Origin of the sequence: Methylobacterium sp. NEAU K (genome assembly GCF_030700285.1) — a bacterium.
Taxonomy (GTDB): domain Bacteria; phylum Pseudomonadota; class Alphaproteobacteria; order Rhizobiales; family Beijerinckiaceae; genus Methylobacterium.
The window spans coordinates 1-57,366 of the sequence record NZ_JAUYZJ010000005.1; the positions used below are offsets into that span (position 1 = coordinate 1).

Here is a 57,366-nt window from a genome sequence, read left to right on the forward strand (position 1 = left end):
CGCAGGCCGTCTTCGAGGCCGATCTCCGGCCGCCACCCCATGGCGGTGAGGCGCGACACGTCCATCAGCTTGCGCGGTGTCCCGTCCGGCTTCGTCGCGTCGAACTCCAGGCGGCCCGCGTAGCCGATCACACGTGCCAGCGCCTCAGCCAGTTCGCGGATGGTGCAATCCGCGCCGGTGCCGACGTTGATATGCGACAGGTCCGGCCGGGTGTTGGCCGCGTAGACCGCGTCGTCCATCCCCATCACGAACACGCTGGCCCGGGCCATGTCGTCAACGTGCAGGAACTCGCGCATCGCACGGCCTGTGCCCCAGACCGTGACGCTCGGTCGGCCCTCGTCCTTCGCCTCGTGCAGGCGGCGCATCAGAGCCGGCAGGACGTGGGCGTTCTCGGGATGGAAGTTGTCGTTCGGCCCGTACAGGTTGGTCGGCATGACGCTGCGGTAGCGTCGCCCGTATTGCCGGTTGTAGCTCTCGCACATCTTGATCCCGGCGATCTTGGCGATGGCGTAGGGCTCGTTGGTCGGCTCCAGAAGCCCGGTCAGCAGCGCGTCCTCGCGCATCGGCTGCGCCGCAAGCTTCGGGTAGATGCACGACGACCCCAGGAACAGCAGCCGGTCGACATCGGCCACGTGCGCGGCGTGAATGAGGTTCGCCTGGATCAGCAGGTTCTCGTGGATGAACTCCGCCGGGTAGGTGTTGTTGGCGTGGATGCCGCCGACCTTGGCAGCAGCAAGGTAGACCTGGTCGATGCGCTGGTCGGCGAAGAACCGGCGGACCGCGGCCTGATCGAGCAGGTCGAGCGCCTGCCGGTCCGCCGTGAGGATCCGCTCATGGCCGAGCGCGCGCAAGCGACGCACGATCGCTGAGCCGACCATTCCGCGGTGGCCCGCCACGAAGATGGTCCTGTCCCGACCGCCCATCACACGCCCATTCCCTGCGGCAAGCTCGCTCGCCCGGTTCCTATATCCCTGTTCCGAGCGATATCGCCGCCGAAACACGCGTTTTCTGAGGCGAATTGCGCCGCTGCAACGGAGCGGGCGAAGCTGCGTGGTTGCGCGCGGTTCGACGGTACCACGTGGCCCGGAATCCCCGGCACCGGCATCAGCAACGGGAGTCTCTGCGGCATCGTCGCGCCCCTCCTTTGGTCGAGGATCCCGCGCCTCGGCAGCCGCCTCGATTCGGTGTAGCCGCGGTCCGGCGGGTAAGACGGATGTCAGGTGCAGAGTCCCGCCGCGGTGACGCGCAGGAACGCGCGCCGGCAGGGCGGTATCGCGGTCGCCGCGGCATGTGGCATCCGCGTCTCTGCGTGTCGCGCCGGCACGTTCTGCGGCGCATTGCACCGGCGATGCGCGGCTGTCGTTTCGGCCTTGCGCTACGGGGAAACCTAGCCATAGTGTCAAGTAATGCTGACACTCGCGGTTGATCATTTGGAGAGGCAAGGGGCTGACCGGCGACCACATGCCGTGGTTGTGGGCTCGGGCTTCGGCGGCCTCGCTGCCGCGGTCCGGCTCGGGGCGCGGGGTTACCGTGTCACCGTGCTGGAGCGTCTGGAGCAGCCGGGCGGCCGAGCGCGGGTCCACCGGCAGGACGGTTTCACCTTCGATGCCGGGCCGACCATCGTCACCGCCCCGCACCTGTTCGAGGAGTTGTGGCAGATCGCGGGCCGCCGGCTCTCCGATGACGTGGATCTGGTGCCGATCGATCCGTTCTACCGGATCCGCTTCGCCGATGGCGCGACCTTCGAGTACAGCGGCGATCCGGACCGGATGCGCGCCGAAGTGGCGCGCTTCGCCCCCGAGGACGTCGCGGGCTACGAACGCTTCATGGATCACAGCCGCGCGGTCTGCCGCATCGGCTTCGAGCAACTCGGGCATGTGCCTTTCGGCAGCATCGGATCGATGCTGAAGATCGCCCCGGATCTGCTGCGCCTGTCCGGGCACCGGTCGGTCCACGACGTGGTCGCCCGCTTCGTCCGCGACGAGCGCCTGCGCACCGTCTTCAGCTTCCACCCGCTGCTGATCGGCGGCAACCCGTTCCGGGCGAGCGCGATCTACTGCCTGATCGCCGATCTGGAGCGGCGCTGGGGCGTCCACTTCGCGATGGGCGGGACCGGCCGGCTGGTGGACGGGCTGGTGCGGCTGATCCGGGGCCAGGGCGGTCGAGTCCGCCTCGGCGTCGAGGTCGACCGCATCCGTGTCGAGGGTGGGGCGGCGACCGGCGTCGAACTCGTGGGCGGCGAGACGATCGCGGCCGACCTGGTGGTCTCCAACGCCGATTCGGCGGTCACGCATGCGCAACTCCTGCCGAAGCCGCGGCGCTGGAGCCCCGGGCGGCTCCGGCGCGCGCGGTCCTCGATGGGGCTGTTCGTCTGGTATTTCGGCACGAAGCGGCGCTATCCGGATGTCGCCCACCACACGATCCTGCTCGGGCCGCGCTACCGGGAGCTGCTCGCCGACATCTTCGATCGAAAGATGCTGGCAGAGGATGCGAGCCTCTATCTACATCGGCCCACCGCCACGGACTTGAGTCTCGCGCCGCCCGGATGCGACGCCTTCTACGTGCTGGCGCCGGTTCCGAATCTGGCGGGCGGCCAGGACTGGGGCACGCTCGCCGAGCCCTACCGGCGTCGGATCGCCCGGATGCTTGAGACGAGCGTCCTGCCCGGGCTGTCCGACGCCATCGTCACGTCCAAGGTGACGACCCCGCAGGAATTCCAGGACGATTTCCTGAGCTACCGCGGCTCCGGCTTCGGCCTGGAGCCGGTGCTGACGCAGTCCGCGTGGTTCCGGCCGCACAACCGGTCGAGAGACGTGCGCAACCTCTACTTGGTCGGCGCCGGCACGCATCCCGGGGCGGGTCTGCCCGGCGTGCTCTCCTCCGCCCGAATCCTCGATCTCGTGGTTCCGGATGCCCGTGTTCCCGCCTGAATTCGCCGCCGCGGCCGACCGAACTGCCTGCCGGGCCGCGATCCGCGCCGGCTCGAAGAGCTTCTTCGCGGCCGGTCGACTCCTGCCCGGGGAGGTGCGCGAGGCGGCCTACGGTCTCTACGCCTTCTGCCGCCTCTCGGACGACTTGGTCGACGAGGCCGCAAGTCCCTCCGACCGGCGGGACGCGGTCGTGCGGCTCGGCGCCCGGGTCGCGCTGGCCTATGCGGGCCGCCCTGCCGACGCGCCGGCGGACCGGGCCTTCGCGGAGATCGTCGGCGCCTACGCGATCCCGGAGGCCCTGCCGCGGGCGCTGATCGAGGGCTTCGCCTGGGACGCTGAGGGCCGGCGCTACGCCGACATCGCCGCCCTCCACGCCTATGCGGCCCGGGTGGCGGGCTCGGTCGGGGCGATGATGGCGCTGATCATGGGCGCGCGCGGCCCCGACGCACTCGCCCGCGCCTGCGACCTCGGGGCCGCGATGCAGCTCACCAACATCGCCCGCGACGTGGGCGAGGATGCCCGGATGGGCCGGCTCTACCTGCCGCTCGCTTGGATGAGACAGGTCGGGCTCGACCCGGACGCGTTCCTGGCTGACCCGCGGCCCAGCCCGGCGCTCGCCGAAGTCGTCGCCCGCCTGCTCGCGGAGGCCGACAGGCTGTATGCGCGCGCCGAGAACGGCATCGCGGCGCTGCCGCCCCGCTGCCGCCCGGCGATTCGCGCCGCAGCCCTGATCTATGGAGAGATTGGGCGCGTCGTCGCGGCGCACGGGCACGATTCGGTCAGTTGCCGCGCCCGAGTCGGGACCGCCCGAAAGCTGGCGCTTATCGGCCGCGCGGCACGGCCGTTGGCATCGGAGTCCATCCGCTCCGCGCCCGCGCTGCCACAGGTCGCGTTCCTGATCGAGGCCGTCCTGGGCCATCCGCCCGTCCCGGCGCACCGGCAATCCGCCTTGCGGCCCTGGTGGGACGTGGGTGGCCGGGTCGTGCACGTGCTCGACCTGATCGAGCGGCTGCGCGAGCGCGAGACGTTCGGCCGTTCCGCGCCGTCGTGACAGCAACGGGATGAGCGATCGCCTGTTTGCGGCCTTCGATATCGGCCTCGCCTTCGCCCTGGCGCTGGGGCTCGGCCTCTGGCAGCTCGTAGCGGTCCGCCGCAGCATTCGCCGCGATCGGACCCGCAAAGACGGGTCCGAGTGAGAGCCCGCAGCGGCGATCGTCCCGTCTATTGCAGATGCCGCGCGTAGGTTTCGCCGGCCGCATCCTTCAGCACGGCGCCGGCCTCCCGGCCGATCCGCTCCGCCTCCGAGGCCGGTCCCTGGCGGGAGACCGCCCAGTGGCGGCTGCCGTCCGGCAGGAACAGGAGCCCGTCGAGCGTGAGGACCTCGTCCTCGATCCGCGCCAGGGCCGCGATCGGCGTCCGGCAGGAGCCGTCGAGTTCGGCGAGCAGCGCCCGCTCGGCGGCGATCGCCGTGGTGGTGCGGGTGCAGGCGATGGGCGCCAGCAGGTCGCGGATCGCGGTGTCGTCCGACCGGCACTCGATGCCGAGCGCGCCCTGCGCCACCGCCGGCAGCATTTCCTCGACGGAGAGGATGCTGCGCGCCATGCCTTCCAGGCCGAGGCGCTGCAACCCGGCCAGCGCCAGCAGGGTCGCGTCGCACTCGCCGGCCTCCAGCTTGCGCATCCGCGTATTGGCATTGCCGCGCAGCGGCACGACCTTCAGGTCAGGCCGGTGCATCAGCACCTGAGCGCCCCGCCGAAGCGACGAGGTGCCGACCCGCGCTCCCTCGGGCAGCCCGGCGAGCCCGTCCGCGTGCGGCGACAGGAACGCGTCGCGCGGGTCGTCGCGCTCCAGGATGCAGGCGATGGCCAGGCCGTCCGGGAGCCAGGTCTCCACGTCCTTCATGGAGTGCACCGCGACGTCGACCTCGCCGGCGAACAGGGCCTGCTCGAGTTCCTTGGTGAACAGCCCTTTGCCGCCGATCTCGGAGAGCGGCCGGTCGAGGATCTTGTCGGCTACCGTGGTGACGACCACCAGCTCGGCCTCCAGACCCGGATTGGCCGCCACGATCCGGTCGCGCACCATCCCGGTCTGGGCGAGCGCCATCGGACTGCCGCGGGTTCCGATGCGCAGGGGACGATTCAGCATCTGTTTCCGGATATCTTCTACTGCGTTGTCCAGATCTTATAGCCTTCCCGCCGTCGCAGGCCATCGTCCGACGCGGGATTCAGGCTTTACGAACCGGACTCGTGTCAGGCTGACGCAGGATTCGGCACCGCCCCGGTTTCGCCGGACTGCGACCCTAGCGGCTTCCCGACCTGATACCGCAATCTACGGACCCATCGCGATGCTGATTCTGCCGAGCCGCCGGCAGTTCCTGACCGGCCTCGGCGCCGGCGCGGGCTTGGCGGCCGCCACGGGCGCCTACGCCTTCGACGTCGAGCCGATGCACCGGCTCGTGGTGACGTCCTACACGCCGAACTTGCCGCGCTGGGACCCGGCCCTGCGCCTGCGCGTGGCGGTGCTGGCGGATTTTCACATCTGCGAGCCGTTCATGCCGTTCGACCGGGTGGCGGAGATCGTCGACGCGACCAACGCGCAGAAGCCCGACCTCGTGCTGCTGCTCGGTGATTATCCGGCGGGCAGGATCGCATGGCGCAAGCTGCCGCTCGGCCAGTTCGCCCGTATGGTGGAGGAACTGAAGGCGCCCCTGGGCATCCACGCGATCCTGGGCAACCACGATTGGTGGGAGGACCACGCCGTGCAGGCCTCCCGCAGCGGGCCGCCCGAGGTCAAGCGCCTGCTGGAGGCGCGCGGAATCCCGGTCATGGAAAACCAGAGCCTGCGGCTGGTGAAGGACGGTAGGCCGTTCTGGCTCGCGGGGCTGGCCGACCAGCAGCCGTTCTTGGACGCCTGGGCGGATTACAGCCTCGCCGACCTTCCGGCCACGCTGGGCACGATCACCGATGATGCGCCGGTGATCCTGATGGCGCACGAGCCCGACATCTTCGTCGACGTGCCCGAGCGGGTCTCGCTCACGCTCGCTGGCCATACCCATGGCGGCCAGGTCCGGCTGTTCGGGCGCGCGCCCGCGATCCGGAAGGTTCGCGGCCACGATTATTCCTATGGGCATATCGTCCAGGACGGCCGCCACATGATCGTGTCCGGGGGCTTCGGCATGAGTCGGATCCCGGTCCGATTCGGAGTCCCGCCCGAGATCGTGATGCTGGACCTGGGTGGGACGGGACCGGCCGGCGTCTCAGCCTGATCCGTCGGTGCCGCGCCCGGCGATCGTACATCCTGTACGGCATCGCTCGCGGCGAAGGTCACCGCCGTATAGCAGCTCCCGTCGCTTCGAGCGCCGTCCCTTGAGGCGAACCCTCGAGGCGACAGCCTGGGGGGCGATGGTCTGAACGCCGGCAGCTAGGAACGGGTGCGTATCCCCTGCTGCGACCATCATGTCTCGTGATCCGCCCTTCGCGGCGACATACCCGACCGCCCGGCCCGGCGCCGTGGCCATGACCATCAGGCCGGCATATCCGGATGGTCGCGCCCGAACGCCGCGCCCCTCGTGGCGGACGTCGCGTGCGCTATGTCTCCGTCATGCGCGCGCTTCGACCCCTCCTCGTCTTCGCGGCCCTCGCGGCCAGCCCCGGAATCGCCCAGGCTCAATCCTGCGACATGCTCGTCGACAAGGTCACGGCCGAGACCGCGGCCAAGCCCGCCGAGCGCCGCAGCGATTATGCGAGCTTCACCGCCGGGCCGGACACCACTCTCACGCTCGCCTGCGGCGCACCCGCCTTGTCCTCGGTCGGCGCACAATTCCACGGCGCGTCGCCGCCGGAGGCCTATTACGACCTGTTCGGCCATGCCGGACACGCCGTCACAGGCATCGATGCTGCCACCATCTCGGAGGCCGCACACCGCGCCCAGGCCGCCGCCGTGCGGCTGCGACACAGCAATGTCGATCTGGGCGGTGCCCGGGTCACCTGCTCGGCGATGGTCTCGCCCGACAAGGGGCCGCTGACGCTGTGTGCGGTGATCGAGCACAGCGACCGAAGCTGAGGCTTGGCCCCGGTCCCGAGGGCGGGGTCGGGTTCCGCGTCCGTGTGAAGCCCGGAGACCCGTCTCAGAGCGGGATGTTATCGTGCTTCTTCCAGGGCTGCTCCATCTCCTTGGTCCGGAGCATCCCGAGCGCCCGCGCGATCCGGCGCCGGGTCGAATGCGGCATGATCACCTCGTCGATGTAGCCGCGCTCGGCCGCCACGAATGGCGAGAGGAAGCGGTCCTCGTACTCGCCGGTGCGGGCCGCGATCTTTTCGGGATCGCCGATCTCGCCGCGGAAGATGATCTCCACCGCGCCCTTGGCGCCCATCACGGCGATCTGGGCGGTCGGCCAGGCGTAGTTGATATCGGCACCCACATGCTTCGACGCCATCACGTCGTAGGCGCCGCCGAAGGCCTTGCGGGTGATGATCGTCACCAGGGGCACGGTCGCCTGCGAATAGGCGAACAGCAGCTTGGCGCCGTGCTTGATCAGGCCGCCGTATTCCTGCGCCGTGCCCGGCAGGAAGCCCGGCACGTCCACGAAGGTGACGATCGGGATCCCGAAGGCGTCGCAGAAGCGCACGAACCGCGCGGCCTTGCGGGACGCGTCGGAATCCAGGACGCCCGCGAGCACGAGCGGCTGGTTGGCCACGAACCCGACCGTACGGCCCTCGATCCGGCCGAAACCCGTGATGATATTCCGGGCATAGGCCGCCTGGATCTCGAAGAAATCGCCCTCGTCGACGACCCGGCGGATCAGCTCGCCCATGTCGTAGGGCTTGTTCGGGTTGTCCGGGATCAGCGTGTCGAGCGACATGTCGAGGCGCTCGACGGCGTCGAAGCTCTCGATCTCCGGCACGCCCTCGATGTTGTTGGCGGGCAGAAAGTCGAGGAGCCGGCGGATCTGGAGGATCGCCTCCACGTCGTTCTCGAACGAGCCGTCGGCGATGGAGGACTTGCTGGTGTGCACCTTGGCGCCGCCGAGTTCCTCGGCGGTCACCACCTCGTTGGTCACGGTCTTCACCACGTCCGGGCCGGTGACGAACATGTAGCTCGTGTCGCGGACCATGAAGATGAAGTCGGTCATGGCCGGCGAGTACACGTCGCCGCCCGCGCAGGGACCCATGATCACCGAGATCTGCGGGATCACACCGGATGCCATGACGTTGCGGCGGAACACCTCGCCGTAGCCACCGAGCGCGGCGACGCCCTCCTGGATGCGCGCGCCGCCGGCATCGAAGATGCCGATGATCGGCGCGCGCATCTTCAGCGCCATGTCCTGAACCTTCACAATCTTCTGGGCGTGCGCCTCCGACAGGGAGCCGCCGAAGACCGTGAAGTCCTTGGAGAACAGGAAGACGGTCCGGCCATTGATCGTGCCCCAGCCGGTGACCACGCCGTCGCCGGGGATCTTCTGCTTCTCCATGCCGAAGTCGGTGGAGCGATGCTGCACGAACATGTCGAATTCCTCGAACGACCCATGGTCGAGGAGGAGTTCGATGCGCTCGCGGGCCGTGAGCTTGCCGCGCTTGTGCTGCGCCTCGACGCGCTTCTCACCGCCGCCGAGGCGGGCCTGCGCCCGCCGCTCCGCGAGCTTGTCGAGGATGTCCTTCATGTCCGTTTCCGCCCTTACCCTGCCCGTGCCGCGCGGCCCGGATCATGCCGGGTCCAAGCTTGTGCGTTCACCGATCGAGCGCCCTTAGCACGCGCCTCACGGGTGGCAAACCGACGCGCGGATCGAACCTTAGGGGGGAGGAGAATGGTGGACGGTGCAGGGATCGAACCTGCGACCTTTCCCGTGTGAAGGGAACGCACTACCGCTGTGCTAACCGTCCATACCGGCCTTCCGCTCGTGAGCGGACCGACCGCGATCGCCCAACTAGCGTCGGCGGCGATCGGATGCCGGGCCTTCTAGGGCGGGCCGGGCCGCAACGTCAAGCACCGAGCGCGCGGTTCCCGGCGCGCGCCCCGAGGTTGACAAGGACGGTCCCGCGGTGCGCTGTGCGGGGATGCACGAGAGGCCCGCGGGTGACCGGCCCGACAGTGACGTGACGGGGGAGAGCGCAATGCGTGCGGAACGGCCGCGCGTCGCGATCACGTATTGTACCCAGTGCAACTGGCTGCTGCGCTCCGCCTGGATGGCACAGGAACTGCTCTCGACCTTTCGCGACGACCTCGGCGAAGTGGCCCTCGTTCCCGCCACCGGAGGCACGTTCCGCATCGAGATGACGGGGGTGTTGCTCTGGGAGCGGGTTCGCGACGGCGGCTTCCCCGACGTCAAGGCCCTCAAGCAGCGGGTGCGCGACCGCCTCGACCCGGAGCGCGATCTCGGTCATATCGACCGGTGATGAAGCGAGGGAACGGCGAGGAGCCCGTGGGGCACCGCGTGCCGGGGACGGGCGCCGCTTGAGCCCGGAGCACGAGGCCGAGGGCGCGAGCCTCCCGGCGGTGATCCCCGTGCGCCGATCGTGGCTGTCGCGGCGGCTCCATCGCTTCGGAAGCAACGGCTTCTCGACGCAGGTCTATCTGGTCGCGCTGGTGATCGCGCTGATCGGGCCGGGACTGCTGTTCACCAGCATCCTGCTGATGCGCTACGCCTCGGCGGAACGCGCCCGATTCGAGCAGGACGCGCGCGAGAACGTGCGCGGGATCGGCCTGTCGCTCGATCGCGATACCGCCGGCCTTGTCTCGGTCCTGCAGACCCTGGCGACGTCGCCGCGGATCCGGCAGGGCGATTTCGAGGCGTTCGACGCTCAGGCGCGCCTCGTGCGCGAATCGATCGACCTCGACGTGCTGCTCCGGCGCCCGAACGGGCAGGAGGTGGTCAATACCGGCGCGCCGCGCGGTGCGCCGATGCCGGTCATGCCGCTGCCGTTCGACCCCGACTTGGCCAAGGGTACACAGCGCGCAATGGTCAGTGGCTACATCCCGGGTCCGACCCCAAGCGAGGCGACCTACTCGGTCGGCGTGCCGGTGATGGTCGACGGCGAGGTCGGCTACATCCTCAGCTTCACTGTGCCGCTGTCCCGACTCCAGGGCATCCTGTCCCGCGAGGTCGTCCCCGGCTGGACGACCGGCATCTCCGACCGGTCGGGCATCGTCCTCGCTCGCCTGCCGGACCCGGACGCGGTGGTCGGCCGGCCCCGACTCGCGAGCCTGCGGCAGGTCCAGTCGGCGACGCCGGGCGTCTGGGAGGGCCAGGACCGGCAGCACAAGCCGGTCGCGGTCATTGAGGCCCGGTCCCGGCTCACCGGCTGGATGGTCGCCACCAGCATCCCGCAGGCGATCGTCGACGCGCGTGTGCGCCGCTGGATCTGGGCTTTCGCGGGATTCGGCCTCCTGGTCCTCGCCACGTCGTCGGTGCTGGCGGTCAACCTGTGGTCGCGGGTTTCGCGGCCCCTACGCCTGCTCGCGGCCTCCGGACCGGCGCTCTCCCGGGGTGAGGCGATCCCGCGGGTGCCCTCGCCGGTGCACGAGATCCAGCGGCTCGGGGCGGTGCTGTCGGACGCGTCGCTGCGGCTGCGCACCCGCGAGGCGGAACGCGACCGGGCGCTGGCCGACACGCGGCGCGGGCTGACGGCGCTGAGCGAAAGCGAGGCGCGGTTCCGTCACATGGCCGATTCGGCGCCCGCACTGATCTGGATGACGGACGAGACCGGCGCGGTCAGTTTTGCGAACCTGCATTTCGAGCACCTGTTCGGGATGCCCGCGGCGGAACTGACCAACGAGGGTTGGCACCGGATCGTCCATCCGGAGGATCTTGAGGACTTTCGCGCGACGTTCACCGAGGCCTTCGAGGCGCGCGGGCAATTCCGCACGGAAGTGCGCGTGCTCGACAAGACCGGGGCCGTGCGCTGGCTCCGGTGCGAGGGCGTGCCGCGCCTCGACGATGATCACAACTTCCTCGGCTATACCGGCTGCAACATCGACATCACCGACGCGAAGTTCGCCGAGGAGCATCTGCTGCTCCTGATCCACGAGCTCAACCACCGCGTGAAGAACACCCTGGCGACGGTCCAGTCGATCGCCGGCCAGTCCCTGCGCGGGCTGGAGGGGGCCGAGGCCGATGCCGCCCGGGCCGCGTTCGAGGCGCGGCTCCTGGCGCTTGCCCGCGTCCACGATGTGCTCACCCGGGAGAGCTGGGAGGGCGCGGAGCTGTCGGCCGTGGTGGCGGACGCGATCCGTCCGCTGGAATCGGGCGACGGTCGGGCCTCGCGCTTCCGGGTCGTGGGGCCAGCCCTGCGCCTGCCGCCGCGCCTCGCCCTCTCGATCGCCATGGCGCTGCACGAACTAGGCACCAACGCGGTGAAGTACGGGGCGCTCTCGATCGAGGGCGGCTGCGTCGAGATTTCCTGGACGGTGCGGCGCGAGAGCGAGACCCGCCTGTGCCTTTGCTGGGTCGAGCGGGGCGGCCCGCCGGTAAAGAAGCCGACGCGAACCGGCTTCGGCTCGCGGCTGATCGAGCGCAGCCTCGCCCGTGAACTCGCCGGCGAGGTCGCCTTGACCTACGAGCCGACCGGGGTGATCTGCACGATCGATGCGCCCGTGCCGCCGCCCGGATTGCTGGAACGCAAGAGCGCCGTGGCGCCTGCGCGGATCGCGCCGCTCCCGCTTGCCGGTTAGGCGCCGCCGCTCAGTGGTACGGGTCGGCCGCGTCGCGCAGCCCGTCGCCCATGAAGTTGAAGGCCAGCACCGTCACAAGCAGAGGCAGCACCGGGAGGAGCAACCAGGGGTAGAGCTGGACCGCGGCCAGATTCTGCGCCTCGTTGAGGAGAACGCCCCAGCTCGTCACCGGCGGCCGCAAGCCGAGGCCGAGGAAGGAGAGGGCGGTCTCGCCCAGGATCATCGTGGGGATCGACAGCGTCGCCGAGGCGATCAGGTGGCTCATGAAGTTGGGGATGAGGTGGCGGCCGATCACCCGCGCCGGCGACGCGCCCATCAGCTCGGCGGCCTGGACGAAATCCTCTTCCCGCAGGGCCAGCAGCTTGCCGCGCACGGCGCGCGCCAGGCCGGGCCAGTCCAGCAGGCCGAGGATCACCGTGATGCCCAGGAACACCAGCAGCGGGCTCCAGTTCGGCGGCAAGGCCGCCGACAGGGCAAGCCAGAGGGGCAGCTCGGGCAGGGAGCGCACGATCTCGATGAGCCGCTGCACGCCAGCATCTACGACGCCACCGAAATAGCCAGCGATGCCGCCGAACAGCATGCCGAGGCTGAACGAGATCGCCACACCCACGAGGCCGATGGTGAGCGAAATCCGCGCCCCGTAGACCATGCGGGAGAACAGGTCGCGTCCGAGCCGGTCGGTGCCGAGCAGGAACAGGGTGCCGCCCTCCGGCGGGCAGACGAGGTGCAGGTCGGTGTGGATCAGCCCGAGCCAGTCGTAGCCGTCGCCGCGACAGAGGAATCGCAGGGGCTGCGGGTGGCCCGCGTCGACGATGTACTCGCGGCGGAAGGTGTCGAGGTCGAGATGCGCCCGGTAGGGATAGACGAACGGTCCGATCAGGCGTCCGTCGTGGAACAGATGCACGCCCTGCGGCGGCGCGTAGAGGAAATCGCCGTTGCGACGGGCCTGTCCGTAGGGCGCCAGGATCTCCACGAACGGTACCGTGGCGTAGAGCGCCAGCAGAATCAGCGCCGAGGCGACGGCGAGTCGGTGGCGCAGGAACTTGCGCAGGATCAGCCGCCACGCGGAGGCGCTGCCGATGGGGCTCTCGCCCAGCGCCTGCGGCTCGAACGGCGCGGGATCGACGAAGTGATCGGGAGGCGTCTCGCTCATCGCAGACCCGTTCATCGCAGACCCATGCGGATGCGCGGATCGAGCCAGACCAGAACCAGATCCGAGATCAGCATGCCGACCAAGGTCAGGGCGGCGACGAACATCAGGATGAACCCGGCCATGAACTGGTCCTGGCTCCGCAGAGCGTCGAGCAGCAGCGGACCCACGGTGGGCAGGCTGAGGACCAGCGAGACGAGCACGGATCCCGAGACGAGATGCGGCAGCAGATTGCCGATATCGGCCACGAACGGGTTGAGCGACATCCGGAACGGATACTTGAGCAGTGCCCGAAGGGGCGGCAGGCCCTTGGCGCGAGCGGTGACCGTGTAGGGCTTCGCCAACTCGTCGAGCAGGTTCGCGCGCATGCGCCGAATCATCGCCGCGGTGCCGCCGAGCCCGATCACCAGGGTCGGCACCACGAGGTGCGCCAGCAACGAGCGGATCTTGATCCAGTCCCAGGGTTGGTTCGTGAGCGCGGAATCGTAGAGGCCGCCGATCGACAGCTCGAACCAGCGATTGGCATAGAACAGCAGGATCAGCGCCAGGAGGAATCCGGGGATCGCAAGCCCGACATAGCCGAGGAGCGTCACGACCGCGTCGCCGATCGTGTGCCGGTGGGTCGCCGAGTAGATCGCGGCCGGAATCGCCACCAGGTGGACGAAGACCACCGCCGTCAGGTTGATCAGCAGTGTCAACCACAGGGCGTCGCCGACGACGTCCGCCACCGGCTTGTCGTACTCGAACGACCAGCCCCAGTCGCCCTGCAGCAGGCCGGAGAAGCCTGCCGGGCCCGGCATCGCACCGATCCACATCAGGTATTGCTGCCAGACCGGCCGGTCGAGGCCGTATTGCCGGATGAGCAATTGAGCCTTCGCCACGGAGCCCGCCTCGCCGGTGGCGCGCAGCTCCATGATCCGGTTGGTGAGATAGTCGCCCGGCGGCAGTTTGATGACGAAGAACACGAGCGCCGAGATCACCAGGAGCGTCAGCGCCATGGTCACGACGCGCCGGAGGATCTGGACGATCACCGGACCTCCGCGCGCTTGTCGGCGGCGTTGTCCCAGAACACCTCGTCGAGGCGCTGCACGCCGATCATCGCGGTGGGATCCCAGGCGTAGAGGGCGCGCTTTGGCAGGTTGACGAGGCGGTCGGCGGCGACCACCGGCTGGAGCGCCCCCGCCACCGTCCCGATCACCCAGGTGTTGCGCGCGTGGTTCATCAGCATCTCACGCCAGATCGCCGCCTGCTTCTGGGCATCGTCGGTTTCGCGCCACTGGCGGTCGAGCTCGATCAGGCGCTGAACCTCCGGCACGTCGCAGGGCTGGCCGGACTTGCCGCGGCTCTCGACATTCGCGCTCCAGAGCGGCCAGGAATAGTGCTCCGGCTGGGCCGGGCTCAGCTCCGTCGGCGGCATGATGGCGGTGGGGACCGCGAGGTCGAGCCCCTGGGCGGCGACCATGACGGTCAGGCCTCCCACAGACCGGCGGTGCAGGTTCGTCCGCTCCTGCGGCTTGGTCACCAGGCGGATTCCGACCTCGCGCCAGAACTCGGTGATGAGCAGGAGGGCGTCCAGCACGTTCTCCGCCTCGCCGTCGCTATCGACCACGATCTCCAGCGCGCGCCCATCGGGCATCATGCGGATGCCGGAGCCGTCGCGGCCGGTGAGGCCCACCGCGTCGAGAAGGCTCGAGGCCCGCGCCGGATCGTAGCTGGCGTTGAGAGTGCGCAGCTCCGGCGAGAACAGCGCACTCTCGGACAGGATGGTGTCGTTCCCTTCCGTGCCGAGGCCGAACAGCAGCGTGTTGTTCAGCGTTCGGCGATCGATGGCGAGCGACAGCGCCTGGCGATAGCGCACGTCACGGTTCAGGGCCCTCCAGCCCGGGTCGACGGTGGTGAGGTTCGGGTAGAGGGCGATCTCTGAGCCGCGGGCCACCGGCCACAGGTTGGTGCGGTAATGATGCGCCTTCTCGCCTTCCTTCAGGCTCGGGATGTCAGGCATCGAAAGACCGCGGAACATCAGGTCGGCCTCGCCCGCGTTGGTCTTGGCGACCAGCAGGCCCTGGGAGGCCACGTCCATCACGATGGCGTCGATGTAGGGAAGCTGCGTCCCGGCGGTGTCGACCCGGTGGTAGCTGCGGTTGCGCTCGAACCGGAATCGGGTGGCCGGCGCGCGGGTGCGTGGCACCCAGCCCTGGAGTGTCGGACAATCCGGGTTGCTCAACTCGTAAGTGTCGTCGAGACGAGAGTGCAACGCCGCCCAGCCGCGCAGCTTCTGCGCCTTGGCCTTCGCGTCGGCCGCCTCCTTGCCGACATAGCGGGCATGGAACGACCTGAGGTAATGGGACGGGCGGTAGATCAGCGGGTCGCGCGGGGCGGCCAGGGACGGCAGGAACATCGGGTTCGGCCGATCCCAGCTGTATCGGATCGTGAGCGGATCCGGGTACTCGACGCGCGGCGGCTTGCCGTCCACCAGGAAGAAGCCCGGCGGCCCGTCCGGGGTGAGCGCCTTCTCGTTGGCGACGTCCTCCCAGTAATAGCGAAAATCCTCCGCCGTGAAGGGATGGCCGTCCGACCAGCGGTGTCCCTCGCGCAGCGTGAACGTGAAGCGGCCGCCCTCGACATCGACCCGCGCCAGCAGGTCCGGCCGCAGGTTCAGGTCGGCGTCGTAGCCGATCAGGCGAGTGTAGCCGTAGACCGAGAGGTAGCGCACGTCCCGCGCCTTCGCGATCAGCGTGCGGATCGTACCGCCGGTGGCGCCGGTCCGGCGCCCGCGGGCGGCGAGGTCGACGATGAGGGGCGCGGCCGGGGGGGCGGGGACGTCGCCCTCTGCCCACGATGCGCGTGACCCAAGGAGACTTGAGGCGCCGAAGCCCGCGATCAGGGCGCGCCGGGAGAAACCGCCGTCTTTCCCCGCTCTGCGGGGGAGGGTGGCGGCAAGCTTGTCATGCCTGCTCACGACCCGCCTCGCGACTCTGCGGAATGCAGCGCGACAGAGGTCAGCCGCGCCGGCGAATACCCGGTCGCCCGATGCAGATCGTCGAAGGCGTGAGCGCGTACGATCAGGCCGGCCGCCTGCCGCACCAGGGCATCGTCGGCCGGCTGCTCGAACTGGCGGCCGTTCCGGGTCCAGCGGATCGGTTCCGGGCCGTGCGCGGGGCCGGTGATCATCGCGATGGTGGGATGCGCGGGGCCGCCATGGGCGTGGATCCGGTGGCCCGCCGCGTCGTCGTCGAACAGCAGCCGGGTCAGGCCGCGCGCATGCGCCTCCACGACCCGGCGACCCTGAGCCACGTGATCGTCGAAGAACGCCACCGTGGCGGCCGGATCGATGCCGGACCAGTCTGCGGTAGACCAGTCTGCGGTGCTGTAACGCGCCTCCGGGTCGCGGTACTGCAGACCCGACAAGTCCGGATCATGACAGAAGATCTTCGCGTGCGGGCAGGCTTGGCGGATCACCCACGTGGTCAGCCCGCGGAACACCCCGGACTCGATCACGAAGTCCGGTTTCAGCGCCCGCATCGCCACGTAGAGCTGGAGCGCGCCATTGAAGCCGCTGCCGCCCCGGCGCTGCCGCACCGGGGCAGAGGGGATCAGCGCCCAGAATTGCCGCACCCGGTCGAGGAGGTCACCGTCGGGTGCGATCCCGGCAGCCGCGAGATCCCGCTCCAGGATCGCCGCCGCCGATTCCAGAAGGATCGTCACCTCGCGGGGCGAGGTCGGGCGGTGGGTCCAGTCGGGCGCGGCCGGGACGAGATCGTAGCCGAGGCGGTCGAACAGCGGCGACAGCACCTTGCGGCGCAGCCGCTCCAGCATCACGGGCGGGCGCGGCTGCATCAGGCGGCCTCCGCTTCCCGGGTCGCTCCGAAGCGAACCCGGTGGCCGGCCTCGATCGCGCGCATCTGGCCGGCTTCGTCCGGCGCCAGCCGGTAGGGCGTCTCCCAGCGCGCCGGATCGTTCTGGTCGCCCGTGATGGCTGCGAAGTCGAGCGGATGGTCGAGGCTCGGGTCCGGCACGGCGGCCAGCAGCGCCCGCGTGTATGGATGAACTGGCCGGCGGAACAGCGCGGCGCGGGGAGCCTCCTCGACGACCCGGCCCCGGCACATCACGCTGATCGTATCCGCCATATAATCAATCACCGCGAGATTGTGTGAGACGATAAGGTAGGACAACCCGAGCGCGGCTTGGAGGTCCTTCAGCAGGTTGAGGATCTGCGCCTGCACCGAAACGTCGAGGGCCGAGACGGGCTCGTCGAGCACCAGGAGGCGCGGATTCGGCGCCAGCGCCCTGGCGATGCCGATACGCTGGCGCTGGCCGCCCGAGAAGGCGTGCGGGTAGCGCCCGAGTCCGCTCGCATCCAGCCCGACCATCGCCATTAGGGTACGGCAGCGCTCCCGCCGCTCTGCGGCCGGGACACCGTGGATCTCCATGGGCTCTGACAGGATCTGCCGCACGGTCATGCGCGGGTCGAGGGACGCGTAGGGGTCCTGGAACACGAACTGGACCGTGCGCCGGTAGGCGAACAGGGCGTCCCCGGTGAGGCCGTGGACATCCCGGGGGCCGGTGCCGTCATCGAACAGGATCCGGCCGGTACCGGGCTCGAGGGCCCGCATGATCATCTTCGCCACGGTGGTCTTGCCGGAGCCGGACTCGCCGACGAGGCCGAGGGTCTCGCCCGCCGCGAGGCTCAACGAGACGTCGGAGACCGCGTGCACGATCCTGGGCTTCTGCCAGAGCCGGCCGGCCCGCAGGGTGAAGCTCTTGCTCACGCCTTCGACCTGGAGCAGCGGCCCGGCGAGCGTCGTACGCGCCTGCGCCGGCGGGATTTCGGCGCGGGCGGGGCGGATCGGGGTCAGGCGCTCGCCGGGCGCCATGTCGAACCGGGGCACGGCGTGGAGGAGGGCGCGCAGGTAGGGGTGGCCGGGGGTGCGCATCACCGTCTCGCAGGGGCCGGCCTCCACGAGGCGGCCGCGGTAGAGTACGGCGACGTCGTGGGCGATGTTGGCGACCACACCGAGATCGTGGGTGATCAGCAGGATCGCCATCCCGGTCTCGTCCTGGAGCTTGGCCAGCAGGGCGAGAATCTGGGCCTGGGTTGTGACGTCGAGCGCCGTGGTTGGCTCGTCGGCGACCAGGAGGGCGGGTTCCAGGATCAGTGCCATCGCCATCATCGCGCGCTGGCGCAGGCCCCCGGACAGCTCGAACGGGTAGGTTCGCAGGGCGCGCCGCGGGTCCGGGAAGCCGACCCGGGCGAGGGCCTCCTGCGTGCGGGCGTCGGCCTCCCGGCGGTCTGCGCCCGTATGGATGCGCAGGGCCTCGCCGATCTGATCGCCGATCGTGTGAAGCGGCGACAGGCAGGTCATCGGCTCCTGGAAGATCATCGCGATCCGCTGCCCGCGGATCGCCTGCATCGCCGCGCCTTCCGCCGGCAGCTGGGCGATGTCGGTCTCCGCGGACCCGTCGCGGAACAGGATCTGCCCCCGCGTGATCGCGGCCGAGGCCGGTAGGATGCGCAGGATCGCCTGCGCGGTGACGGACTTGCCCGAACCGGATTCGCCGACGAGGGCCAGGGTGCGCCCGCGCATCACGTCGAGGGACAGGCCGTGCAGCGCTTCGAACGGTCCGGTCTCCGTGCGGAACGCGACGGCGAGGTCGCGGATGGACAGCAGCGGGCTCAACCGGTCCTCACGATATCGGTCATTGGAAAACTAGACTTCGCCGCGCCGGAGTCCATCGCAGCCTCGGCGAATAGGGCGCGCGGATCGAGCGGATGCGCGGCCGGATGCGTGAGGAGGACCGACAGCAGCTCCTCGACGAACGCCCAGATCGCCGCGTCGTGGACGCGGTGGTGCGTCAGCAGGCCCACAGGCCGCGCAGGTCTGCGCGCGATGCCCGCCGCGAGATCGCGCATGATCGCGTCCGGGTCGCGCAGCGAGCGGGTCCCACGCCAGTCAATCGGATCGAGGGTCGCGTCGACGCGGACGAGCCCGCCGACCTCCGGTCCAGGAACCGCCGAAAGCCCGCGATAGCCGAGTCCCGGTAGGGCTTCCGCCAGGGCGGGGTCGAGGCGGTTCCAGGGCGGCACGAACACCGGCAGCAGCGCCGCATCCGGCAGGCGCTCGCGGGCGATCCGCAGGCCGGCGGCGGCGTCCGAGGCCAGGGCGTCGAGCGGGCGGTGCGCCCCGAACTCTGCGGCCTTCTCGCCGGGCGGAGCGTGGTTGTGATGGGCCAGCCCGTGGACCGCGACACTCAGACCAGGGGCCGAGGCGAGGCGCCCCCCGAGAGACGGCTCGATCCGGGCCGGGATCGCCGCGAGGAGGATCGGGGCGGCGTGGGGCTCGGCGAGGCTGATCAGCCGGTCGAGGGCCGGGGTCGCCGCGACGGCGTCATCGTCGCGCCACCACATCGGCACGCGCAGACCCCGCCCGGCGGCATCGTCCAGGGCCGCACGCAGGGCGACGGATCCCGGGCGTTCCCGCGCGATGGCACGGCGAGCCGCCAAGCCGTCCGTCCGGAGGCCCTCGACGATCGCGACCGAACGAGCGGCCCCGCCGAGGTCGATCCCGTGGGGCGCGGGCGATGGCGCGCCGAGCTGGGTATTCACGGCGCAAAGGAGCGACTCGACCGTCAGCGCCGCCTCCGGCAGCACCCGCGCGAGTCCGCGCGCGGCGAAGCATTCCGCGCGCAGCCGCTGCTCGGTCTCGCTGCCAGCCTCGAAGGGCACGAGCACGGACGGGGTCCCGGTGGCGAGGAGGTCGGTGGCGGTGTTGTAACCGCATTGGCTGATCGACAGGGCCGCACCGGCCAGCAAGTCCCGATAATCGGGCCGGGCACGGGTGAGGATGCCGGGCGGCAGGCCGCGGCCGATCTCGGTAAAGGCCGCCTCCGGCACGCCGTGCCCGGCCAGGATCCGCCAGCCCAGCGCAGGTTGCAGCCGGGCGGCCCCCGCGGCGGCGAGGAGAAGGCCCAGTCCGGCTGGACCTGAGCCCGCCGCGACGAGCACGCCCCGGCGTTCGGCAGCCGGGGAGATCCTGGTGCCCTCGTCGACGTAGCCGGTATAGCGGATCTTCTGGGCGCTCCCGGCATCGAGCGGCCACGAGGCGTCGAGAGGGACCAGGGCCGGATCGCCGTGCACCAGCACGGCGTCGTACAGCTTCGCCACCCGGGCCTGCGCCTCTGCGATCCGCTCCGGCTTCGCGGAGGCGACCAGGATGTCACGCACCGAGGCGAGCACCAGCGGGCGCGGCCGGCGGGCGCGGGCCGCCTCCACCAGCGCCAGGAACTCGGCAGCCAGCATCCGCCGGCCGAACGGGAACAACTCGGTAAGGACTGCGTCGGGCGCGAAATCCGCGAGCGTCTCGACCAGCAAGGCGCGCCGGCTCTCGAACAGCAGCGCGTCCGCCGGGAGGCCGTCAGCCCCGAGCGGCCTGGAGAAATCCGTGCCGACGGCCCGCAACGGCGGCAGCTGCACGACGCGCAGGCCGTCCTGGCGGACCATCGGGGCCGGCATGCCCCCCGTGATCAGCAGGGCCTCGTGGCCGGACACCGCGAAAGCGCGCGCCAGGGCGGCGGCGCGGGTGAGATGCCCGGCCCCGAGGAGATGCGTGACGGCGATCAGGACGCGCATGCGGACAGCTCCCGTCGCGCCCTGGTCGCCGGTGCTGCGAGCCCCGCGGAGGCGCTGAGCCGGGCCCCGATCAGGTCGACGGCCGCCTCCTCCGAGAAGTCGCGCTCGAGGCGCGATCGGGCCGCCTCGCCGAGGCTTCGGCGCAGGGCCGGGTCCGCCGCGAGGCGCGCGAGGGCTCGTGCGAGGGCGGTGGGATCACGGGGCGGGACCAGGATGCCGTGCGCGCCGTCGGTGATGAATTCCGGCGTGCCGGCGAAGGCGGTCGCCAGGATCGGCAAGGCTTGGCTCGCGGCCTCCATCAGCACGTTCGGCAGTCCGTCCCGGTCGCCCCCCGGCGCAGGCTTCGTCGGCAATATGAACAGGTCGGCCGCGCGCATCGCCGCGACCACCTCGGGCTGCGCCAGCGCCCCCCGGAAGGTGACGCGCTGCGCCAGTCCACGCTCGCCGACCCGGGCCTCCAGGGCCCGGCGCAGCTCGCCGCCGCCGATCAGGTCGAGGCGCCAGTGCAGGTCCGGGGTCAGCGACGCCAGGGCGTCGATCAGGTCGTCGTGGCCCTTCTTGGCGACCAGCCGGCCGACGCAGAGGAGGCGCAGCGGCGCCGCCGGGTCGCTCCCGTCGCGGGGATCGCGCGGCGGGGGGGGGGCCGGGAAGCGAACGAGGTCCAGACCGTGATAGGCGAGCCCCGTGCGGCCGGGCGCCAGGGAATCGAGGCGCGCGAGTCCGTCGCGGGTGCAGGTCACCCCCCAGGCAGCGTCGCGCAGCTTCTCGGTCAGCTCCCAGGCCGGGGTCGTCCAGATGTCCTTGGCATGGGCGGAGAAGCTCCAGCCGCGCCCGGTCAGCATCGCCGCATAGCGGGCGACGCTCGCCGGGGTGTGCAGGAAATGCACGTGGATATGAGTGACCTCGGCGGGCAACTCGCGGGCGAGCACCAGCGCCTGCCCGAGGCGACGCAGGCGCGAGGGGGTCGGGTCGCGCCGGAGATCCCGGGCGAACTGCGCGAGGAGCGTGGCGAAGCGGGGACGCAAAGTCGCCGCAGCGAGTCCGCGCAGCACGCGCAGCGGCGCCTCGTGGAGGTATTCCGGCAGGTAGGCGACCGGCGCGCGGATCGCCGCGTGCATGGGGTGGCGGGCACGGTCGGTCGGGCGGCGCAGAGACCAGATCTCCAGCGGCAGCCCGCGCCGCTCCAGGGCCAGCAACTCCTGTGCGATGAAGGTTTCCGAGAGGCGGGGATAGCCCTTCAGCACCACCGCGATCCGCTTGTCGCTCAAGAGAAGGCCCGCACGCATGGCCGTTCCGCACCCGGCGAGGCCAGCGCCCGCACCCGGCGCGCCACGGCGTCGAGCCCGTCGAGCAGGCCCGGGACCAGCACCCGCGACGGCTCGGTCTGGTCGGGCAGGGCGCGGAGCGCCGCGGCCATGCGCTCCGGCGCCCGTCCCTCGGATTCCAGGAGGACGCGCGCGAGGCCGAGCTGCTCGGCGGCGAGCGCCCGGATCGCCTGCTCCCGGCGCGGCTCGGTCCGGGGGACCAGGATCGCCCGCAGGTCGAAAGACAGAATCTCGCAGAAGGTGTTGTAGCCGCCCATCGCCACGACTCCGGCCGCCTTGCGCATCAGGAACTCGATCTGGCTGTCGAAGGTGATCGCCGCGATCCTGCCCATGAGCCCGCCGATCCGCGCGGTGAAGCCGTCGCGCGTGGCCCCGTCGAGGAACGGGCCGAAGGCGATCAGGCAGGGCAGGGGAATGCCGGGATCCGCCTCGTAGGCTGCGATGACCCAGTCGATCAGCGCGGCGCCGTCGCCGCCACCGCCCGGGGTGACGAGCACGAACGGGCCGCTGGCGATCGCGGGTTCCTCGCGGCCGGCGCGCATCTCCGGCACCGCCCGGCGCAGATAGCCGGTATAGATCAGCCGCCCGGCGATCCGTGCCGCCATCTCTGGGTCCATTGGCAGGGCCGCCAGGGGCTCGTGGATGCGGCTGAGGCCGTAGACCCAGATCTCGTCGTAGAAGCGCGCCATCGTCTCGGCAGCGCCCTTCCGCTCCCATTCGGGGACGAGGCGGTCGGCGTCGTCGAGCACGTCGCGCAGCCCGAGCACCAGCCGCGTCCCGCTGGCGGCGGCGCGCTCGAGCACCGGCAACAGCTCGCCGTGGAAGCCCGACGGTTCCTTGTCGACGATGATCAGGTCGGGCTCGAACGCGGCGAAGGTCCGGACGATGAGTGCGGAGCGCTGCTCGACGGTGCGGGCGAGCGGCGTGGACCCGTCGAGGCTGGCATAGCCCCCGTCCGGGAACTTTGTCACCGGCGGCAGCCGAACCGTGTGGACCCCGGGCGCGAAGGCATAACGGTCGATCACCGGGGAGCCGGAGACGATCATCGCCCGCGCCCCGCGGTTGCACGACACGATCGCGTTGGCGATCGCCCGCGAACGGCGGAGATGGCCGAGCCCGAAAGTGTCGTGGCTGTAGATCAGGACGCGCGGGGCGGGGGATGCCTCGTCCGCTCGCATCGAAATCACCGCCCCAGTTGACGGCGCGAATGTCGCAGCCGTCGCCCTCTCGCACAAGCCGGGCCGTTCGGCAAACCACGCCGTTAACGGCGCTAAAACCGGGCTCGCCTAGGTTCGAGCCGGAAGCGTCTCGCCGAAAGCCCACATGGCCGCCCAATTACAGACCGAAGCGTCGGGCCGGCCGGGATCGCGAGCAGCGCAGCTCCGGGCCGCGCTCTGGGTCGACTTGGCGGACCTCGCCGGCAGCGATGCCCGGCTGTTCGCCTTCGCCAAGCGGGCCGCCTGGATACTGGTCCCGCTCACCCTGGCGATCGTCGTCGTCGTGTTCGGCACCGGACCGGAGCCGCGCCGGAACTGGTACGGCGACATGCTGGGCAACGACTTCAGCCAGATCTGGGTGGCAGGCCGGGCCGCGCTGGAGGGACGGGGCGGCGAGCCCTACGACCTGACCGTCCATCTCGAGAACCTGAAAGCCGCCTTCGGGCCGGACTGCCGCTTCGCGTGGCATTACCCACCGGTGTTCCTGCTGGCCGCTGCCGCCTTCGCGATGCTGGAGCCGCAGCCGGCCTTCCTGATCTGGACGGCGTTCTCGCTCGGCGTGTTCGCGCTGGCGATGACCGTCGCTGCCGGCCGGCGGGACGCGGCCTGCGTCGCGCTCGCCCATCCGCTGGTATTCTGCAACCTCTCGTACGGGCAGAACGGTCTCTTCACGGCTGCGCTGATGACCCTCGGGGCGATGCTGGTAGACCGGCGCCCCTGGCTCGCCGGCCTGTGCTTCGGCCTGCTGGCCTACAAGCCGCACTTCGCCGCGCTGGCGCCGCTGCTCCTGCTGGTCACCGGCCGTCGGGCCTGTCTGGTGGCCTGCATCGGCACCGTGCTCGCCCTCTGCCTCGCCTCGCTGGCGCTGTTCGGCACCGCGCCCTGGATCGGGTTCTTCGGGACGCTCGGCGAGACGAACCGGATCATCCTGCAGAAAGCGGCGGCCGGCCTCGACCTCAATGCCAGCGCCTTCGGCGCCGTCCGCCTTCTGGGAGGCCCGATCTCGGCCGCCTGGGCATTGCAGGCCGTGGTGGCGACCGTTGCCCTCGGGCTGGCGTGGCGCGCCTGGACGATGCCGGCGCCCCTGGAGCTGCGCGCGGCGGCCCTGCTCGCCGCGGCGCCGCTGCTGTCGCCCTACGTCCCGGTCTACGACCTCGCTCCGCTGGTCCCGGCGACGCTCTTGCTGGTGCTCGTCGCCCACCGGGCCGGCGGCCTGCGCCCCCACGAGCGCATGCTCCTGATCGCGTCGCCGCTGTTCGCGCTCCTGCGCGAGGGGGCGGGTCTCACGGGTTTCCCGCTTGGTCTCGTCCTCAGCCTGGCGACTCTGGGCTGCATCGCCCATCGAACCCGCCCGTGGGGCCTGGCGGCCGGGCGAGGGCCGGCGGTCGTCTCAGGTGCGATCAGGACCCGCTGACGCTCACGGAGAGCCGGAACAGCACCCGTCCGTCGCCCTCGGTGACGCTCATCTCCCAGGACTGCCCGAGCGCGATCGTCGACGCTTCCTCCTTCAGAAGCGTGCCGGCGAGACGCACGGCTTCCTCCCGGGCAAGCGCAGCGTCGGGCAAATCGATCCCGGTTGTATCGATGACGGTGCGGCCGCTGAAGACGTGAAAATAGAAGCGCGCCATATCTGGTCCGCCCGCACCCGCATCGAACCTCGATAGGCACCCGAATGCCCGGCTTTTGCAACCGGTGATTGAAGGATGGCGCGTTAGTTGGACGGATTCTCTTGCAAGGCGATGCAAAAGATCCTCAGGGTCGTCGCCTGTGTACTTTCGCGGCCCGGCCGCTAGCCGGCGAACGGGCGCGGCATGCGGAACGGCAGCATCAGCCGCACGAGGGGATTGCGGAAGCGATCGAGGGACAGGCTCTCGTGCACCGCCCGCACCGGCTCACCGGTCAAGGTCGAGGCCAGCAGGGAGCGGGAATAGAACGGCGTGTCCTCGAACGTGGTGAGCACGCGCGCGCGGCCGTCGTCGCTGCGTGTCTCCCGGGGCATCCGCCAGACCTTTGTGGAGGGGAGCGCGGCGGCGAGGGGCGGCCGGATCTCGCGGCGCGAGCCGTCGCTGGAGAAGCGCAGCGACAGGTTCCGGCCGCCGCCGTTCCGGTGCTGTACGTCGTAGAGGATCGCCGCCCCGTCCGGCAGGTCGGCCCGGCACCAAGTCCAGCGGGAGAAGGCGGCCTCCAGCGGCTCGTCGCCCTCGTTCGTATCGAAGTAGCCGCTGCCGCTCCAGCGCAGATCCGGCCTGTCGAACGCCACCTCGACCCGCGAAGACGGCGCCATCGGCCACCAGCGATGGCGTCCGCCTGGATCGAGCTGGAACGGCCCGGCGGTGAAGCCGCGCGGAACCAGCCGCACCGTGCCACGCAACCGCCAGGGTAGGGGCGCCCCGCGCTCGTCGATCCGGACCGTCAGCGCCGTGCCGTCCCATTCCATTGCGCTCGGGCCGATGGCGATGTGGTCCCGGCCCCGCGACAGGCTGGCGGCGCCGCGCTCGGTCATGGCGAAGCGGCTCCGGTCGCCATAGAGCACGACGTTCATGGCGCAGTGCGCGAACGGGTCCTTGCTGGCGCTCCAGGCGTAGTATGGCGAGAACACGCTGCCGATGAACGCGATGATCGTCAGCCCGTGGCGGCCGTCGTCGCTCACCGCATCGACGTACCACCACGCATAGCCGCTCTGGGCGACCGGGCCGTCGAATCGAGGTCCGTCAGGATCGCCGCCGCCGCCAGCCGGCCCGACTGCGCCGCCATCGGCACGCCCGGGCCGGGATGGACCGAGCCCCCCGCCAGATAGAGGCCCGGCAGGGCGGTCCTGGCGCCGGCCCGCTTGAAGGTCGCCGTCCAACCCTGCGCCGCCCGGCCATACAGGGCGCCCCCGGTGCCCGGGAACAGGGCCTCGAACCCCCCCGGTGTCGTCGCCACCGCGGGCGACATCTCCGCGAAGGTCAGCCCGCAGGCTTCCAGCCGGCGGTTCAGATTCGTCTCGCATCTCTCGATCTCCGGCGGCGTGAGCGGACGCTCCCGGCCGTCCGCCGGGGCGTTGACGAGCAGCAGCAGGCGCTCGGGCCCTTCGGGCGTTTCGCCCGATTCGGTCCGGTCCTGGGCGCATACGTAGACGGTGGGATCGTCGGGCAGGCGGCGGTCCCGCAGGATGGCGTCGAACTCGGTCCGGTAATCGCCCGAGAAGAAGACGTTGTGGTGCGCGAGCGAGAAGCCTTTCGGGACCGCCGTGGTGCAGAAGGTGACGGCGGAGAGCGAGCGCTCGTCCCGCTTGAGCCGTTCGCCGGCCGGGATCGCCTCCCGCCCGAGCAGACCGGCGCCGAGGGCTGCGGAATCCGCGTTGCAGACGATGCGCTCTGCCGGCACCCGTTCCCCGCCTGTCAGGATCACACCGGCGACCCGCCCGCCCTCGGTGACGATCCGGTCCGCGTGAACGCCGTATCGGAACACGGCGCCGCGCTCGGCCGCGAGGTCAGCCACCGCGCGCGCCAGGGCGCTCATCCCGCCCGAAACGGTCCAGACGCCCGCCTGCTCCACGTGGGCGACGAGCATCAGGGTCGCCGGCGCCGTGAACGGAGAGGCGCCGCAATAGGTGGCGTAGCGTCCGAACAACTGCAGCAGCCGGGGATCGCGGAAAAACGTGCCCAGAGCCGACCACAGGGTGGCGAAGGGCTGGATCCGCCAGAGGTCGCCAAGGCCCGAGAGTCCGACGCGCTGCGCGAGACCCGCCGGGCTCGTCCGCCCGTCGCGGATGAAGGGCCCCTCCAGCGTGCGGTAGACCTCTGCCGAGCGCGCGCAGAAACGCCGGTAGCCTTCGGCCTCCCGGGGGCCGGCGAAGTCGGCGACCGCCGCCGCGGAGCTGTCGACATCGGCGAACAGGTCGAGCCGTTCGCCGCGCGTCCAGGCGTGGCGGGCGAGAAGCGTGGCGGGCGCAAGCGCCGCCCGGTCTTCGAAGCTGGCCCCGCATTCCGCGAAGAGTTCTTCGAAGACCCATCGCATCGTGAACACGGTCGGCCCGGCCTCGACGGCGCGGCCGCCGACCGGGACGCTCCGCATCTTGCCGCCGGGGCGTGCGGCGCGTTCCAGCACGGTGACGTCGAGTCCCGCCTGGGCGAGCCGCAGGGCGGCCGCCAGACCGCCAATCCCGGCCCCGATCACTACGACGCGCTGCTGCGCCACGTTCACCCCGACTTCTCCCCGCAACGGGATTGATCTCCGGTCCGCAGAGTGTCAATAAGAAATGACACTTGACGCTGACAACCGATGACAACACGGGAGGGGCGCGATGGAGTCCGGCCGGCGAATCGAGATGGCGCTGGATCGCGCCGTGGCCCATGCCGAGGCGCCGGGGGCGCCCCCGCTGCTGGCCGAGGCCCTGCGCTACGCCGTCTTTCCCGGCGGACACCGCATCCGGCCACGCCTGTGCCTGTCGGTGGCCCGAGCCTGCGGCAACGATGATCCCGCGGGCGCCACGGCGGCCGCCGCGGCGATCGAGCTTCTGCACTGCGCGTCCCTCGTCCACGACGACCTGCCCTGCTTCGACGACGCGCCCCTGCGCCGGCAGAAGCCCTCGGTCCATGTCGCTTTCGGCGAGCCGATCGCGGTGCTCACCGGCGACGCGCTGATCGTGCTCGCCTTCGAAACCCTGGCCCGAGACTGCGGCCGGCACTCGGATAGGTTGTGCCGGCTCGTCGGCCTCCTCGGCCGCGCGGCGGGCTCGCCCGCCGGCATCGCGGCCGGGCAGGCCTGGGAATCCGAGGCGCATATCAGCCTGAGCGATTATCAGCAGGCCAAGACGGGCGCTCTGTTCGCCGCCGCGACCGTATCGGGCGCCGCTGCCGCGGGGGCCGAGCCGGAACCCTGGCGCCGCCTCGGCGAGTGCCTGGGCGAGGCCTATCAGGTCGCCGACGACCTGCGCGACGTCGCATGCCGACAGGAAGAGATCGGCAAGCCCGCCGGCCGGGACGCGACCCTCGGGCGTCCCAATGCCGCCGCGCTGCTGGGCACTGGGGGCGCCTTGGACCGCCTTGCTCGGCTCACCCGGGAGGCGGTCGCGGCGATCCCGGCCTGTCCCGGCATGGCTGACCTAACCGCCGAGATCGAGGCGCAGGCGCGGCTGTTCCTGCCCGCGAGCCTGCGGGCGGTGGCGGCCTGACCGCCGGCTCCGTTCCCCGGGCGGTGACAACACGGCCCGAAAAGCCCTCCCTCGGTGATCGCTGGCTCGGCTGGCGGAACCGTCTGGTGGCGAACCCACGCTTCCAGCGCTGGGCCGCGGGCTTCCCGCTCACCCGCGGAATCGCCCGCAGGAACACCCGGGCCCTGTTCGATCTCTGCGCCGGCTTCGTCTACGCGCAGGTACTGACGGCGTGCGTCCGCCTCGACCTCTTCACCGTCCTGGCCGAAGGACCGCTCCCGCTCGACGCGCTGGCTCGGCGGCTGGATCTCCCGCCCGAAGGCGTGCGCCGGCTTATGCGCGCCGCCGAATCGCTCAAGCTGGTCCGAATGCTGCCGGGCGACCGATTCGGACTCGCCGATCTCGGCGCCGCACTCACCGGCAATCCCGGCATCGGCGCGATGATCGAGCACCACGCTCTGCTCTACGCCGACTTGGCGGATCCAGTGGCGCTGCTGCGCGGCCGGGCTGCGCCGACCCGGCTCTCGCGCTACTGGCCCTACGCCTCGGGCGAGACCGCGGATGCGGCGTCGGTGGCGCCCTACGGCGGCCTGATGGGCGCGTCGCAGTCGCTGATCGCCGACGACGTGCTCGATGCCTGCGACCTCTCGCAGACCCGGCACCTGATGGATGTCGGTGGCGGCGAGGGCGCGTTCCTGCAGGCCGTGGCTGCGCGCCATGCCGCTCCGCGCCTCACCCTGTTCGATCTCCCCGCCGTCGCCGACCGCGCCGCTGCCCGGCTCGCCCAGGCGGGGTTGGCTGAGCGGATCGCCTGTCGGGGCGGCAGCTTCCACGAGTCCCTGCCGGCCGGCGCCGACACGATCTCGCTGATCCGCATTGTCCACGATCACGATGATGGGCCGGCCCTGGCCTTGCTCGCGGCCGCGCACGCGGCGCTGCCGCCCGGCGGAACGCTGATTCTGGCCGAGCCAATGGCCGGCACGCCCGGCGCCGAGCCTGTCGGGGACGCGTATTTCGGCTTCTACCTCCTTGCCATGGGCTCGGGCCGGCCGCGCCGCGCCGAAGAACTCCACGGCATGCTGCGCGAGGCTGGGTTCGCGACCTCGCAAGAGCATCCGGTCCGCCGGCCGCTCCTGACGCGCCTCGTCGTCGCCAGGAAAGATGCCCCGTAAAGTAATAATGACTTGACGCTGAGATGTGTCCATTTAGGATGACACATAGCGGCTCCCACCGGCGAGAGTCGCAACACATAGGGCGGATCATTCCAGTCATGGACGCTCTCGCAGTCATCCTCGAAAGCCCGAAGCACATGGCAGTGCAGCGCCTGCAGCTGACGCCCGCCGGCGAGGCTGATGCCGTCATTGCCGTGATGTGGAGCGGGATCAGCACCGGAACTGAACGCTTGCTCTGGTCCGGCCGCATGCCGCCTTTTCCCGGGATGGGGTACCCGTTGGTGCCGGGCTACGAGTCCGTCGGCACCGTCATCGAGGCTGGTGCCGCATCGGCGGTCCGGGTCGGCCAGAGCGTGTTCGTTCCGGGGGCGCGGTGCTTCGGCCCGGTGCGTGGCCTGTTCGGTGGCGCCGCCTCGCATCTCGTCGCTCCGGCAGCGCGTCTCGTGCCGGTGGATCCGGCGCTGGGTGAGCGGTCCTGCCTGATCGCGCTGGCGGCGACCGCATACCGGGCGCTGGGCGGCCTTCGTGCCGGCGCCACGCCGCTCATCGTCGGGCACGGCGTGCTCGGGCGCCTGCTGGCGCGCTTGACGCTTGCGGCGGGTGCCGAGCCCACCGTGTGGGAGACGGATCCGGTCCGCCAGATCGGCGCATCCGGCTACGCGGTGCTCGCGCCGGAGAACGATCCCCGGCGCGACTACGCGGTGATCACCGATGTCAGCGGCGACGCGTCCGGCCTCGACGGCCTGATCGCCCGCTTGGCGCCCGGGGGCGAGATCGTGCTCGCCGGCTTCTACGAGGCGCCGCTCTCCTTCGCGTTCCCCCCGGCCTTCATGCGCGAGGCCCGCATCCGGATCTCCGCCGAGTTCCGACCGGAGGACCTCGCAGCGGTTACGGCGCTCATCGATGGTGGCCGGCTCTCGCTCGACGGGCTGATCACACACCGCGTCCCGGCCGCACAGGCCCAGGACGCCTATCGCACCGCCTTCGCCGATCCCGCCTGCCTCAAGATGATCCTCGACTGGAGGGACGCCGCGTGAACGTTCAACTGAACAAGGCCGCCCTCAGCCAAGCCGCTCAGCTCCGCGCCGAGGCGGCGATCGAGCCTGATGCCGTCCCGACTGCACCGGTGAAGAAAGAAACGCAGATCATCGCGATCTACGGCAAGGGCGGCATCGGCAAGTCGTTCACGCTCGCCAATCTCAGCTACATGATGGCCCAGCAGGGCAAGAAGGTCCTGCTGATCGGCTGCGACCCGAAGAGCGACACGACCTCACTGCTGTTCGGCGGCAAGGCCTGCCCGACCATCATCGAGACGTCCACCAAGAAGAAGCTCGCCGGCGAGCCGGTGGCGATCGGCGACGTGTGCTTCAAGCGCGACGGCGTCTACGCCATGGAACTCGGCGGCCCGGAAGTCGGGCGCGGCTGCGGCGGCCGGGGCATCATCCACGGCTTCGAGTTGCTGGAGAAACTCGGCTTCCACGACTGGGGCTTCGACTTCGTCCTGCTGGACTTCCTGGGCGACGTCGTCTGCGGCGGCTTCGGCCTGCCGATCGCCCGGGACATGTGCCAAAAGGTCATCGTCGTCGGGTCGAACGATCTGCAGTCGCTCTACGTCGCCAACAACGTCTGCTCGGCGGTCGAATATTTCCGCAAGCTGGGCGGTAATGTCGGCGTCGGCGGCCTCGTGATCAACAAGGACGACGGCACCGGCGAGGCCCAAGCCTTCGCGGAGGCCGCCGGCATCCCGGTCCTGGCTTCGATCCCGGCCGACGACGACATCCGCCGCAAGAGCGCCAACTACGAGATCATCGGCCGGCCGGAGAGCCGCTGGGGCAGCCTGTTCTCGGATCTGGCCGCCAACGTCGCCGACGCCGCGCCGCACCGGCCGACGCCGCTCACGCAGGATGGGCTGCTCGGTCTGTTCTCCAGCGACGTCACGGGCCGCGACGTGGTGCTGGTGCCTGCGACCCACGAGGATATGTGCGGCATCGCCCACGTGTCCAAGCCGTCCCTCGAAGTCGTCTACGACGAGGTCTGAGGCATGGCCGTCTCCCTCGACATCACTGATCTGCGGGCCCGCCAGGCGGCTGCTCCGATCGATCGCGCCGCCACCGAGGGCGACGGGCTCGGCTGCCATGCCGGCAAGGACGCGATGCGGGCGGCCGCGGAAGCCGCCGGAATGTCCGAGACCCTGGCACAGCTGCGGAGCGACTATCCGCAGGGCCCGCACGACCAGCCGCAGAGCATGTGCCCGGCCTTCGGCTCGCTCCGGGTCGGCCTGCGCATGCGCCGGACCGCCACGATCCTCTCCGGATCGGCCTGCTGCGTCTACGGCCTGACCTTCACGTCGCACTTCTATGGGGCGCGTCGCAGCGTCGGCTACGTGCCGTTCAATTCGGAGACTTTGGTCACCGGCAAGCTGTTCGAGGACATCCGCGAGGCGGTCCACGCCACCGCGAAGCCGGACGATTACGACGCGGTCGTGGTCATCAATCTCTGCGTGCCGACAGCATCCGGTGTGCCCCTCCGGCTCCTCCCGAAGCAGATCGACGGCGTCCGGGTCATCGGCATCGACGTGCCGGGCTTCGGGGTTCCGACCCACGCCGAAGCCAAGGACGTGCTCGCCGGCGCGATGCTCAAGGTCGCCCGCTCGGAAGCCGAGCAGGGGCCGGTGGCGGCGCCCCGCGGCGGCCGCTCGGAACGCCCGAGCGTGGCGCTCCTCGGTGAAGTCTTCCCCGCCGATCCGGTGGTGATCGGAGCCCTGTTGGAGCCGCTGGGCCTCGCGGCCGGGCCGGTAGTCCCAACCCGCGAGTGGCGCGAACTCTACGCGGCGCTCGACTGCACCGCCGTGGCGGCGATCCACCCGTTCTACACCGCCTCGATCCGCGAATTTGAGGCTGCAGGCCGGCCAGTGGTCGGCTCCGCTCCGGTCGGTGTCGACGGCACCGCCGATTGGCTCGACCGAATCGGCGACGCCTGCGGTGTCGCCCGCGCCACCGTAGAGGCGGCCAAGAACCGGATTCTTCCGGGCATCCGCGGGGCGCTCGCCGCCATGCCGATCAAGGGCCGGATCACGCTCTCGGGCTACGAGGGTTCTGAACTGCTGGTGGCTCGCCTCCTGGTCGAGAGCGGCGCTGAAGTCCCCTATGTCGGCACCGCCTGCCCGCGCACGCCGTGGTCCGAAGCCGATCGGGACTGGCTGGAATCCCGGGGCACCGAGGTCCGCTATCGCGCCTCGCTGGAGGACGACCTCTTCGCCCTCGATTCGCTGAAGCCCGACCTCGCCATCGGCACGACCCCGGTGGTGCAGCGGGCCAAGGAGCGCGGCACCCCGGCGCTCTACTTCACCAACCTGATCTCGGCGCGTCCGCTCATGGGCGCGGCCGGTGCGGGGTCGCTCGCGACGGTGATCAATGCGGCGCTGGCCAACAAGCCGCGCTTCGACGCCATGCGCGACTTCTTCGAGGGCGTCGGCACCGGTTACGCCGCGGGCGTCTGGCAGGAGGTTCCGCAGCGGCGGCAGGGGCCAAAGATAGAGGGCCCGAAGAAGCCGATCGGGGAGATGGCGTGATGCTGATCCTCGATCACGACAGGGCCGGCGGCTACTGGGGCGCGGTCTACGTCTTCACGGCGATCAAGGGCCTGCAGGTCGTCATCGACGGTCCGGTCGGCTGCGAGAACCTGCCGGTGACCTCGGTGCTGCACTACACCGACGCGCTGCCGCCGCACGAGCTGCCGATCGTCGTAACGGGACTCGCCGAAGAGGAACTCGGCCGTCACGGAACCGAGGGCGCGATGAAGCGCGCCCACGCCACGCTCGATCCGGGCCAGCCCAGCGTGGTGGTCACCGGCTCGATCGCCGAGATGATCGGCGGCGGCGTGACGCCCGAGGGCACCGGCCTGCAGCGGTTCCTGCCGCGCACCATCGACGAGGACCAGTGGCAGGCTGCCGACCGGGCGATTCGCTGGCTCTGGCAGGAATACGGCGCCAAGAAATTCGCCAAGACCGGCATCCCGGCCCGGACTGAGCGCAAAGCCGGCGAGCGCCCGCGGGTGAACATCATCGGCCCGGCCTACGGCACCTTCAACATGCCCTCGGACCTCGCCGAGATCCGCCGGCTCGTGGAGGGCATCGGCGCCGAGGTCAACCTCACCTTCCCGCTGGGCTCGCACCTCGCGGACGTCCCCAAGCTCGTCAACGCCGACGCCAATATCTGCCTCTACCGCGAGTTCGGGCGCCTGCTCTGCGAGGCCCTCGAGCGGCCCTACCTGCAGGCGCCGATCGGGATCCTATCGACCACCAAGTTCCTGCGCTCTCTCGGCCAGATCCTGGGCCTCGACCCGGAGCCGTTCATCGAGCGCGAGCGCCACACGACGATCAAGCCTGTCTGGGACCTCTGGCGGTCGGTGACGCAGGATTTCTTCGGCACGGCGAGCTTCGGCATCGTTGCCACCGAGACCTATGCCCGCGGGGTCCGCCACTTCCTCGAAGACGAGATGGGCCTGCCCTGTCACTTCGCCTTCGGCCGATCCGCCGGGCTGAAGCCCGACAACGATGCGGTTCGTGCCGCGGTGACGCACAGGCCGCCCCTGGTGCTGTTCGGCTCGTTCAACGAGCGGATGTACCTCGCGGAGTGCGGGGCCCGTGCGACCTACATCCCGGCCTCGTTCCCCGGGGCGATCATCCGGCGGCACACCGGCACGCCGTTCATGGGCTACGCCGGGGCGACCTACCTGGTGCAGGAGGTCTGCAACGCGCTGTTCGACACCCTCTTCCACATCCTGCCGCTCGCCCGCGACATGGACAAGGTCGAGGCCACGCCGGCGCGCCAGCACCGCGAACTGCCCTGGGACGAAGCGGCCCGGCAGGCGCTCGACGCCCTGGTCGAGGCGCAGCCGGTCCTGGCCCGGATCTCCGCCGCCAAGCGCTTGCGCGACGCGGCCGAGCGCGCCGCCCGCACCGCAGAATCCGCCGCCGTCGCGCCCGCCCACGTGGCGCGCGCCCGGGCCGATCTCGCCGGGGGAGTCCCCGCATGAGCCACCTTCCCCTTCACCCCGAGGAGACCTGACGATGCGAACGATGGTCCCGACCGCGCGCCTGCACCAGGACGCGTTCCAGTTCCGGCTCATCCTGGCCGCGACGTACCCATTCTTCCTCGCCGCAGCCGCGCTCGGACGCTTCAGGCCGGCCCGCGACTCATCCCGCTCCGGAATGGTCACGGCCCCCCGTTCGGTTTTCGGCGAGGCGCGCGCCATGGCGGTGCAGGCGATCCCCTTCGCGTTCATGGGCTGACTGGCCCTGCTCGAGATACTTCCGTCCGGTGACGCGGGGGAAGTCAGGCCGTGACCGCCCAGGGCGCCACGGCGGAACCCGTCGCGCTTCGCGGGAAGCGCGGCCAACACACGGAGGTCTGAACGATGGCCGGTGGACCCATTGCAACAGAAAGACCGAGCAGCCTGTCCGGGCTGACGGAACCGGAAGCCAAGGAGTTCCACGCGATCTTCCTGACGAGCTTCCTCATTTTCACGGCGATTGCCGTGGTCGCCCACATCCTCGTCTGGATGTGGCGCCCGTGGCTTCCCGGACCGCAGGGCTACGCCTCTCTCGAGGGCGTCACCGATGCGGCCCGCGCCCTCGTCACGATGATCGGCTGAGGAGGATCGGATGCACAAGGTCTGGTTGTTGTTCGATCCGCGGCGCACGCTGGTGGCTCTGTTCACCTTTCTCTTCATCCTGGCGCTGCTGATCCATTTCATCCTGCTCTCGACCGACCGGTTCAACTGGCTGGAAGGTCCGAAGGTCAACAAGGCCGCGAGCAACATCACGCTCGTTCTGCCGAGCCTGCCCGCCTGAGGCGGGCCGGTCGGGACCGCGGCGCGCGAGGGCCGCGGTCCCACACCATGAATTCCCGACCGGGCTGAGGAGGTGCCGCCATGGCGATGCTGAGCTTTGAGCGAAAGTACAGGATCCGCGGCGGTACGCTGCTCGGCGGCGACCTGTTTGACTTCTGGATCGGACCGTTCTTCGTCGGATTCTTCGGGGTCACCGGATTGTTCTTCACGGTGCTCGGCACCGCGCTGGTGGTCTACGGCGCCGCGATCGGGCCGACCTGGAACGTCTGGCAGATCAACATCGCGCCCCCGGACATCAGCTACGGGCTGAAGCTCGCCCCGCTCAAGGAGGGCGGCCTCTGGCAGATCATCACGATGTGCGCCCTGGGCTCGTTCCTGTCCTGGATGATGCGCGAGGTCGAGATCTGCCGGAAGCTCGGCATCGGCTACCATGTTCCGGCGGCCTTCGGCATGGCGATCTTCGCCTACTTTACCCTGGTGGTTGTCCGCCCGTTCCTGATGGGCGCCTGGGGCTACGGGTTTCCCTACGGCATCCTCAGCCACCTCGATTGGGTATCCAACACCGGATACCAGTATCTACACTTTCACTACAATCCAGCGCACATGCTGGCTGTCTCGTTCTTCTTCACGACGACCTTGGCGCTGGCGATGCACGGCGGCCTGATCCTCGCGGCGACCAACCCGAAGAAGGGCGAGACGGTGAGGACGCCGGAGCACGAGGACACCTTCTTCCGCGACACGATCGGCTACTCGATCGGCACGCTGGGCATCCACCGGCTCGGCCTGTTCCTGGCTCTGTCGGCCGGCTTCTGGAGCGCGGTCTGCATCGTGATCAGCGGGCCGTTCTGGACGCAGGGCTGGCCGCAATGGTGGGGCTGGTGGCTCAACCTGCCGGTCTGGCGCTGATATCGGGGCCCCGCGCGCGACGCGGGGCGGAGAAGAAACCACACGGCTGAGGCGGGCTTCCGCCTCGCGCAGCTCACCGGGGAGTGCGGGCGATGGCCTACTACCAGAACATCTTCACGCAGGTTCAGGTCCGCCCAATCAAGCCGGAGAACGGCGTTCCGGTCGAGGTCGACGACCGGGTCGGGAAGCCGTTCAACAGCTACCTGTTCGGGCTCATCGGCAACAGTCAGGTCGGGCCGATCTACATCGGGTACATCGCGGCCCTGTCGATGGTCTGCGGACTGATCGCCTTCGAGATCATCGGGCTCAACATGTGGGCCTCGGTGAACTGGGATCCGGTGCAGTTCGTCCGGCAATTGCCGTGGCTCGCCCTGGAGCCGCCCCTTCCGAAATACGGGTTGAAGATCCTGCCGCCGCTCAACGAGGGTGGCTGGTGGCTGATCGCCGGCTTCTTCCTCACGACGGCGATCCTGCTGTGGTGGGTCCACCTCTACCGCCGGGCGCGCGCGCTCGGTCTCGGCACCCACGTGCCGTGGGCGTTCGCGTCGGCGATCTGGCTCTACCTCGTCCTGGGCTTCATCCGGCCGATCATGATGGGGTCGTGGTCCGAGGCGGTGCCGTTCGGGATCTTCCCGCACCTCGATTGGACCGCGGCCTTCTCGCTTCGCTACGGAAACCTCTTCTACAACCCGTTCCACATGCTCTCGATCACGTTCCTCTACGGATCGACGCTTCTGTTCGCCATGCACGGGGGCACGATCCTGGCCTGCTCACGCTACGGCGCGGACCGTGAGATCGACCAGATCGTCGACCGCGGCACGGCCACCGAGCGCGCCGCCCTGTTCTGGCGCTGGACCATGGGCTTCAATGCCACGATGGAATCGATCCACCGGTGGGCGTGGTGGTTCGCGGTGCTGACGACGCTCACCGGCGGCATCGGCATCCTGCTCACCGGCACAGTCGTGGACAACTGGTACCTCTGGGCGGTCAAGCACGGCGTCGCGCCGTCCTACCCGCAAGTCTACGGGCCGATCGTCGATCCCGCCCATCTCGCACCCGCCGTCAGGCCGTGAGGAGTCCGTCATGAAGACCATTCTGGCGGTCGTCGGTGGGGCTCTGGCCCTGTTCCTCACCATCGCGATGTTCGGCGGCGCGGGCTGGACCCACCCGCCGATGGCCAACAAGCAGACCGGCTTCCGCGGGACCGGCATGGACCTGATCCGAACCCGGAACGGGAACGAAGCGCTCGCGGCGGCCAACGTCGCCCCGGCACCGGCAGATCCCGCGGATGCGGGCGGCGACAAGGCCTCGGCAGTCTACGAGAACGTGCAGGTGCTCGGCGATCTCTCGGCCGAGCAGTTCAACCGCCTCATGGTCTCGATCACCGAATGGGTGGCGCCCCAACAGGGCTGTACCTACTGCCACAGCACCGAGAACATGGCCTCCGATGAGCTTTACCAGAAGCGGGTCGCCAGGCGCATGCTGCAGATGACACAGCACATCAATTCGACCTGGAAGGAGAAGCACGTCCACGAGGCGGGCGTGACCTGCTACACGTGCCACCGGGGCAACCCGGTGCCCACCAACATCTGGTTCGACCGCCCTGTCCAGGGCGCGGGGCGGTTCATCCCGCGCAACAACAGTCAGAACCTCGCCTCCGCGGAGGTCGGCAACACCTCGCTGCCCTACGACGTCTACCAAGCCTTCTACCAGCACAAGGAGACGTCGGAGGACGCGGTACGGGTCAACGGCACCACGGCGCTGCCCGAGACGAAGGGCAAGCCGATCCAGGACGCCGAGAAGACCTTCGCGATCATGATCAGCATGTCGCAATCGCTCGGCGTGAACTGCACCTTCTGCCACAACACTCGCTCGGTGGCGCAGTGGGACACGAGCACGCCGAACCGCGTCCATGCCTGGTACGGCATCCGAATGGTCCGCGACTTGAACCAGGACTACATCACGCCGCTCACCTCGACGTTCCCGAGGAACCGCCTCGGCGCGCTCGGAGACGCGCCGAAGATCAACTGCGCCACCTGCCACAACGGCGCGAACAAGCCGCTCAACGGCGCCAACGTGATCGGGCCCTACCCGGAGCTGTCGCACCCGACCATCGCGGAGAACCTGCCGAACGGCGAGGCGAAGGATCCGATTCCCGGCACAACCACGCCGGCGCCGAAGCCCTGAGCATCATTGGCCGAATTCGAGAGGGGTTCGGCCAAACGAAGCATCGTACCAAAGGCTGAGAGCCGTTCCCGATTGCAACGTGATCGGGGACGGCTCTAGCTTGCGAGACGACGAAGCGGCCGGCGCCCCCGGCCGCTTCGTCGCGCGACTGCTACAGGGAACCGCTATCCGCCTCGGACGTCGACAAGCCGCGGCCGAGCTTGGCCATAGGAGGCGCCCGTGACCATCACCATCTCGAACCTGCAACCGCTCATCGCGATCCTGGCCGGGATCCTGATCCTGATCGTGCCGCGGCTCCTCAACTACATCGTGGCGATCTACCTGATCGCGGTCGGCGTGATCGGGCTCGGGCTGCTGCGCGGCTTCTCATGAGTCGCGCGCGCAAGAGGGATCCCTGACAGACCGTCCCGGGCGTCAGCCGCGTGGGCATCAGCCTGCGGCGTGTTCATCTTGCGTTGCGATGCGGGATGGTCCAACCCGCGCCCATCAGCTCGGCCGGCGCCGAGTACCAGACAATGGACGGGATCGACATGGCGACCGGCAGCGCGAAGTGGGTCTACGCCTTCGGTGACGGCAAGGCGGAGGGCAAGTCGCAGATGCGCGACCTGCTCGGCGGGAAGGGAGCCAACCTCGCCGAGATGTCGAACCTCGGATTGCCCGTCCCGCCCGGCTTCACAATCACCACGGAGGTCTGCACCTATTACTACGATCACGGGCAGTCCTACCCGCCGGAGCTGAAGGACCAGGTTGTCGCCGCTCTGGCCCAGATCGGCTCGCTCACCGGCCGCCGGTTCGGTGATGCGACGAACCCGCTCCTGGTCTCGGTCCGCTCCGGCGCCCGGGCCTCGATGCCGGGCATGATGGACACGGTGCTGAACCTCGGTCTCAACGACCAGACGGTCCTGGCGCTGGCCAAGGAGGCCGGCGACGAGCGGTTCGCCTACGATTCCTATCGCCGCTTCATCACCATGTACTCGAACGTTGTCCTCGGCGTTGAGCACCACGCCTTCGAGGAGGCGCTGGAGCACTACAAGGAGGCCAAGGGCTTCGAGCTCGATACCGAACTCGGCGCTGAGGATTGGAAGTCGCTGATTCAGACCTACAAGAAGATCGTCCGGGATGCGCGCGGCTCCGACTTCCCGCAGGTCGCGGAGGACCAGCTCTGGGGCGCGATCAGCGCCGTGTTCGATTCGTGGATGATCCCGCGCGCGAAGAAGTACCGGGAGCTGAACGCCATCCCGGAGAGCTGGGGCACGGCGGTGAACGTTCAGGCCATGGTGTTCGGCAACATGGGCGACACCTCGGCCACCGGCGTGGCCTTCACCCGCAACCCCTCCACGGGCGAGAAGGCGTTGTACGGCGAATTCCTGATCAACGCACAGGGCGAGGACGTGGTGGCGGGCATCCGCACGCCGCAGAACATCACCGAGAAGGCCCGGATCGAGGCCGAGAGCGACAAGCCTTCGATGGAGAAGGCCATGCCCGAGAGCTACGCGGAGCTGACCCGGATCTACGGGATCCTGGAGCGCCACTACCGCGACATGCAGGACATGGAGTTCACCATCGAGAAGGGTAAGCTCTGGATGCTCCAGACCCGCAACGGCAAGCGCACGGCCAAGGCGGCCCTGCGCATCGCCGTGGATCTGGCCGGCGAAGGGCTGATCTCCCGCGACGAGGCGATCGGCCGGGTCGAGCCCTCGGCCCTCGACCAGCTCCTGCATCCGACGATCGATCCGAAGGCGGAGCGCAAGGTCATCGCCTCCGGCCTGCCGGCCTCGCCGGGCGCGGCGACCGGCGAGATCGTGTTCAACTCCGAGGACGCGGAGGCGCACCGCAAGGCGGAGCGCAAATGTATCCTGGTCCGCATCGAGACCTCGCCCGAGGACATCCACGGCATGCACGCCGCCGAGGGCATCCTGACCACCCGCGGGGGCATGACCAGCCACGCGGCCGTGGTCGCCCGCGGCATGGGCAAGCCCTGCGTCTCCGGGGTCGGCTCGATCCGGATCGACTACAAGGCCCAGACCCTGAAGGTCGGCGACACCACCCTGAAGGCGGGCGACAGGATCACCATCGACGGATCCACCGGCCAGGTGATCCAGGGAGAGGTGAAGATGCTCGAGCCCGAGCTATCGGGCGACTTTGCGACCCTGATGGAATGGGCCGATGCCATCCGAGTCATGAAGGTTCGGGCCAACGCCGATACGCCCACCGACGCCCGCACGGCGCGCAACTTCGGCGCCGAGGGGATCGGCCTATGCCGGACCGAGCACATGTTCTTCGAGGGTGACCGCATCATCGCGGTGCGCGAGATGATCCTCGCCGACGATGCCGAGGGCCGCCGCGCGGCGCTCGCGAAGATCCTGCCCTATCAGCGGCAGGACTTCGTGGAGCTGTTCACGATCATGTCCGGGCTGCCGGTCACGATCCGGCTTCTCGATCCGCCTCTGCACGAGTTCCTGCCGCATACGGACGAGGAGGTCCGCGAGGTGGTTGAAGCGACCGGCGTGTCGGAGGAGAAGATCCGCAATCGGACGCGCGAATTGTCCGAGCACAATCCGATGCTCGGCTTCCGCGGCTGCCGCTTGGCGATCGCCTTCCCGGAGATCGCCGAGATGCAGGCGCGGGCGATCTTCGAAGCCGCGATCCAGGCCGCAGCCGATACCGGGAGCCCGGTCACCCCCGAGGTGATGGTGCCGCTGGTCTTCACCCGCGCCGAGTTCGACATCGTGAAGGCGCGGATCGACGCCATGGCCAAGGCGGTGTCGGAGGAGAAGGGCGCGCCCCTCGACTACCAGGTCGGCACGATGATCGAGCTGCCGCGGGCGGCGCTCAAGGCTGGCGAGATCGCCCAGACGGCCGAGTTCTTCTCGTTCGGCACCAATGACCTGACGCAGACGGCGCTGGGCATCTCCCGGGACGACGCGGCGACCTTCCTGGGGCCCTACACCCAGAAGGGTATCCTCCCCGCCGACCCGTTCATCACGATCGACCAGGAAGGCGTGGGCGAGCTGGTGCGCATCGGCGTCGAGCGCGGCCGTGCCACCCGTCCGGACATCAAGCTCGGCATCTGCGGCGAACATGGCGGCGATCCGGCCTCGATCGGCTTCTGCCAGGAGGTCGGGCTCGATTACGTCTCGTGCTCGCCCTACCGGGTGCCGATCGCGCGTCTCGCGGCGGCCCAGGCGGCCCTCGGCAAGGTTTCCGGCAAGGAAGGCTGAAGCGCATGCGGGGGCGCTCGGCGCCCCCGCATGCCTTCGTCAACCAAACCGGCAAAAACCGGTTGAAAAAGACCTTACGTCTCATGAACCCAGTCTTCGGCGATACGTTGACTGGTTGAGCCGACGGGTCGCGCATGCGCGTAGTCCACCCGTCTCGGGTCTAGCGTCACCCGTCAGAATCACCGGCCATGATTCATCCCGACCCGTCCCCGCTATGCTCCGCCGTGGTCCCGGTCCGGCGCGCTGCCGTGCGCGCCTACCTGGCTCTCGTGGCCGGGCTCGGCGCCGCCGTGACGGCCGGGATGTTGATGATGTCGGTGGCGGCCAATAGCGGCAACGAGGCCGAGCGCATCACCGACACTCAGGATGACGGCTATGCAGCGACCCTCGTGGCGGCCCTTGCGGTCAATCTCTCCAAGCCGCTGCGGTAAGCGCGCCGCGATTTACCTTCCGAGGGCTTGAACCTCAGCGCGCGCTCGGCGTCGTCCGCGTCGCCGAGCCGGTGAACCGCGCGGCGGTGAGGTCGTCGCCTGGGCTCCTGGCGCTGAAGCGCGTCGCAACCGGTCCGGGCACCGCCGCCACGACGGCGTCCGGCGCTGCCTCGCGAACGCGAGCCGTCGCGACCCGTACCGGCACGCTGCGGCTCGCGGGCGCCGAGGCCGGACCGGCGGAGGCCGCCTCGAACAGCGCACGCAGCTGCGCCTTCGCGTCCGCGTCGGGGGCGACCAGGGTCCGCGCCCGCGCGGGCTCCGCCGCAGCGTCCTTGGCGAGGGCGCGCGTTGCCCTGGGGGCCTCGAGATGCGCCATGCCCCCGTCGAGCGACGCGAACTGGACCGGGCGCGGCGGTGGCAGCGGCATGGCGAACGCCGACGCCGCGACGACGGCGAAGTCCGCGGGCCGGCGCGGCGGCAGCGGCGCTACCACGGCGACGATCGCATCGTCGGCGGCCGGACCCGGCTGCGCCACGGTGAGCAGGGACTTGGCGTCGAAAGGCTTGCCTTCGGGCGCCTTCGCCTGCCCGGACGCAGCCGGCGCCGCGTATGCCAGGGCGACACGTGTTCCGACCGTGTCCTGCGGGTCGGCGCTTGCCACTGCGACCACGGTCCCGCGGCCCTTCTTCGCAACGGACGCTTGAGGCGACGCGGCCGACTGCTCTGGGGCGGATGACCCGCCGCCGAACAGACTCGCCAGGAAGCCGAACAGGCCGGGTCCGTCCTCGTCCTCGCCGCTGGCCATCTGCGTGGTGATGCCGGCCACTGTGCCGCCGCGGGCCAAAATCTCGGCCTTCGCCTCCTCGTAGCGGGGGAAGGGGCGGTTGTCGCTCGGGAGCAGGACCGTCTTGCCGTCCGGGAACAGGCGCGCGAGCTGATCGTGGGTCATGCGCGGCCACATCCGTACCGAGCCGACATCGAGGTGGATAAAGGGCGTACCGGCATGCGGGTACCAGCCGACGCCGCCGCGCTGCATCTGGAGGCCGACCTCGCGGATCCGGTCGATCGGCACGTCCGGCAGGAAGAAGTCCATGGCCTTGCCGAGCATGTGCTGGCTGAACTCGGCCACCATCCGGGAGCGGCGGCGCAGCATCGCGTTGGTGCCGGGCGAGCGATAGGCCGAGACGATGTGGATCGGCTGGCTGGAGCCGACCTGCCGGTAGGCCTCCCACACCGTGTCGAACAGGCGCGGATCCATCTTGACCGGCTCGTTGATGCGCCAATCGCGCAGGAGCCAGTTCAGCTGATCGAGGGCCGCACGGTCGTAGCGGCCGTCGCGCTTGAACGTGATGGTCGCGCTCTCCTGGGTATGGGTATGGTAGATCGTGAGCGAGCGGGTATCGCCATTGGCGACCGCGTCCTCGGTCTCGGCCGTTCCGGCCACCAAGCCGAGCACGATGCCGGACAGCGCGAGGGCGATACGACGGGCTGGACGCGGAAGGCTCGGCACGCTGGTCCTGATCCTCTTCCGGTCCCCGCGAAGGGTGCTCGGCGGGCGTCTGACCGAGGCGAACCGGACCGACACAGCCGCCGGTTCCTCGTCAAGCCGAGCTTGCGAAGGAAACGGCTAAGGCTGGACCGTGGCGAAATCGTGCCCTGCCGTGCGGCCGCGCACCCAAGAGTTGAGGACCGGCAGGCCCTGAACGCCTACCACCAGCTCCGGGTCGCCGGCGGGGGCGGCGGCGTCCACAAGCCGGGCTCGCCGTATGCGGGCGCACTCTCGGCGCGGGCGGCCCGGCGCAGGACGCGGCGCGGCGCGACGTATTCCTCGTCGCGCTCGGCCTGCTGTCCATCGGCGTAGCGGCGGGGACGGGATGCCTCCCGGTGCGGGGCAGGCCGCGCGTGGGCGACCGGCACCGTCTCGGCCCTGCGCCGCGCCGGCTCGTCCGGAAGCCGGGCGATCGCCGGGCCGCCACCGCCCGGCAGGCCGAGCGCCGCGCGCATCGGCGCGTCGTAGCCATAGAGATCGGGCAATGTGCGGAACGTGCCGCCGTCGTCCACGTAGGCCGTGAAGTAGGCCAGGTGCACCGGCAGCTTCGCCGGAAGCCGGATCGTGCGCTCACCCTTGCCGATCAGCTTCTTGAGCCGCTCCTCGGACCAGTCGGGCAGCACGACGTCGGCGAGGCGGAACGGGTCGTCGACGCGCACGCAGCCGTGGCTGAAATCGCGCTTCGCCGCGGAGAACAGCGACCGGTTCGGCGTGTCGTGCAGATAGACCGCGTGCTGGTTTGGGAACATGAACTTGATGAAGCCAAGGGCGTTGCGCTCGCCGGGCGGCTGGCGCAGCGCGACGTGGCCGCCATGGCGCACGACCTCGTAGCCGCCCCAGGTCTTGCCGCCGTAGCCCGCGAGCTTCGGTGCCATCGTCTTCAGGATCGAGGGCGGCACGTACCAGGACGGGTTGACCACCGCGTATTCCATCAGCCCCGAAAACAGAGGCGTGCGCGATTCCGGCTTGCCGACGATGACGCGGGCCTCGTCCCGAAGGCTCCCGCCGCGATACGCGCGCAGGCGATATTCCGGGACGTTGACCAGGATGTAATCTGCGCCGAGATCGCCGGGCAGCCAGCGCCAGCGTTCCATGTTGACGATCAACTCGGCCTCGTTCCCGGTCGCCCGCGCCGGCCGGCCGGCATCGGCCAAAGCCAGCACGGTCTGGATGTTCAGCACACCGTTCCCGGGCAGCCCACGGCCGCGCTGGAAATTCGCCACCGCCTCGGACACACCGGAATCGTACTCGTCCGGCTCGCCGGGCCCGCGGTCGAGCGTGCCGGCCGGGCGCGCCTCCAGGTCGAAATGCGCGCGCAGCAGCGGCACGCGGGCATCGTGCATGCCGAGCCGCAGGACCGGGCCCGGGGGCAGCCGAAGGGGCTTCACGGCGGCGGGCGCGGGACCGCGCAGCGCGGCGAGGCGCGCCTTAAGCGCACGGTAGCCCGCCGTCGACGGGTTGTAGGCTTGCAGCGCGTCGCCGGCCTTCGCGCCCGCATCGGAGATCTTGGACAGCACCGCGCTGGCGTCCGGCAGGTCGAGCTGCGGGGTGATCAACCGCGAGATCGAGGCCAGGTTGACGCGGCCGCCCCGGGCGTCGCGGGCGTAGAGCAGGGCCGCGGCGGACAGGCGAATGTCGGCATCGGCTACCGCCTTCTGGTCCGGCTTCTCGCCGAGGTTGGGGACCGTGTAGGCGCGGGCGTCGAGCCCGTCCTCGCCGGCGGCGGACAGGCGTGCCGAGACCGCTCTGGCGGCCTCCGTCCAGACGCCGTCGGCGATCCAGAGCGGCTTGAAGGCGCGGCCCTCGTAGAAGCCACGGATCGCATCGCGATCTTTGCTGGTGAGCCGCAGCAGCAGCGGGCTGGTGTCCGAGAACCTGGCGAAGATGGCGGCCCCCAGCGGATCGGCGGGGGCGACTGGCGCGGCGACCGAGGTGGCCGGAGCGGGCTCGGCGGCGGGCGGCTCGGGTTTGTAATCGGGCAGCGCCGTCGAGACCGGATCGGACGGAGCTGGAGAATCGGACGGGTGCACGGGCGCATCGAGCGCCGCCTTGTCGAGGGCGACCGTCTCGGCGCTGAGCGCACCGGCCGAGGCCAGCGAGCCGGTCAGTAGGGCGGCCAGCGCGACGAGGCTGGAGCGCGGGACGCGCATCGTCATCTCCCGGGACGCGGCGGCAAAGCCGCACGCTAAGATTGTGATTATCCGCTCAAGCGTGGCGTTGAGCAACTGCAGTCTTCTTAAGCATTAAATCAAGTTCTATGACGTCAGCGATCCATAATGTGCCGCACAATGCGGCTTTTATTGATCGCCGCTATGCATCGTTCAGCAAAGTCGAACTGTCCGTTGCGCGCCCTCATGCGGGAACGGCCAGTGCGCTAGCGCACCCTGCAACCGTCAGGCCGCATCCTCCGCCTTCTCGTCACCTTCCAGACCGAGGTCCTTGAGCTTGCGGTAGAGGGTGGATCGGCCGATTCCGAGGCGGCGCGACACCTCCGACATGCGCTGGCGGTAGAACTGCAGCGCGTAGCGGATGATCTCGGCCTCCAGCACGTCCATGGTCTTCATCTCGCCGGTCTCTTCGGCGACCAACGACATGGCATGGGGGTCGCGGACCTCGACGCGCACGATCTCGCGCACCGGCTCCGGTGCGTAGGCCGGCATCTGCGGCTGGCTCGGCGCCGCCGGGATACGGACGTCGAAGCCCTCGACCTGAGCGGCGATCTGCGGGAACTCGGCCACCGTCAGTTCGTCACCATCGGCCAGCACGATGGCGCGGAACAAGGCGTTCTCCAGCTGACGGACGTTGCCGGGCCAGGGGTAGCGGGTGAGCAGCGCCATCGCTTCCGGCGCGATCGCCCGCACCCGCTTGCCTTCCTCCGCCGAGAAACGGGCGCAGAAGGAGCGGACCAGGTCCGGGATGTCCTCGCGGCGGGCTCGCAGCGGCGGCAGGGTCATGGGGAACACGTTAAGGCGGTAGTAGAGGTCTTCCCGGAACTTGCCCTCCTTCACGAGGTCGAGCAGCGAGCGGTTCGTGGCTGAGACGAGGCGGATGTCGACCCGCACCGAGCGCTTGCCGCCGACCGGGTCGACCTCGCCCTCCTGGAGCGCGCGGAGCAGCTTCACCTGAGCGTCCAATGGCAGCTCGCCGATCTCGTCGAGGAACAGCGTCCCACCGGAGGCCTCTACGAACTTGCCCGCATGCTTCTCTGTGGCACCCGTGAAGGCGCCCTTCTCGTGACCGAACAAGGTCGACTCCACGAGGTTCTCGGGTATCGCCCCGCAATTGACGGTCACGAATGGCTTGCCGCGCCGGTCGCCCGAGCCCTGGATCGCCCGGGCCAGTACTTCTTTGCCGACGCCGGATTCGCCCTCGATCAGCACCGGGATGTTGGACTTGGCTGCCCGCTCGGCGAGGCGGATCACGCGCTCCATATCGGGGCTTTTGGACGTCAGATCCTTGAAGGTGAGCGCCCCGGAGGCGCGGCGACGCATCCTGCGCACCTCCTCTTCCAGGGTGTCGACCCGCAGGGCGTTCTTGATCGAGACCTGCAGCCGCTCGGCGCCGGCAGGCTTGACCACGAAGTCGACGGCGCCCGCCCGCATGGCGTTGACCACCGCGTCGATCGAGCCGTTCGAGGTCTGGACGATCACCGGCGTGTCGAGGCCGCTCCGGCGCATCTCGGCCAGCACGCCGAGACCGTCGAGCCCAGGCATCACCAGGTCGAGCAGAACCACGTCCGCGCCCTCGGTCTTGAGCACGGTCAGCGCCTCCGCCCCGGTCTCCGTCACCCGGGCATCGAAACCGAACCGCCGCACCGCCGCCTCGGCGAGGCGGCGCTGGACCGGATCGTCGTCCACGATGAGAACGGTGGTGGACATTGCGGCTCCCTGCACGGCGCGCGAGACCCGAGCCGCGGCGCGGGCCTCACCCGTACCGCGCGTCTTCGAATCGGCGACTGTTTCGTTTCGAACCGCAGGGTGCCGGAGAGACGTAAAGTGGCGCTTAACGACGTTTTCGCCGCGCCGTCACCGCGGCGGACGGAACCGGGCAACCGGCCGCGTTGAACGCGTGGCCGTGCGTTCGATATCAGGGTACGGGGCCCGTGCCCCTTCGAGAGGATCGCGAGACATGATGCCGAGCCACACCGCTTCGCCGGTGAACGTCCGCCTGCCGGAAGGCGTGAGCGCCGCCCGCGCCGCCGCCAAGGCCGCCGACCTCGGCCACCTACCGGAATGGGACCTCTCCGACCTCTATTCCGGCCTCGACGCGCCGGAATTCTCGGCCGACATGACCCGCGCCGAGGAGGAGTGCCGCCGCTTCTCCGAAGCCTATGCCGGACGCATCGTCGAGATGGCCGCGGGCCCGGGCGCGTCCGAGCGCCTCGCCGAGGCGGTCCGGGTCTATGAGGGCATCGAGGACCTGCTCGGGAAGCTGATGTCGTTCGCCGGCTTGGTCTATTCCGGGGACACAACGGACGAGGCGCGGGCCAAGTTCTACGGCGACACACGCGAGCGGCTGACCGACGCCTCGGCCGACCTGCTGTTCTTCGCCCTGGAGCTGAATCGGGTCGAGGACGCGGTGATGGATGCCGCGATGGCCGAGGGGCCGCTCGCCCACTACGCCCCGTGGATCGAGGACCTGCGCCGCGAGAAGCCGCACCAGCTCGATGACCGGACCGAGAAGCTGTTCCTGGAGAAGTCGGTCACTGCGAACGCGGCCTGGGACCGGCTGTTCAACGAGACGATCGCCGGCCTGCGCTTCACCGTCCAGGGTGAACAGATGCCTCTGGAGCCGACCCTCAACAAGCTTCAGGACCCGGACGGGGCGGTCCGGAAGGAGGCGGCCGGGGCGATCAGCGAGGTCCTGCGCGGCAATCTCCGCGTGTTCACGCTGATCACCAACACGCTGGCGAAGGACAAGGAGATCTCCGACCGCTGGCGCGGCTTCAAGGACGTGGCCGATGCCCGTCACCTCGCCAACCGGGTCGAGCCGGAGGTGGTAGCGGCCCTGGTCGATGCCGTGCGGGCAGCCTATCCGCGCCTGTCCCACCGCTACTACAAGCTGAAAGCCAAATGGTTCGGGCAGGATTCGCTGCCCTATTGGGACCGCAACGCGCCGTTGCCGAAGGTCGAGCAGCGCACGATCCCCTGGGCGGAGGCGCGCGACACGGTGCTGTCGGCCTACGACGCGTTCTCGCCGAAGATGGCCGGGATCGCGAAACGGTTCTTCGACGAGAGCTGGATCGACGCACCGACCCGGCCCGGCAAGGCACCGGGCGCCTTCGCGCACCCGACCGTGCCCTCGGTCCACCCCTACGTTCTGGTGAACTACCAGGGCAAGCCGCGGGATGTGATGACCCTGGCACACGAGCTGGGCCATGGCGTCCATCAGGTCCTGGCTGGCCCGAACGGCGCCCTGATGGCCCCGACGCCTCTGACGCTCGCCGAGACGGCCAGCGTGTTCGGCGAGATGCTGACCTTCCGCAAGCTCCTCGCCGCCACCACCGACACGACCCAGCGCCGGGCGATGCTCGCCGCCAAGGTCGAGGACATGATCAACACGGTGGTGCGCCAGATCGCGTTCTACTCGTTCGAGCGGAAGGTCCATCTCGCGCGCGCCAAGGGCGAGCTGACGTCGGACCAGATCAACGCGCTCTGGATCTCGGTCCAGGTGGAGTCGCTGGGACCGGCCATCTCCCTCGATGCGGGCTACGAGCCGTTCTGGGCCTACATCCCGCACTTCATCCATTCGCCGTTCTACGTCTACGCGTATGCCTTCGGCGATTGCCTGGTGAACTCCCTCTATGGCGTCTACGCCCAGGCGGAGGCGGGCTTCGTGGACCGCTATTTCGCGCTGCTCTCGGCCGGCGGCTCGAAGCCTTACGGTGAACTGCTCGCCCCCTTCGGACTCGACGCCAAGGATCCGGGCTTCTGGCAGATCGGACTCGGGATGATCGAGGGCATGATCGCCGAGCTGGAGGGGATGGAGGGACAGGCCTGAAACCCGGCCTTCCCGGCCACGTCCGGGATGTCGTGCGCGACGCACGACATCCCGGGAAAGACCACGACGCACGCGGTCGAGCACGTCCGCATCGCGACCGGCCGGCGTGTGGCGAAGTCGCCGACGGTAAGCTTGGATCGGCGCAGGGTGATCGTCCCCATGGCCGGCAAAATCGTCAAATCTCGTCTGATCCCGCCGCGCCGCGACGCAGCGACCCGGCTCTCTGGTGCGGGGTGCGGAAAGGCTTATGTCCGAAGCTGCACCGAGGAAGATCCTGCACGATGGCCGAGACCGACCGCGAAGCCAACCGTTTCTCCGCCCGCGCGGGGCGCTACGCCAGTGTGGGCGCCAATGTCGGCGGCGTCGCCGCCCGCATGGCCATGTCGCGGCTGTTCGGCAAGGAAGGTACGACCAACGCCGCAGCCCTGGCTCAGGCGCTCGGCGGCCTGAAGGGCCCGATCATGAAGGTGGCCCAGCTGCTGGCCACCGTGCCGGACCTGCTGCCGCCCGAATACGCCGCCGAACTCCAGAAGCTCCAGGCCGATGCGCCGCCCATGGGTGCTGCCTTCGTCAAGCGGCGGATGCAGTCGGAACTCGGCATCGGCTGGCAGGGCCGGTTCGGCAGCTTCGACCTGAAGCCGTCCGCGGCGGCCTCCCTAGGGCAGGTCCACCGGGCCACCACAAAAGACGGCGAGCGGCTGGCGTGCAAGCTCCAATACCCGGACATGCAATCGGCCGTGGAGGCCGACCTCAAGCAGCTGGAGCTCGCCTTCGCGCTCCACCGGCGGATGAACAGCTGGCTCGATACCCGCGAGATCGCCAAGGAGATCGGGGCCCGGGTGCGCGAGGAGCTGGACTACGAGCGCGAGGCCAAGCACGCGGCCCTCTACGGCGCGGTGCTCAGGGACATCGACGCGGTGCGTGTGCCGCTGGTTTTCCCGGATCTCTCGACCAAGCGCCTGCTGACGCTCAGCTGGCTCGACGGCGACAAGATCCTCGGCTTCGCCGAGGAGCCCGTGGAGGTTCGCAACCGGATCGCCCAGTCCATGTTCAAGGCGTGGTGGCATCCGTTCAGCCGGGCGGCCGTGATCCACGGCGATCCGCATCTCGGCAACTACACAGTCTTCTCGGAGGGCGGGGAAGCCGCCGGGATCAATCTGCTCGATTATGGCTGCGTGCGGATCTTCCACCCGCGCTTCGTCGGGGGCGTGGTCGATCTCTATCGCGGCCTCCTGGAGGATGACGCGGCGCGCATCGTCCACGCCTATGAGGTCTGGGGTTTCAAGAATCTCGACAAGGAGAAGATCGAGATCCTGAACATCTGGGCACGGTTCATCTACGGGCCGCTTCTCGAGGATCGCACCCGCACCGTGGCGGATGGGGTCAAGCCCGGCGAGTACGGCCGGCGGCAGGCGTTCCAGGTGCACCAGGCCCTGAAGGAACGCGGTCCGGTGACGGTGCCGCAGGAATTCGTGTTCATGGACCGAGCCGCCGTCGGCCTCGGCGCGGTGTTCCTTCACCTGCGCTCGGAGCTGAACTACCACCGGCTGTTCGAGGCGGAGATCGAGCACTTCTCCCTGGAGAAACTGGGCACACGGCAGAGCCAGATCCTCGCCGAGGCGGGCCTGCCGAAGCCCGCATGACACGCCTCAGGGGCGGCTACGGAGAGAGCGATCAACTTGCGGGCGTCCGATTGCGGCAGGAAAACGCTTGAGCTACATCCCACCTTGACCACAAGAAGTCGCGTGTCAGGGAAACGAGCGCACAATGGCCGAGAGTGAGATGGTGGGCGGGCACACCTACAGCCCGGCGATGGACGCGAAGACCCACGAGCAGACCTATCGCGGCTTCGTGCGCTTCGTCGAGATCGCCACGGGCGTCGTGATCTGCTGGGTGCTCGCGCTGGCGGTCGGCGGCATCCGCGAAGCCTGGCTCCTGGCGATTCTCAGCGTCATCGTCTCCGGAGCAGCCGGTGCCCTCGGCGCCCTGGCGCCCGCCATCGGCTGGCGCGGCCCACTCGTCGTCGGGATTCTCCTGTTCCTCTATCTCGCCTTCGCCTGAGGCTTTCGGAGCGGCCCCGACGGCCGCTCGACGCAGACGAACGGCCCTCGGATCTGGAGCCGGACGGACCGCCGATATGCGGCTCCCAGGCTGACGGCCCCACGTTACATTCGGCCGGATTCCATCATCGCATCAGTCTTTCGCGTCTCGAAAAGCTGCGCCGGTTCGCGCATTCGGGGAGCCAAAGCTTATCCAGGGGAAGCCTCGCATGCGCATCGCTGTGCTGTCCGAGACGGACTCCTCGGAACCGCGCGTGGCTGCGGTGCCGGAGACCGTCAAGAAATTCAAGGCGCTCGGCGCCGACGTGACCGTGCAGGCGGGTGCGGGGGTGAAGGCCGGCATCCTCGACACCGAGTATGAGGCTGCCGGCGCCAGCATTGCCGGCAGCGCCGCAGATGCCGCGCGCGATGCCGATCTCGTCCTTAAGGTCCGGAGGCCGAGTGCCGAGGAACTGCCGCTGTTCAAGCGCGGCGCGACCATCGTGGCGATTATGGACCCCTACGGCAACGAGGCCGCGCTGAAGGGCATGGCCGAGGCGGGCGTATCGGGCTTCGCCATGGAGCTGATGCCGCGCATCACCCGCGCGCAGGTGATGGACGTGCTCTCCTCCCAGGCGAACCTCGCCGGCTACCGCGCGGTGGTCGACGGTGCCGCGGAATACGGCCGCGCGATGCCGATGATGATGACCGCGGCCGGCACCGTGCCGGCTGCACGCGTCTTCGTGATGGGCGTGGGTGTCGCCGGCCTCCAGGCCATCGCCACCGCCCGGCGACTCGGCGCGGTGGTGACCGCCACCGACGTGCGCCCCGCCACCAAGGAGCAGGTCGAATCGCTCGGTGCGAAGTTCGTCGCGGTCGAGGACGACGAGTTCAAGCAAGCCGAGACTGCGGGCGGCTACGCGAAGGAGATGTCGTCCGCCTATCAGGCGAAGCAGGCCGAGCTGGTGAAGGGCCACATCGCCAAGCAGGACATCGTCATCACGACGGCGCTGATCCCGGGCCGCCCGGCCCCGAAGCTCGTCTCCGAGGAGATGGTAGCCTCGATGAAGCCGGGCTCGGTTCTGGTCGACCTCGCGGTGGAGCGCGGCGGCAACGTCGCCGGCGCGAAGCCGGGCGAGATCGTCGTCACCGATCGCGGCGTGAAGATCGTCGGCCACACAAACGTGCCGGGGCGGCTCGCCGCCACGGCCTCGAGCCTCTACGCCCGCAACCTCTACGCCTTCGTCGAGACCCTGATCGACAAGGAATCGAAGGCGCTGGCGATCAACTGGGACGACGAGCTGGTCAAGGCCACCAACCTGACCCGCGACGGCTCCGTGGTGCACGCATCCTTCCAGCCGAAGGCCGAAACCGCCGCTGCGCCGGCGCCGGCCGGCGTGGCCTGACTCGATCGCGAGGGCAACAAGCATGGCAAACGTCGTCATTCCTCCCGATCAGGCGGCCGACCAGGCCCGCGTCCTGGCCGATGCCGCGCGCGCAGCGGCCGCGGTGGCGCGCAATGCGGCCGACCAGGCCCAGGCCATCGCCACCGGCATGGGCCACGGCCTCAGCGCAGCCACCGGCGGCGCGGTAGACCCAACGGTCTTCCAACTCGCGATCTTCGTGCTGGCGATCTTCGTCGGCTATTACGTGGTGTGGTCCGTGACCCCGGCGCTGCACACGCCGCTCATGTCGGTGACCAACGCGATCTCGTCGGTGATCATCGTCGGCGCGCTCCTCGCCGCCGGCGTGCCTCTCCTGGAGAAGGGTACGGGCTGGGCCCGTGCCTTCGGCTTCATCGGTATCGTGCTCGCCAGCGTGAACATCTTCGGCGGCTTCCTCGTCACGCAGCGCATGCTCGGCATGTACAAGAAGAAGGGCTGAGACGATGTCCCAGAACGTCTCCGCCCTTCTCTACATCGTCGCCGGCGTCCTGTTCATCATGGCGCTGCGGGGACTCTCGCACCCGACCACGTCGCGGCAGGGCAACCTCTACGGCATGATCGGCATGGCGCTGGCCGTGCTGACCACCCTGGTGGGCCACCCGCCCGCCGGGTTCGGCGCCTGGATCCTGGTGATCCTCGGGATCGCCATCGGCGGCAGTGCCGGCGCGGTCATCGCCAAGCGCGTGCCGATGACGGCGATGCCGCAACTCGTGGCCGCTTTCCACTCGCTGGTCGGCCTCGCGGCCGTGGCCGGCGCCGCTGCGACCCTCTATGCGCCGCAGGCGGTGGGCATCCTCGAGAACGGCCACATCCATAAGCAGTCGCTGTTCGAGATGGCTCTGGGCGCGGCCATCGGCGCGATCACCTTCACCGGCTCGGTGATCGCCTTCGCCAAGCTCGATGGGCGCATGTCGGGCAAGCCGATCATGCTTCCCCAGAGGCATGTCATCAACATCGCCCTCGCGGTGGCGCTGGTGCTGCTGATCGCGCTGTTCATCGGCAACGAGAGCAAGGCGATCTTCTGGCTGATCGTGCTTCTGTCCTTCGCGCTGGGCGGCCTGCTGATCATCCCCATCGGCGGCGCCGACATGCCCGTCGTGGTGTCGATGCTGAACTCCTACTCGGGGTGGGCGGCAGCCGGCATCGGCTTCACCCTGGGCAACCTCGCATTGATCATCACCGGCTCTCTCGTCGGCTCGTCGGGCGCGATCCTGTCCTACATCATGTGCCACGCGATGAACCGGTCGTTCATCTCGGTCATCCTCGGCGGCTTCGGGGGTGACACCGCGGCGGCCGGCTCGGGGCAGGTCGAGACGCGACCCGTCAAACAAGGCTCGGCTGACGATGCGGCCTACATCATGAAGAATGCCGAGCGGGTGATCATCGTCCCGGGCTACGGCATGGCGGTAGCCCAGGCGCAGCACTCGCTCCGCGAGATGGCCGACATGCTGAAGAAGGAAGGCGTCGACGTGAAGTACGCCATCCACCCAGTGGCGGGTCGGATGCCGGGCCACATGAACGTTCTGCTCGCCGAGGCGAACGTGCCCTACGATGAGGTGTTCGAGCTTGAAGACATCAACGGCGAGTTTCCGCAGGCCGATGTCGCCTTCGTGATCGGTGCCAATGACGTCACCAACCCGGCCGCCAAAACCGACAAGACCTCGCCGATCTACGGGATGCCGATCCTCGACGTGGAGAAGGCCAAGACCGTGCTGTTCATCAAGCGCGGCATGGGCTCGGGCTATGCCGGCGTCGAGAACGAGGTGTTCTTCCGCGATAACACCATGATGCTGTTCGGCGACGCCAAGAAGGTGGTCGACAGCATCCTCAAGGCGTTCTGAGCCCGTCTCAGGGCAGGCCACGATGCAGGGCGGGCAGCGATGCCCGCCCTTTCCATTTTGCGCGTACGGATCTGGCCCCGGGGCCCCTGTTGCGGCGATGCCCGCGATTCTGCCCCCGACACGGTGTAGAGTGGTCATCGTGTCCTTTGCTGCCGCCCCGCTGCTCTCCGACCCGCCGCCGTTCCTGGGCGTGTCCGCCTCCGTGACCGGCCGGCGCTGGCAGGAGCGGTGTGCCGGCCTGGCGGTCCAGAACCACATCGCCAAAATGGTGCAGGCCCACGGGCTGCCGGAGCTGCTGGCCCGCGTGCTGGCCGGCCGAGGGGTGGCGCCGGAGGATGTTTCACGCCACTTGGCGCCGCGCCTCCGGGATCTGATGCCGGACCCCGATACGCTGCTCGACATGGATGCGGCGGTCCGCCGACTGATGCGCGCGGTGCGCCGCGGGGAGGTCGTGGCGGTCTTCGGCGACTACGACGTGGATGGTGCCGCCAGCGCGGCGATGCTTGCGGGCTATCTGCGCGAACTCGGCCTCCAGGCGCCGATCCACATCCCCGACCGGATCACCGAGGGCTACGGGCCGAATATCGCGGCGATCACCGCGCTGGCGGCGGAGGGCGCGAGCCTTCTGGTCTGCGTCGATTGCGGAACGAGCGGTCATGGCCCGCTTGAAGAGGCCGAGAAATCGGGGCTCGACGTGATCGTGCTGGATCATCACGCCGCCACCGAGGTTTTGCCCCCCGCCCGCGCGGTGGTGAACCCGAACCGCCTCGACGACCTCTCCGGCCTCGGCCACCTCTGCGCCGCCGGGGTCGTCTTCCTGACGCTCGCCGCACTCAACCGCGCCCTCCGGCGCGAGGGCTATTTCGGGGTTCATCGTCCCGAGCCGAAACTGGCCGATGCCCTCGATCTCGTGGCGCTGGCGACGGTGGCCGACGTGGTGCCGCTCACGGGCCTGAACCGCGCCTTCGTCACCCAGGGCCTGACGGTGATGCGCCACCGCGGCCGCACTGGTCTGGCGGCCCTCCTCGACGCATCCTCCCTGAATGAGCCCCCGGAAGCGTGGCACCTCGGTTTCGTGCTCGGGCCCCGCATCAATGCCGGCGGCCGGATCGGCGACTCGGCCCTGGGCGCGCGTCTGCTCACCACCGCGGACCCGGCCGAGGCCGCCCGCATCGCCGCCGATCTCGACCGGCTCAACCGGGAGCGTCAGGCGATCGAGGCGCACGCCGTGGCCGAGGCCGAGGCCGAGATGGACCGCGCCCTGACCCTCGACCCCGCCCGCGCCGTGCTGGTGACCGGGAGCGACGCGTGGCATCCAGGGATCGTCGGGCTGATCGCGGCACGCCTCAAGGAGCGGTTCAACCGCCCGGCCTTCGCCTTCGCGATCCGGCCGGACGGCAGCGCCACCGGCTCCGGTCGCTCGATCCCGGGCGCCGATCTCGGGCTCGCGGTCCGAGCCTGTGTAGCGGCCGGGCTTGCCAGCAGGGGCGGCGGGCACGCCATGGCGGCGGGCGTCACTCTGCGGGCCGACGATATCCCGCGCTTCGAGTCGCACTTGGCGACCTTGCTCGGGACCAGCGTCGCTGTCTCGCGGGCGGCCCATGCCCTGCTGATCGACGGCGGCCTCAGCGCTGGGGGCGCTACCGCCGAGACCGTTCGGCTGCTCCAGCGTGCAGGCCCGTTCGGGCAGGGCGCGCCGGAGCCGGTCTTCGCGCTGGGCCGGCACCGGCTCGTCGATGCGGCTGTGGTCGGGGCGAACCACGTCCGGGCGCGGCTGCGCAGCCGCGACGGGCAGGCGGTGGGCGCGATCTGCTTCCGGGCGGCGGAGCGGCCGCTCGGTGTCGCCCTGCTGAACGGTATCGGCCAGGAGATTCACGTGGCCGGCACGCTGTCCTGCGACCGCTGGCGCGGCGCCGAGCGGGCGCAGCTGCGGATTGTCGATCTGGCGCCCGCCGGACTCTGACGGCGCCGCTCAGGCGCCGGCCATCACGAGTGCCCAGAACCGCTTGTAACGGGTGCCTGGCGCGTCGACCCGGGCGATACCGATCCGGCGGATCTGCGGGAGCAGCATGTTCTTGTTGTGCTCGGGGCTGGCCTTCCAGCGGGCTAGCACCTGCTCCAGCGTCTCCGAGCCGGCGCTCAGATTCTCGGCAGCCCAGGATTTCGCCAGCCCCGCGGAGGCCATGCGCGACGTGAAGCTGCCGCCGATCTCGTGGCTGAGCTGGCCGTGCCGGGCGTTGTTGCCGGCCTGAAGGGCGGCGGCCTTCACCAATCCAGGATCCACTACCACCGGGCTCAAGCCATGCTGCACGCGATAGGCCGAGATCGCCGCCGCCGCCGCGACCTCATCGAGGATCGCCGCATGCGTCGCATTCTCGACGCCGGGTTCGGGGGTGATCGAGGAGAGGCCGCCGCATCCGGTCAGGACGAGCGGCAAGACGGCGGCAAGGGCGAGGAGCGGCTTCGACACGTTCGAGGTTGCTTTTTCCGACGGGGTTGCGCGCCTCCCTCCGGGGCGGTTGCGGCAAAAGCGCGGCGGCGTCTCCAGGCGAGGGATCGTTGCGTCCCCTGCGTTGCGCCGGCGCCACGGACCATTGCAGTCACGCCGCCAGCGCGTCGGCCCCCAGCATGGCGGGAGCGAAGACGCGCAGCAGAGTCGGGTCGAGGTG

General features: G+C 69.7%; 49 protein-coding genes and 1 tRNA gene (1 of these 50 only partly in view). 30 read left to right on the forward strand and 20 right to left on the reverse strand.

Translation table 11 applies throughout. From position 1 onward, the window contains the following. Positions 1-923: GDP-L-fucose synthase (locus Q8W67_RS05420; protein WP_305541878.1), on the reverse strand; the 923-nt coding region annotated here is incomplete at its 3' end. 483 nt (positions 924-1,406) lie between these two features. Here Q8W67_RS05420 and Q8W67_RS05425 point away from each other — a divergent pair. From Q8W67_RS05425 to Q8W67_RS05435, 3 genes are read left to right on the forward strand one after another with little or no spacing between them, the layout of a single operon-like run. Next, complete coding sequence (locus Q8W67_RS05425; RefSeq protein ID WP_305541881.1) at positions 1,407-2,930, forward strand: phytoene desaturase; 1,524 nt, start codon at positions 1,407-1,409, stop codon at positions 2,928-2,930. After that, a complete protein-coding gene (locus Q8W67_RS05430; RefSeq protein ID WP_305541883.1) occupies positions 2,911-3,981 on the forward strand; it encodes a phytoene/squalene synthase family protein in 1,071 nt (356 codons plus the stop codon). The genes Q8W67_RS05425 and Q8W67_RS05430 overlap by 20 nt, the downstream gene beginning before the upstream one ends. A 10-nt stretch (positions 3,982-3,991) precedes the next feature. After that, positions 3,992-4,126, forward strand: a complete 135-nt coding sequence (locus tag Q8W67_RS05435) for a hypothetical protein (protein WP_305541886.1) — start codon at positions 3,992-3,994, stop codon at positions 4,124-4,126. 25 nt (positions 4,127-4,151) lie between these two features. Here the strand turns inward: Q8W67_RS05435 and hemC are convergent, their stop codons facing one another. Continuing rightward, positions 4,152-5,075: a hydroxymethylbilane synthase gene (gene hemC, locus Q8W67_RS05440; RefSeq protein ID WP_305541888.1), complete on the reverse strand. Its 924-nt coding sequence runs from the start codon at positions 5,073-5,075 to the stop codon at positions 4,152-4,154. 199 nt (positions 5,076-5,274) lie between these two features. Here hemC and Q8W67_RS05445 point away from each other — a divergent pair, with 199 nt between their 5' ends. After that, the gene (locus tag Q8W67_RS05445; RefSeq protein WP_305541891.1) at positions 5,275-6,195 is read left to right on the forward strand and encodes a metallophosphoesterase; all 921 of its coding nucleotides are present in this window, start codon (positions 5,275-5,277) and stop codon (positions 6,193-6,195) included. A gap of 317 nt (positions 6,196-6,512) precedes the next feature. Continuing rightward, positions 6,513-6,992 (forward strand): ABC transporter ATPase, encoded by a 480-nt coding sequence (locus tag Q8W67_RS05450; RefSeq protein WP_370693818.1) that lies wholly within the window; start codon positions 6,513-6,515, stop codon positions 6,990-6,992. Between the two features lie 64 nt (positions 6,993-7,056). On the opposite strand, the gene Q8W67_RS05455 is transcribed toward Q8W67_RS05450, so the two are convergent. Beyond that, entirely contained in the window at positions 7,057-8,589 is a 1,533-nt protein-coding gene (locus tag Q8W67_RS05455) for an acyl-CoA carboxylase subunit beta (RefSeq protein WP_305541894.1), read from the reverse strand. A gap of 145 nt (positions 8,590-8,734) precedes the next feature. Further along, a tRNA-Val gene (locus Q8W67_RS05460) sits at positions 8,735-8,809 on the reverse strand. A 231-nt stretch (positions 8,810-9,040) separates the two neighbouring features. Here Q8W67_RS05460 and Q8W67_RS05465 point away from each other — a divergent pair. Both Q8W67_RS05465 and Q8W67_RS05470 read left to right on the forward strand, forming a co-directional pair. Next, complete coding sequence (locus Q8W67_RS05465) at positions 9,041-9,322, forward strand: SelT/SelW/SelH family protein (protein WP_305541897.1); 282 nt, start codon at positions 9,041-9,043, stop codon at positions 9,320-9,322. Positions 9,323-9,380: 58 nt separating this feature from the next. Further along, complete coding sequence (locus tag Q8W67_RS05470) at positions 9,381-11,597, forward strand: sensor histidine kinase (protein WP_305541900.1); 2,217 nt, start codon at positions 9,381-9,383, stop codon at positions 11,595-11,597. A gap of 10 nt (positions 11,598-11,607) precedes the next feature. Here the strand turns inward: Q8W67_RS05470 and Q8W67_RS05475 are convergent, their stop codons facing one another. The 8 genes from Q8W67_RS05475 to Q8W67_RS05510 are packed head-to-tail and all read right to left on the reverse strand — an operon-like array spanning position 11,608 to position 22,877. Then, positions 11,608-12,750 carry an ABC transporter permease gene (locus Q8W67_RS05475; RefSeq protein WP_305541903.1) on the reverse strand — a complete coding sequence of 381 codons (1,143 nt, stop codon included), beginning with the start codon at positions 12,748-12,750 and terminating at the stop codon, positions 11,608-11,610. Between the two features lie 11 nt (positions 12,751-12,761). Further along, positions 12,762-13,778 carry an ABC transporter permease gene (locus tag Q8W67_RS05480; protein WP_305541906.1) on the reverse strand — a complete coding sequence of 339 codons (1,017 nt, stop codon included), beginning with the start codon at positions 13,776-13,778 and terminating at the stop codon, positions 12,762-12,764. After that, complete coding sequence (locus Q8W67_RS05485; RefSeq protein WP_305541908.1) at positions 13,775-15,706, reverse strand: ABC transporter substrate-binding protein; 1,932 nt, start codon at positions 15,704-15,706, stop codon at positions 13,775-13,777. Before Q8W67_RS05485 ends, Q8W67_RS05480 begins: the two co-directional genes overlap by 4 nt. Next, positions 15,703-16,584, reverse strand: coding sequence for a hypothetical protein (locus Q8W67_RS05490; protein WP_305541913.1), 882 nt, complete (start codon positions 16,582-16,584; stop codon positions 15,703-15,705). Before Q8W67_RS05490 ends, Q8W67_RS05485 begins: the two co-directional genes overlap by 4 nt. Next, positions 16,584-18,425, reverse strand: a complete 1,842-nt coding sequence (locus Q8W67_RS05495) for an ABC transporter ATP-binding protein (protein ID WP_305541916.1) — start codon at positions 18,423-18,425, stop codon at positions 16,584-16,586. The genes Q8W67_RS05490 and Q8W67_RS05495 overlap by 1 nt, the downstream gene beginning before the upstream one ends. Beyond that, on the reverse strand, positions 18,422-20,374 hold the full coding sequence (locus Q8W67_RS05500; RefSeq protein WP_305541918.1) for a glycosyltransferase: 1,953 nt from the start codon (positions 20,372-20,374) through the stop codon (positions 18,422-18,424). The genes Q8W67_RS05495 and Q8W67_RS05500 overlap by 4 nt, the downstream gene beginning before the upstream one ends. Continuing rightward, the gene (locus Q8W67_RS05505) at positions 20,362-21,660 is read right to left on the reverse strand and encodes a glycosyltransferase family 4 protein (RefSeq protein WP_305541921.1); all 1,299 of its coding nucleotides are present in this window, start codon (positions 21,658-21,660) and stop codon (positions 20,362-20,364) included. The genes Q8W67_RS05500 and Q8W67_RS05505 overlap by 13 nt, the downstream gene beginning before the upstream one ends. Further along, positions 21,639-22,877, reverse strand: coding sequence for a glycosyltransferase family protein (locus Q8W67_RS05510; protein WP_305541924.1), 1,239 nt, complete (start codon positions 22,875-22,877; stop codon positions 21,639-21,641). Before Q8W67_RS05510 ends, Q8W67_RS05505 begins: the two co-directional genes overlap by 22 nt. 145 nt (positions 22,878-23,022) lie before the next feature. Here Q8W67_RS05510 and Q8W67_RS05515 point away from each other — a divergent pair, with 145 nt between their 5' ends. Continuing rightward, positions 23,023-24,330: a glycosyltransferase family 87 protein gene (locus Q8W67_RS05515; protein ID WP_305541927.1), complete on the forward strand. Its 1,308-nt coding sequence runs from the start codon at positions 23,023-23,025 to the stop codon at positions 24,328-24,330. Here the strand turns inward: Q8W67_RS05515 and Q8W67_RS05520 are convergent. The 3 genes from Q8W67_RS05520 to crtD form a co-directional block, all read right to left on the reverse strand. Further along, positions 24,317-24,544, reverse strand: coding sequence for a hypothetical protein (locus Q8W67_RS05520; RefSeq protein ID WP_305541930.1), 228 nt, complete (start codon positions 24,542-24,544; stop codon positions 24,317-24,319). The two genes, Q8W67_RS05515 and Q8W67_RS05520, sit on opposite strands and share 14 nt — an antisense overlap. 161 nt (positions 24,545-24,705) lie before the next feature. Beyond that, positions 24,706-25,566 (reverse strand): carotenoid 1,2-hydratase, encoded by an 861-nt coding sequence (locus Q8W67_RS05525; protein ID WP_305541933.1) that lies wholly within the window; start codon positions 25,564-25,566, stop codon positions 24,706-24,708. Beyond that, positions 25,563-27,122 carry a 1-hydroxycarotenoid 3,4-desaturase CrtD gene (gene crtD / locus Q8W67_RS05530; RefSeq protein WP_370693819.1) on the reverse strand — a complete coding sequence of 520 codons (1,560 nt, stop codon included), beginning with the start codon at positions 27,120-27,122 and terminating at the stop codon, positions 25,563-25,565. Before crtD ends, Q8W67_RS05525 begins: the two co-directional genes overlap by 4 nt. A gap of 82 nt (positions 27,123-27,204) precedes the next feature. Here crtD and Q8W67_RS05535 point away from each other — a divergent pair, with 82 nt between their 5' ends. The 15 genes from Q8W67_RS05535 (at position 27,205) to Q8W67_RS05605 (ending at position 41,823) form a co-directional block, all read left to right on the forward strand. Beyond that, a complete protein-coding gene (locus tag Q8W67_RS05535) occupies positions 27,205-28,074 on the forward strand; it encodes a polyprenyl synthetase family protein (RefSeq protein WP_305541936.1) in 870 nt (289 codons plus the stop codon). Between the two features lie 86 nt (positions 28,075-28,160). After that, a complete protein-coding gene (locus Q8W67_RS05540) occupies positions 28,161-29,225 on the forward strand; it encodes a methyltransferase (RefSeq protein ID WP_305541939.1) in 1,065 nt (354 codons plus the stop codon). A gap of 98 nt (positions 29,226-29,323) precedes the next feature. Continuing rightward, positions 29,324-30,262: a chlorophyll synthesis pathway protein BchC gene (gene bchC, locus Q8W67_RS05545; RefSeq protein ID WP_305541942.1), complete on the forward strand. Its 939-nt coding sequence runs from the start codon at positions 29,324-29,326 to the stop codon at positions 30,260-30,262. Then, positions 30,259-31,263: a chlorophyllide a reductase iron protein subunit X gene (locus Q8W67_RS05550; RefSeq protein ID WP_305541946.1), complete on the forward strand. Its 1,005-nt coding sequence runs from the start codon at positions 30,259-30,261 to the stop codon at positions 31,261-31,263. The genes bchC and Q8W67_RS05550 overlap by 4 nt, the downstream gene beginning before the upstream one ends. A 3-nt stretch (positions 31,264-31,266) precedes the next feature. Further along, entirely contained in the window at positions 31,267-32,796 is a 1,530-nt protein-coding gene (gene bchY, locus Q8W67_RS05555) for a chlorophyllide a reductase subunit Y (RefSeq protein ID WP_305541949.1), read from the forward strand. Further along, entirely contained in the window at positions 32,796-34,262 is a 1,467-nt protein-coding gene (gene bchZ, locus Q8W67_RS05560; RefSeq protein ID WP_305541952.1) for a chlorophyllide a reductase subunit Z, read from the forward strand. Before bchY ends, bchZ begins: the two co-directional genes overlap by 1 nt. Before the next feature lie 34 nt (positions 34,263-34,296). Continuing rightward, positions 34,297-34,518: a hypothetical protein gene (locus Q8W67_RS05565; RefSeq protein WP_305541955.1), complete on the forward strand. Its 222-nt coding sequence runs from the start codon at positions 34,297-34,299 to the stop codon at positions 34,516-34,518. Positions 34,519-34,643: 125 nt separating this feature from the next. Then, a complete protein-coding gene (gene pufB / locus Q8W67_RS05570) occupies positions 34,644-34,880 on the forward strand; it encodes a light-harvesting antenna LH1, beta subunit (RefSeq protein WP_305541958.1) in 237 nt (78 codons plus the stop codon). Positions 34,881-34,890: 10 nt separating this feature from the next. Continuing rightward, positions 34,891-35,079: a light-harvesting antenna LH1, alpha subunit gene (gene pufA, locus Q8W67_RS05575; RefSeq protein ID WP_305541961.1), complete on the forward strand. Its 189-nt coding sequence runs from the start codon at positions 34,891-34,893 to the stop codon at positions 35,077-35,079. A gap of 80 nt (positions 35,080-35,159) precedes the next feature. Beyond that, entirely contained in the window at positions 35,160-35,984 is an 825-nt protein-coding gene (gene pufL / locus Q8W67_RS05580) for a photosynthetic reaction center subunit L (RefSeq protein WP_305541964.1), read from the forward strand. Between the two features lie 92 nt (positions 35,985-36,076). Next, positions 36,077-37,057, forward strand: coding sequence for a photosynthetic reaction center subunit M (gene pufM, locus Q8W67_RS05585; RefSeq protein WP_305541967.1), 981 nt, complete (start codon positions 36,077-36,079; stop codon positions 37,055-37,057). Positions 37,058-37,067: 10 nt separating this feature from the next. Beyond that, the gene (gene pufC, locus Q8W67_RS05590; protein ID WP_305541970.1) at positions 37,068-38,171 is read left to right on the forward strand and encodes a photosynthetic reaction center cytochrome PufC; all 1,104 of its coding nucleotides are present in this window, start codon (positions 37,068-37,070) and stop codon (positions 38,169-38,171) included. A gap of 219 nt (positions 38,172-38,390) precedes the next feature. Further along, a complete protein-coding gene (locus Q8W67_RS05595) occupies positions 38,391-38,543 on the forward strand; it encodes a DUF3096 domain-containing protein (RefSeq protein ID WP_305541973.1) in 153 nt (50 codons plus the stop codon). 158 nt (positions 38,544-38,701) lie between these two features. Next, entirely contained in the window at positions 38,702-41,392 is a 2,691-nt protein-coding gene (gene ppdK, locus Q8W67_RS05600; RefSeq protein WP_305542481.1) for a pyruvate, phosphate dikinase, read from the forward strand. Between the two features lie 188 nt (positions 41,393-41,580). Continuing rightward, positions 41,581-41,823 carry a hypothetical protein gene (locus Q8W67_RS05605; RefSeq protein WP_305541976.1) on the forward strand — a complete coding sequence of 81 codons (243 nt, stop codon included), beginning with the start codon at positions 41,581-41,583 and terminating at the stop codon, positions 41,821-41,823. A gap of 34 nt (positions 41,824-41,857) precedes the next feature. On the opposite strand, the gene Q8W67_RS05610 is transcribed toward Q8W67_RS05605, so the two are convergent. The 3 genes from Q8W67_RS05610 to Q8W67_RS05620 all read right to left on the reverse strand — a co-directional run bounded on the left by Q8W67_RS05610 (position 41,858) and on the right by Q8W67_RS05620 (position 47,250). Continuing rightward, a complete protein-coding gene (locus tag Q8W67_RS05610) occupies positions 41,858-43,333 on the reverse strand; it encodes a DUF882 domain-containing protein (protein ID WP_305541979.1) in 1,476 nt (491 codons plus the stop codon). A 197-nt stretch (positions 43,334-43,530) separates the two neighbouring features. Next, positions 43,531-45,522, reverse strand: coding sequence for a murein L,D-transpeptidase (locus Q8W67_RS05615; RefSeq protein WP_305541982.1), 1,992 nt, complete (start codon positions 45,520-45,522; stop codon positions 43,531-43,533). Positions 45,523-45,765: 243 nt separating this feature from the next. Then, positions 45,766-47,250 carry a sigma-54 dependent transcriptional regulator gene (locus tag Q8W67_RS05620; RefSeq protein WP_305541985.1) on the reverse strand — a complete coding sequence of 495 codons (1,485 nt, stop codon included), beginning with the start codon at positions 47,248-47,250 and terminating at the stop codon, positions 45,766-45,768. Between the two features lie 250 nt (positions 47,251-47,500). Here Q8W67_RS05620 and Q8W67_RS05625 point away from each other — a divergent pair, with 250 nt between their 5' ends. From Q8W67_RS05625 to recJ, 7 genes are all read left to right on the forward strand, one after another. Continuing rightward, positions 47,501-49,372 carry a M3 family oligoendopeptidase gene (locus tag Q8W67_RS05625; RefSeq protein ID WP_305541988.1) on the forward strand — a complete coding sequence of 624 codons (1,872 nt, stop codon included), beginning with the start codon at positions 47,501-47,503 and terminating at the stop codon, positions 49,370-49,372. 281 nt (positions 49,373-49,653) lie between these two features. After that, positions 49,654-51,015 (forward strand): AarF/ABC1/UbiB kinase family protein, encoded by a 1,362-nt coding sequence (locus Q8W67_RS05630; RefSeq protein WP_305541991.1) that lies wholly within the window; start codon positions 49,654-49,656, stop codon positions 51,013-51,015. 124 nt (positions 51,016-51,139) lie between these two features. Continuing rightward, entirely contained in the window at positions 51,140-51,433 is a 294-nt protein-coding gene (locus Q8W67_RS05635) for an aa3-type cytochrome c oxidase subunit IV (RefSeq protein ID WP_305541994.1), read from the forward strand. Positions 51,434-51,641: 208 nt separating this feature from the next. Further along, positions 51,642-52,817 (forward strand): Re/Si-specific NAD(P)(+) transhydrogenase subunit alpha, encoded by a 1,176-nt coding sequence (locus Q8W67_RS05640; RefSeq protein WP_305541997.1) that lies wholly within the window; start codon positions 51,642-51,644, stop codon positions 52,815-52,817. A gap of 22 nt (positions 52,818-52,839) precedes the next feature. Next, positions 52,840-53,295 (forward strand): NAD(P) transhydrogenase subunit alpha, encoded by a 456-nt coding sequence (locus Q8W67_RS05645; RefSeq protein WP_305542000.1) that lies wholly within the window; start codon positions 52,840-52,842, stop codon positions 53,293-53,295. A 4-nt stretch (positions 53,296-53,299) separates the two neighbouring features. Then, positions 53,300-54,697 carry an NAD(P)(+) transhydrogenase (Re/Si-specific) subunit beta gene (locus Q8W67_RS05650; RefSeq protein ID WP_305542003.1) on the forward strand — a complete coding sequence of 466 codons (1,398 nt, stop codon included), beginning with the start codon at positions 53,300-53,302 and terminating at the stop codon, positions 54,695-54,697. Positions 54,698-54,794: 97 nt separating this feature from the next. Next, on the forward strand, positions 54,795-56,660 hold the full coding sequence (gene recJ / locus Q8W67_RS05655; RefSeq protein WP_370693820.1) for a single-stranded-DNA-specific exonuclease RecJ: 1,866 nt from the start codon (positions 54,795-54,797) through the stop codon (positions 56,658-56,660). 9 nt (positions 56,661-56,669) lie between these two features. On the opposite strand, the gene Q8W67_RS05660 is transcribed toward recJ, so the two are convergent. Together Q8W67_RS05660 and Q8W67_RS05665 are read right to left on the reverse strand one after the other, a co-directional pair. Then, a complete protein-coding gene (locus Q8W67_RS05660; RefSeq protein WP_305542008.1) occupies positions 56,670-57,167 on the reverse strand; it encodes a CAP domain-containing protein in 498 nt (165 codons plus the stop codon). A 130-nt stretch (positions 57,168-57,297) separates the two neighbouring features. Next, positions 57,298-57,366 carry the 3' end of an HD-GYP domain-containing protein gene (locus Q8W67_RS05665; protein WP_305542011.1) on the reverse strand. It continues 1,005 nt past the right edge of the window, so 69 of the gene's 1,074 nt are visible here — the last part of the coding sequence; its start codon lies off the right edge, out of view — the gene reads right to left on this strand; it ends in the stop codon at positions 57,298-57,300.

What these genes read in the sequence shown, in the direction of transcription:
- Q8W67_RS05635 (WP_305541994.1), top strand. Translation starts at nt 51,140, where the DNA reads ATGGCCGAGAGTGAGATGGTGGGCGGGCACACCTACAGCCCGGCGATG.
- recJ (WP_370693820.1), top strand. Translation starts at nt 54,795, where the DNA reads ATGCCCGCGATTCTGCCCCCGACACGGTGTAGAGTGGTCATCGTGTCC.
- ppdK (WP_305542481.1), top strand. Translation starts at nt 38,702, where the DNA reads ATGGCGACCGGCAGCGCGAAGTGGGTCTACGCCTTCGGTGACGGCAAG.
- Q8W67_RS05605 (WP_305541976.1), top strand. Translation starts at nt 41,581, where the DNA reads ATGATTCATCCCGACCCGTCCCCGCTATGCTCCGCCGTGGTCCCGGTC.
- Q8W67_RS05445 (WP_305541891.1), top strand. Translation starts at nt 5,275, where the DNA reads ATGCTGATTCTGCCGAGCCGCCGGCAGTTCCTGACCGGCCTCGGCGCC.
- Q8W67_RS05505 (WP_305541921.1), bottom strand. Translation starts at nt 21,660, where the DNA reads ATGCGTGCGGGCCTTCTCTTGAGCGACAAGCGGATCGCGGTGGTGCTG.
- bchC (WP_305541942.1), top strand. Translation starts at nt 29,324, where the DNA reads ATGGACGCTCTCGCAGTCATCCTCGAAAGCCCGAAGCACATGGCAGTG.
- hemC (WP_305541888.1), bottom strand. Translation starts at nt 5,075, where the DNA reads ATGCTGAATCGTCCCCTGCGCATCGGAACCCGCGGCAGTCCGATGGCG.
- Q8W67_RS05630 (WP_305541991.1), top strand. Translation starts at nt 49,654, where the DNA reads ATGGCCGAGACCGACCGCGAAGCCAACCGTTTCTCCGCCCGCGCGGGG.
- pufM (WP_305541967.1), top strand. Translation starts at nt 36,077, where the DNA reads ATGGCCTACTACCAGAACATCTTCACGCAGGTTCAGGTCCGCCCAATC.
- Q8W67_RS05615 (WP_305541982.1), bottom strand. Translation starts at nt 45,522, where the DNA reads ATGCGCGTCCCGCGCTCCAGCCTCGTCGCGCTGGCCGCCCTACTGACC.
- Q8W67_RS05520 (WP_305541930.1), bottom strand. Translation starts at nt 24,544, where the DNA reads ATGGCGCGCTTCTATTTTCACGTCTTCAGCGGCCGCACCGTCATCGAT.
- bchZ (WP_305541952.1), top strand. Translation starts at nt 32,796, where the DNA reads ATGCTGATCCTCGATCACGACAGGGCCGGCGGCTACTGGGGCGCGGTC.
- Q8W67_RS05650 (WP_305542003.1), top strand. Translation starts at nt 53,300, where the DNA reads ATGTCCCAGAACGTCTCCGCCCTTCTCTACATCGTCGCCGGCGTCCTG.
- Q8W67_RS05535 (WP_305541936.1), top strand. Translation starts at nt 27,205, where the DNA reads ATGGAGTCCGGCCGGCGAATCGAGATGGCGCTGGATCGCGCCGTGGCC.
- pufB (WP_305541958.1), top strand. Translation starts at nt 34,644, where the DNA reads ATGGCCGGTGGACCCATTGCAACAGAAAGACCGAGCAGCCTGTCCGGG.
- pufL (WP_305541964.1), top strand. Translation starts at nt 35,160, where the DNA reads ATGGCGATGCTGAGCTTTGAGCGAAAGTACAGGATCCGCGGCGGTACG.
- Q8W67_RS05435 (WP_305541886.1), top strand. Translation starts at nt 3,992, where the DNA reads ATGAGCGATCGCCTGTTTGCGGCCTTCGATATCGGCCTCGCCTTCGCC.
- Q8W67_RS05490 (WP_305541913.1), bottom strand. Translation starts at nt 16,584, where the DNA reads ATGCAGCCGCGCCCGCCCGTGATGCTGGAGCGGCTGCGCCGCAAGGTG.
- Q8W67_RS05500 (WP_305541918.1), bottom strand. Translation starts at nt 20,374, where the DNA reads ATGCGCGTCCTGATCGCCGTCACGCATCTCCTCGGGGCCGGGCATCTC.
- Q8W67_RS05475 (WP_305541903.1), bottom strand. Translation starts at nt 12,750, where the DNA reads ATGAGCGAGACGCCTCCCGATCACTTCGTCGATCCCGCGCCGTTCGAG.
- Q8W67_RS05515 (WP_305541927.1), top strand. Translation starts at nt 23,023, where the DNA reads ATGGCCGCCCAATTACAGACCGAAGCGTCGGGCCGGCCGGGATCGCGA.
- pufA (WP_305541961.1), top strand. Translation starts at nt 34,891, where the DNA reads ATGCACAAGGTCTGGTTGTTGTTCGATCCGCGGCGCACGCTGGTGGCT.
- Q8W67_RS05510 (WP_305541924.1), bottom strand. Translation starts at nt 22,877, where the DNA reads ATGCGAGCGGACGAGGCATCCCCCGCCCCGCGCGTCCTGATCTACAGC.
- pufC (WP_305541970.1), top strand. Translation starts at nt 37,068, where the DNA reads ATGAAGACCATTCTGGCGGTCGTCGGTGGGGCTCTGGCCCTGTTCCTC.
- Q8W67_RS05565 (WP_305541955.1), top strand. Translation starts at nt 34,297, where the DNA reads ATGCGAACGATGGTCCCGACCGCGCGCCTGCACCAGGACGCGTTCCAG.
- Q8W67_RS05425 (WP_305541881.1), top strand. Translation starts at nt 1,407, where the DNA reads ATGCTGACACTCGCGGTTGATCATTTGGAGAGGCAAGGGGCTGACCGG.
- Q8W67_RS05645 (WP_305542000.1), top strand. Translation starts at nt 52,840, where the DNA reads ATGGCAAACGTCGTCATTCCTCCCGATCAGGCGGCCGACCAGGCCCGC.
- Q8W67_RS05625 (WP_305541988.1), top strand. Translation starts at nt 47,501, where the DNA reads ATGATGCCGAGCCACACCGCTTCGCCGGTGAACGTCCGCCTGCCGGAA.
- Q8W67_RS05430 (WP_305541883.1), top strand. Translation starts at nt 2,911, where the DNA reads ATGCCCGTGTTCCCGCCTGAATTCGCCGCCGCGGCCGACCGAACTGCC.
- Q8W67_RS05455 (WP_305541894.1), bottom strand. Translation starts at nt 8,589, where the DNA reads ATGAAGGACATCCTCGACAAGCTCGCGGAGCGGCGGGCGCAGGCCCGC.
- Q8W67_RS05640 (WP_305541997.1), top strand. Translation starts at nt 51,642, where the DNA reads ATGCGCATCGCTGTGCTGTCCGAGACGGACTCCTCGGAACCGCGCGTG.
- bchY (WP_305541949.1), top strand. Translation starts at nt 31,267, where the DNA reads ATGGCCGTCTCCCTCGACATCACTGATCTGCGGGCCCGCCAGGCGGCT.
- Q8W67_RS05620 (WP_305541985.1), bottom strand. Translation starts at nt 47,250, where the DNA reads ATGTCCACCACCGTTCTCATCGTGGACGACGATCCGGTCCAGCGCCGC.
- Q8W67_RS05465 (WP_305541897.1), top strand. Translation starts at nt 9,041, where the DNA reads ATGCGTGCGGAACGGCCGCGCGTCGCGATCACGTATTGTACCCAGTGC.